General features: G+C 55.1%; 43 protein-coding genes (1 of these 43 cut by a window edge). 20 read left to right on the forward strand and 23 right to left on the reverse strand.

The window, feature by feature from the left end:
* The 3 genes in view from K8V32_RS07955 to K8V32_RS07965 are tightly spaced (each overlapping or abutting the next) and all read left to right on the forward strand, a layout consistent with a single transcriptional unit that may run on beyond the window.
* Positions 1-748, forward strand: partial view of an amino acid ABC transporter permease gene (locus K8V32_RS07955; protein WP_303905517.1) — the 3' portion only. The gene continues 5 nt to the left of window position 1, outside the view; the window shows 748 of its 753 coding nt (coding positions 6-753); its start codon lies off the left edge, out of view; the stop codon is at positions 746-748.
* Entirely contained in the window at positions 745-1,452 is a 708-nt protein-coding gene (gene ehuD / locus K8V32_RS07960) for an ectoine/hydroxyectoine ABC transporter permease subunit EhuD (protein WP_303905519.1), read from the forward strand. The genes K8V32_RS07955 and ehuD overlap by 4 nt, the downstream gene beginning before the upstream one ends.
* The gene (locus tag K8V32_RS07965; RefSeq protein WP_303905522.1) at positions 1,436-2,236 is read left to right on the forward strand and encodes an amino acid ABC transporter ATP-binding protein; all 801 of its coding nucleotides are present in this window, start codon (positions 1,436-1,438) and stop codon (positions 2,234-2,236) included. Before ehuD ends, K8V32_RS07965 begins: the two co-directional genes overlap by 17 nt.
* A 39-nt stretch (positions 2,237-2,275) precedes the next feature.
* Here K8V32_RS07965 and K8V32_RS07970 read toward each other — a convergent pair whose 3' ends face one another.
* Positions 2,276-3,436 (reverse strand): YkvI family membrane protein, encoded by a 1,161-nt coding sequence (locus K8V32_RS07970; RefSeq protein WP_303905525.1) that lies wholly within the window; start codon positions 3,434-3,436, stop codon positions 2,276-2,278.
* Positions 3,437-3,709: 273 nt separating this feature from the next.
* Here K8V32_RS07970 and K8V32_RS07975 point away from each other — a divergent pair, with 273 nt between their 5' ends.
* The gene (locus K8V32_RS07975; protein WP_303905528.1) at positions 3,710-4,471 is read left to right on the forward strand and encodes a hypothetical protein; all 762 of its coding nucleotides are present in this window, start codon (positions 3,710-3,712) and stop codon (positions 4,469-4,471) included.
* Here the strand turns inward: K8V32_RS07975 and ygfZ are convergent.
* From ygfZ to K8V32_RS07990, 3 genes are all read right to left on the reverse strand, one after another.
* The gene (gene ygfZ / locus K8V32_RS07980) at positions 4,468-5,664 is read right to left on the reverse strand and encodes a CAF17-like 4Fe-4S cluster assembly/insertion protein YgfZ (RefSeq protein WP_303905531.1); all 1,197 of its coding nucleotides are present in this window, start codon (positions 5,662-5,664) and stop codon (positions 4,468-4,470) included. The two genes, K8V32_RS07975 and ygfZ, sit on opposite strands and share 4 nt — an antisense overlap.
* A gap of 9 nt (positions 5,665-5,673) precedes the next feature.
* On the reverse strand, positions 5,674-6,336 hold the full coding sequence (locus K8V32_RS07985) for a nitrobindin family protein (protein ID WP_303905534.1): 663 nt from the start codon (positions 6,334-6,336) through the stop codon (positions 5,674-5,676).
* 175 nt (positions 6,337-6,511) lie between these two features.
* Positions 6,512-7,318, reverse strand: a complete 807-nt coding sequence (locus K8V32_RS07990) for a hypothetical protein (protein WP_303905537.1) — start codon at positions 7,316-7,318, stop codon at positions 6,512-6,514.
* 107 nt (positions 7,319-7,425) lie between these two features.
* Here K8V32_RS07990 and mshD point away from each other — a divergent pair, with 107 nt between their 5' ends.
* The 9 genes from mshD to K8V32_RS08035 all read left to right on the forward strand — a co-directional run bounded on the left by mshD (position 7,426) and on the right by K8V32_RS08035 (position 14,286).
* On the forward strand, positions 7,426-8,334 hold the full coding sequence (gene mshD, locus K8V32_RS07995; RefSeq protein ID WP_303905540.1) for a mycothiol synthase: 909 nt from the start codon (positions 7,426-7,428) through the stop codon (positions 8,332-8,334).
* An 11-nt stretch (positions 8,335-8,345) separates the two neighbouring features.
* A complete protein-coding gene (locus K8V32_RS08000; RefSeq protein WP_303905543.1) occupies positions 8,346-9,356 on the forward strand; it encodes an NUDIX hydrolase in 1,011 nt (336 codons plus the stop codon).
* A gap of 74 nt (positions 9,357-9,430) precedes the next feature.
* Complete coding sequence (locus K8V32_RS08005; RefSeq protein ID WP_303905546.1) at positions 9,431-9,796, forward strand: GNAT family N-acetyltransferase; 366 nt, start codon at positions 9,431-9,433, stop codon at positions 9,794-9,796.
* Positions 9,797-9,810: 14 nt separating this feature from the next.
* On the forward strand, positions 9,811-10,638 hold the full coding sequence (locus tag K8V32_RS08010; RefSeq protein WP_303905549.1) for a thymidylate synthase: 828 nt from the start codon (positions 9,811-9,813) through the stop codon (positions 10,636-10,638).
* The gene (locus K8V32_RS08015) at positions 10,592-11,173 is read left to right on the forward strand and encodes a dihydrofolate reductase (RefSeq protein WP_303905552.1); all 582 of its coding nucleotides are present in this window, start codon (positions 10,592-10,594) and stop codon (positions 11,171-11,173) included. The genes K8V32_RS08010 and K8V32_RS08015 overlap by 47 nt, the downstream gene beginning before the upstream one ends.
* A complete protein-coding gene (locus K8V32_RS08020; protein WP_235604992.1) occupies positions 11,166-11,408 on the forward strand; it encodes an NF038396 family protein in 243 nt (80 codons plus the stop codon). Before K8V32_RS08015 ends, K8V32_RS08020 begins: the two co-directional genes overlap by 8 nt.
* Positions 11,409-11,414: 6 nt before the next feature.
* Positions 11,415-12,587 carry an aspartate-semialdehyde dehydrogenase gene (asd, locus tag K8V32_RS08025; RefSeq protein ID WP_303905556.1) on the forward strand — a complete coding sequence of 391 codons (1,173 nt, stop codon included), beginning with the start codon at positions 11,415-11,417 and terminating at the stop codon, positions 12,585-12,587.
* Positions 12,588-13,321: 734 nt separating this feature from the next.
* Positions 13,322-13,852, forward strand: coding sequence for a DUF4442 domain-containing protein (locus K8V32_RS08030; protein WP_303905559.1), 531 nt, complete (start codon positions 13,322-13,324; stop codon positions 13,850-13,852).
* Between the two features lie 221 nt (positions 13,853-14,073).
* The gene (locus K8V32_RS08035) at positions 14,074-14,286 is read left to right on the forward strand and encodes a hypothetical protein (protein WP_303905562.1); all 213 of its coding nucleotides are present in this window, start codon (positions 14,074-14,076) and stop codon (positions 14,284-14,286) included.
* A 290-nt stretch (positions 14,287-14,576) separates the two neighbouring features.
* Here K8V32_RS08035 and K8V32_RS08040 read toward each other — a convergent pair whose 3' ends face one another.
* Both K8V32_RS08040 and K8V32_RS08045 read right to left on the reverse strand, forming a co-directional pair.
* Entirely contained in the window at positions 14,577-15,377 is an 801-nt protein-coding gene (locus K8V32_RS08040) for an IclR family transcriptional regulator (RefSeq protein WP_303905564.1), read from the reverse strand.
* A gap of 152 nt (positions 15,378-15,529) precedes the next feature.
* On the reverse strand, positions 15,530-16,156 hold the full coding sequence (locus K8V32_RS08045; RefSeq protein ID WP_303905567.1) for a TetR/AcrR family transcriptional regulator: 627 nt from the start codon (positions 16,154-16,156) through the stop codon (positions 15,530-15,532).
* A gap of 129 nt (positions 16,157-16,285) precedes the next feature.
* On the opposite strand from K8V32_RS08045, the gene K8V32_RS08050 reads away from it, so the two are divergent.
* Positions 16,286-18,553, forward strand: coding sequence for a YhgE/Pip domain-containing protein (locus K8V32_RS08050; RefSeq protein WP_303905570.1), 2,268 nt, complete (start codon positions 16,286-16,288; stop codon positions 18,551-18,553).
* Positions 18,554-19,167: 614 nt separating this feature from the next.
* Here K8V32_RS08050 and K8V32_RS08055 read toward each other — a convergent pair.
* The 14 genes from K8V32_RS08055 to glyA form a co-directional block, all read right to left on the reverse strand.
* Positions 19,168-20,298 (reverse strand): UDP-N-acetylmuramate dehydrogenase, encoded by a 1,131-nt coding sequence (locus tag K8V32_RS08055; RefSeq protein ID WP_303905573.1) that lies wholly within the window; start codon positions 20,296-20,298, stop codon positions 19,168-19,170.
* Between the two features lie 4 nt (positions 20,299-20,302).
* A complete protein-coding gene (locus tag K8V32_RS08060) occupies positions 20,303-20,770 on the reverse strand; it encodes a MaoC/PaaZ C-terminal domain-containing protein (RefSeq protein ID WP_303905576.1) in 468 nt (155 codons plus the stop codon).
* 10 nt (positions 20,771-20,780) lie between these two features.
* Positions 20,781-21,215, reverse strand: coding sequence for an FAS1-like dehydratase domain-containing protein (locus K8V32_RS08065; RefSeq protein ID WP_303905579.1), 435 nt, complete (start codon positions 21,213-21,215; stop codon positions 20,781-20,783).
* A 2-nt stretch (positions 21,216-21,217) separates the two neighbouring features.
* A complete protein-coding gene (locus tag K8V32_RS08070; RefSeq protein ID WP_303905582.1) occupies positions 21,218-21,496 on the reverse strand; it encodes a hypothetical protein in 279 nt (92 codons plus the stop codon).
* Between the two features lie 24 nt (positions 21,497-21,520).
* Entirely contained in the window at positions 21,521-22,687 is a 1,167-nt protein-coding gene (locus tag K8V32_RS08075; protein ID WP_303905585.1) for an RtcB family protein, read from the reverse strand.
* Between the two features lie 198 nt (positions 22,688-22,885).
* The gene (locus tag K8V32_RS08080; RefSeq protein WP_303905588.1) at positions 22,886-23,731 is read right to left on the reverse strand and encodes a MetQ/NlpA family ABC transporter substrate-binding protein; all 846 of its coding nucleotides are present in this window, start codon (positions 23,729-23,731) and stop codon (positions 22,886-22,888) included.
* 27 nt (positions 23,732-23,758) lie between these two features.
* Positions 23,759-24,436, reverse strand: a complete 678-nt coding sequence (locus K8V32_RS08085; RefSeq protein WP_303905592.1) for a methionine ABC transporter permease — start codon at positions 24,434-24,436, stop codon at positions 23,759-23,761.
* Positions 24,436-25,458 carry a methionine ABC transporter ATP-binding protein gene (locus K8V32_RS08090; RefSeq protein WP_303905595.1) on the reverse strand — a complete coding sequence of 341 codons (1,023 nt, stop codon included), beginning with the start codon at positions 25,456-25,458 and terminating at the stop codon, positions 24,436-24,438. Before K8V32_RS08090 ends, K8V32_RS08085 begins: the two co-directional genes overlap by 1 nt.
* Positions 25,459-25,696: 238 nt before the next feature.
* Entirely contained in the window at positions 25,697-27,088 is a 1,392-nt protein-coding gene (locus tag K8V32_RS08095; protein ID WP_303905598.1) for an L-serine ammonia-lyase, read from the reverse strand.
* A 3-nt stretch (positions 27,089-27,091) separates the two neighbouring features.
* Positions 27,092-27,679: a sarcosine oxidase subunit gamma gene (locus tag K8V32_RS08100; RefSeq protein WP_303905601.1), complete on the reverse strand. Its 588-nt coding sequence runs from the start codon at positions 27,677-27,679 to the stop codon at positions 27,092-27,094.
* Positions 27,672-30,596, reverse strand: coding sequence for a 2Fe-2S iron-sulfur cluster-binding protein (locus K8V32_RS08105; protein ID WP_303905643.1), 2,925 nt, complete (start codon positions 30,594-30,596; stop codon positions 27,672-27,674). Before K8V32_RS08105 ends, K8V32_RS08100 begins: the two co-directional genes overlap by 8 nt.
* Positions 30,597-30,625: 29 nt before the next feature.
* Entirely contained in the window at positions 30,626-30,916 is a 291-nt protein-coding gene (locus K8V32_RS08110) for a sarcosine oxidase subunit delta (protein WP_303905604.1), read from the reverse strand.
* A 15-nt stretch (positions 30,917-30,931) separates the two neighbouring features.
* Positions 30,932-32,149: a sarcosine oxidase subunit beta family protein gene (locus K8V32_RS08115; protein WP_303905607.1), complete on the reverse strand. Its 1,218-nt coding sequence runs from the start codon at positions 32,147-32,149 to the stop codon at positions 30,932-30,934.
* A 2-nt stretch (positions 32,150-32,151) separates the two neighbouring features.
* On the reverse strand, positions 32,152-33,468 hold the full coding sequence (gene glyA, locus K8V32_RS08120; protein ID WP_303905611.1) for a serine hydroxymethyltransferase: 1,317 nt from the start codon (positions 33,466-33,468) through the stop codon (positions 32,152-32,154).
* A gap of 161 nt (positions 33,469-33,629) precedes the next feature.
* Between glyA and K8V32_RS08125 the strand changes: the two genes are divergently transcribed.
* Together K8V32_RS08125 and K8V32_RS08130 are read left to right on the forward strand one after the other, a co-directional pair.
* Positions 33,630-34,289, forward strand: coding sequence for a GntR family transcriptional regulator (locus tag K8V32_RS08125; RefSeq protein WP_303905614.1), 660 nt, complete (start codon positions 33,630-33,632; stop codon positions 34,287-34,289).
* A 170-nt stretch (positions 34,290-34,459) separates the two neighbouring features.
* Positions 34,460-35,812, forward strand: coding sequence for an MFS transporter (locus K8V32_RS08130; protein ID WP_303905617.1), 1,353 nt, complete (start codon positions 34,460-34,462; stop codon positions 35,810-35,812).
* A 34-nt stretch (positions 35,813-35,846) separates the two neighbouring features.
* On the opposite strand, the gene K8V32_RS08135 is transcribed toward K8V32_RS08130, so the two are convergent.
* Positions 35,847-36,521, reverse strand: coding sequence for a hypothetical protein (locus tag K8V32_RS08135; protein WP_303905620.1), 675 nt, complete (start codon positions 36,519-36,521; stop codon positions 35,847-35,849).
* 153 nt (positions 36,522-36,674) lie between these two features.
* Here K8V32_RS08135 and K8V32_RS08140 point away from each other — a divergent pair, with 153 nt between their 5' ends.
* The gene (locus K8V32_RS08140; RefSeq protein WP_303905623.1) at positions 36,675-37,436 is read left to right on the forward strand and encodes an IclR family transcriptional regulator; all 762 of its coding nucleotides are present in this window, start codon (positions 36,675-36,677) and stop codon (positions 37,434-37,436) included.
* 32 nt (positions 37,437-37,468) lie between these two features.
* Here K8V32_RS08140 and K8V32_RS08145 read toward each other — a convergent pair whose 3' ends face one another.
* Positions 37,469-38,443: a universal stress protein gene (locus K8V32_RS08145; protein ID WP_303905626.1), complete on the reverse strand. Its 975-nt coding sequence runs from the start codon at positions 38,441-38,443 to the stop codon at positions 37,469-37,471.
* Between the two features lie 137 nt (positions 38,444-38,580).
* On the opposite strand from K8V32_RS08145, the gene K8V32_RS08150 reads away from it, so the two are divergent.
* Entirely contained in the window at positions 38,581-39,933 is a 1,353-nt protein-coding gene (locus tag K8V32_RS08150) for a Na+/H+ antiporter family protein (RefSeq protein WP_303905629.1), read from the forward strand.
* Between the two features lie 359 nt (positions 39,934-40,292).
* Here the strand turns inward: K8V32_RS08150 and K8V32_RS08155 are convergent, their stop codons facing one another.
* Complete coding sequence (locus tag K8V32_RS08155) at positions 40,293-40,934, reverse strand: YczE/YyaS/YitT family protein (protein ID WP_303905632.1); 642 nt, start codon at positions 40,932-40,934, stop codon at positions 40,293-40,295.
* Between the two features lie 256 nt (positions 40,935-41,190).
* Here K8V32_RS08155 and K8V32_RS08160 point away from each other — a divergent pair, with 256 nt between their 5' ends.
* Together K8V32_RS08160 and K8V32_RS08165 are read left to right on the forward strand one after the other, a co-directional pair.
* Positions 41,191-42,444, forward strand: coding sequence for an aminopeptidase P family protein (locus K8V32_RS08160; RefSeq protein ID WP_303905635.1), 1,254 nt, complete (start codon positions 41,191-41,193; stop codon positions 42,442-42,444).
* Between the two features lie 456 nt (positions 42,445-42,900).
* The coding region (locus K8V32_RS08165; protein ID WP_524536712.1) for a transposase-like zinc-binding domain-containing protein at positions 42,901-43,094 on the forward strand (194 nt) is incomplete at its 3' end.

Raw genomic sequence — 43,094 nt, forward strand, 5'->3', positions numbered from 1 at the left:
TTACTTAGATGCCCTCATCATGCACGGCCCTCGATTATGGGATGGCCTGCTACTTACTGTCCAGCTCACAGTTATCAGCGGCCTGCTGGCATTTATTGTGGCAATTATCTTAGGGCTCATGGCCGGTAGCGCCAAGGTACTAGTGCGTATTCCCGCGCGGATTATCATTGAGTTCTTCCGGGGTACATCCCTGCTAGTACAATTGATGTGGTTATTCTATGTTTTGCCGCTGTTTGGCCCGAGTCTCGAAGCCATGCTCGTGGCTGTTTTTGGGCTGACTCTTAATTACGGTGCTTATGGGGCAGAAGCCGTCCGAGCCTCATTGACGTCGGTACCTCAGGGACAATGGGAAGCAACTGTTGCTTTATCCATGTCGTGGCCGCACAAGATGCGTCGGATCATTTTTCCTCAAGCTTGGGCTCTGATGTTGCCATCGCTGACAAACCTATGGGTGCATCTGCTCAAAGGCAGTTCCATTGTCTATATCATCGGCATGAGCGAATTTACCTTTGAGCTATTGCAACTACGTCGGACCACGGACTGGTTTTTCGCACTAGCCGTTGTCGGACTGGTAGTCTACTTCCTCATCGCCCTGGTTTTGACTCAACTGATGCGTCTATTAGAAGCCCGTGCCAAATATAAGCTCGGCAGAGGTCCAAGCCTTCGAGAGATTCTGTCGCCGATTCCCACGGCGAAAAAGTCACCCGATGATCAGCCCGCACCGGTACTCCCCGGAGGTGCCCGATGATACGACATGGTGAACTATTATCCACTGTGGAAGCACCAGATATTGATGACACCACGAGTTTCTGGCGGTGGGATTTTGCTTGGGAAGTCCTTCCCGAAATGTTGCGATCCTTTTTTCAAGTCACACTACTGGTCACTGTGGTGGGAACGCTGATCGCAGCTGTCTTGGGTCTGATCATTGCTATCCTCATCCGCGTATTGCCCAAACCGCTTTCCTGGCTCGTCACCTGGATTGCGAACTTTATCCGGATGACACCCATCGTTGTCCAGCTACTTGTGGTCTTCTATGGCTTTGTGTGGATGGAGCCTATGACCATCGCACTAGTGGTCTATGGGGTGCATTATTCAACGTACATGTCGGAGGTATATCGGGCTGGCATTGATTCGGTGCCCACCGGTCAATGGGAAGCGACCACCGCGCTATCATTACCGGTTGGACGAACATGGCGACGGGTCATCATCCCCCAAGCATTGCGATCTACCGTCCCATCACTGGGAAATTATGCCATCTCGATGTTTAAAGACACCCCGTTCCTCATTGCGATCTCGGTCATGGAAATGGTGACCACCGCCTTGGAAATTGGTGGATTCACTTATCGGTATATCGAAACCATCACTATTGCAGGGGTTATCTTCCTGGTCGCCAGCTACGGCACCGCAGTCCTCGTTAACCGTTTGGAGAAACGTCTTGCCTACGCACACTGATTCTCACCCAACCACTCCGGTCATCGAATTTCGAGATGTTCAAAAACAGTTCGATGACAAGACCGTCTTGAACGATCTCAGTTTCACGATAGACCGTGGAGAACGTGTCACGCTGATTGGCCCGTCAGGGTCTGGCAAGACGACTATCTTGCGATTGGTGATGACGCTGGCGGAGCTGACCGGTGGTTATATCTTTATCGATGGTGAACCGCTAGTTTACGAGCAACGCAACGGAAAGCGCGTTCCAGTATCAAAACGTCAACAAAAACAGCTGACCACTCGAATCGGCATGGTGTTTCAGCAATTCAATCTGTTTCCCAACATGACGGTGCTCGAAAATATCATCGAAGCACCGATTCATGTCTTAGGAATAGCCAAACGCGATGCTGTTGAACGTGCACACCAGCTCCTGGAGCAAGTCGGTCTGCCGGACAAAGCCGACTCTCACCCGACGGCGCTATCTGGCGGACAGCAACAACGTGTCGCAATCGCTCGCGCATTGGCCATGGATCCAGAAATCCTCTTGCTAGATGAGGTGACCTCGGCTCTGGACCCGGAAGTTGTCGTCGATGTGCTGCAAGTTTTGCGAGATGTGGCCGCTACAACAGATGTCACCATGCTGATCGTGACGCACGAGATGAGTTTTGCTCGCGACGTTTCGCATCGTGTGATGATGCTCGATGGCGGCAAGATCATCGAGAGCTCCGATCCCGAGACGATCTTCACCAACCCATCACATGAACGGACTCAACAGTTTCTCTCAGCAGTGTTGCGGGATGCTTAGCATCTGCATCCCACAACACCTTGCCAGTCGACTAGCGTTTCATAGGGGCAGGTCTGCAGGAGTTTCATGTGCGATCGTGCGGCGGCGTGCTGCCCATTTCCAGATTGTCACAACAACCATGATCGCAAGCAAAACGGCGCCCACATAACCGTTGAGCACGTAAACGATGTTGACCATCTCATCAAATGGCAACCATAATCCGATGACCGTGCCCAGCAGCGCAAGGAAGATTGTGAGGTATTTATACTTCTTGGTGCCGTCAGGGAAGAAGCGTGACGACACGGTCCAGAGCAGTGGAATCGCCGTGGTGTAAATCCCGGCAAGAATCATTAGGGAGATCAAGGAGGCGACTAGTGGTGCGATGTCACTGGCTAATACCAGCATCGGGATTTGCATGCCGGCAACACGTTCAATATTTGCTAACAGACCCAGGCCAACGATGATGCACGATAGCGCAAAGACGACACCGCCAGTCAAGCCACCAGCGCGCGCTTCACGCTGAGTTGGCACGGTTTTACCCAGTGCCGTCAGAAATGCGGCCAACCAGAGCATACAGAACCCAACGTAACTCAGGGCAGCAGTAATCCAGTGATTCGATGCCTGTTGGATGGCTAGATCTGCGACCAGGTCGTTGCCTGCCAGGATCCCAGTCTCCGCGTTGATGATGCCCACAATGCCCAAACCAATAGCGATGAGGACTATCAGCGGTCCAATTTTTCCGATGACATCAACCAAGGAGTTCAGGCCAAACCATACCGTCAGTGCCACCAGAACTGTCAGTCCAAAACCGCCAATCCAGGTTGGTAGATTGTAATGCTCATCAAAGACTGCACCAGCACCGGCCACCATCACGGTGAAGGACAGGAAGACAAACAAGATGGAGAAATAGTCAAAGAACTTCCCAATGTACTTGCCGGCATAATACTCAAAAATTTGTGACGGCTTGCTGAATTGCTCGCGTTGGCCAACCGTCAGAAACTGGATAGAAACAAAACTGATGAGGGCCAGCACGAGAAGTCCGGTGCCGAACACGCCCCAGAAACCATATGCGGCAAAGTACTGCATGACTTCTTGGCCAGTTGCAAAGCCTGAACCAATAAGGAATGCCATGATGGCACCCGCGTAGGTCATCACGCGCAAAGCGCTTGATCGTTCCGTGGAAAACAGGTGGGTTTTCTTACCTCGTGTAATGGTGTTCATGTGAAAGTGTCTACTCCGTATCGTAAATTACTGATATATCAATCAACTCAGGTGAGATATATCACTAAATGGAAAGACTAAACGACTTTAATGTGACGGTCAACACTTTTTATGGATACTTTGTCAATTCGTCAATCGCTGCCCGTACGCGGGCGGTGGAATCCGGAAGCGACCAGCAACGCTGTGATGTGAAACAACATCCGGTTATGCTGGAGGGATGATGCTCGCAGCCAATGCGAGCAACTACGTTGCCATTTCTCCTGGAGGCACCCCTTGTCGAGTCATTATCTCAATTCGCCTGGGTTATCGAATGCTAATCAGAATCTTGTCTTAGCGGCCTGGGCAAATTCGTTGGACGTTGAGGCTCATGCCCTGCATCGCGCCAATCATGACCCTTCACAAATCCGACGATTCGAAATCGCTGCAGAACACGATCTGACAGACTGGGATCCTAACACTGCCACCTTCATCCAGCTGTTCAATATTTCGCTACTGTACGGTCCCACCTGGTTCCTTGATGCAGCCCGTAATATTGATGACGACGTTCTGGTCCAAGAATCCACCATGCTGCAGCTAGGCTATGCAGCTGGGGCACGCTCGCTGGGTGAAGAGGTGCTCTACTACGCCGAAGACATCCCGTACTACGAGGATGCTCAGCTCAATGTCACTTCACATAGCAAGGATATTCGACGTCTGGAAGCGGCCTGTCCACCTGACGATATCGTGGCACAGCCGTTGGATGCGCTGGATCATTATTTTACGGTCTCAGCGTTTGGTGAGCACTCCGAACCAATTGCTGCTGCCGGCTATGATGTGTTTTCTGATACGGTGGGCCAATTGGCCGTTCTGGTCGCGGAAGCCCAACGCACAAAAGGCTATGGGACGTTTATGCTGGCCCGAGTCGCCGAAGAGTGTATGTTTGATGGTTTCATCCCCCAGTGGGTCACCCCGGTAGGTGATGAAATCGGAGAAAAAATGGCCAACGACGTCGGGTTCATCCTCTCTGGCTATCGAACCAGCGTGATGTTTGCTTAGCGGCGTCGGAGGTCTTTGAGTCCTTGAACGCGTCCGACGACTTTGCCCGCTGCCGGTGAGGTGAGGATCTCCTGGGATGCTGCTGTGAAGTTTGGTGCAGTATCCTCGGCGTCTTCGGGCGGAGTTTCGCGGATGATCAGTTGTGCTTCAGGGTCGGTATTGCGACGGATAATTGCGGTTCCAATGGCTCCCATTTCGTGATGCATAGCCACGGATTTCAGGGTTCCAATGGACCGGGCAGCGGCCATGGTTTCGGGGTCTGCGGTCTCAGGGCGCAGGATAATATCGGCGCCGGCTTCGGGCAGACCGTGAACGGATCCGTCGATCAGCAGCCCAACGAGGCGCCGAGGTGGGTGACCCAGGTTGTGAACGCGTGCCACGGTTTCTTGTCCCTTATAGCATCCCTTGTCGAGGTGGACTGCGGTACGCAGCCAGTCGAGTTCGTGTGGGATGGAACGATCGTCGGTATCGACCAGTTGTCGGGGACGTCCCGCTGCGATGCGCAAAGCTTCGGAGGCCATCGTACCGGCAAGCCGGAAACCATCTGGCAGGTTGGTGACAGTTTCGACCAGCGCATCGGCGTCAAGAATATAGAGCCGCCAGGCGTAGTTTTCGTGTACAGCGGGGTGATCAGCCGGATCAGGGGTGTAAGCGTAACCACCGGCAACAATGCCGGGCCAGGGGTCGACCCACACGGGGGTATCCAGGCCGGGGATCTCATCGGTTGCGCCAAGTAATGCTAACTCGCCAGTGCGATCGGTGATCTCAACCCGGGCAGCGAATTGCATGCGGGTCAACCAGTCGACCAAGCTAGCATTCATTGTCGGTTCGGTGATCAGGTATGTGGTCTCGCCGTCGTCATGGGCCTTGACGGCGATCTCGATGCGGCCGCGCAGATCCAAAAACAGGGCTTCGGTGTCAATCGGGGAGATCAGGCCCTGGAAGTTTTGAGTCGTCAGCGTGTGTAGCAAGTTCAGGCGGTCGGCCCCGGTGATGGTAACAATGCCGTAGTGCGAGAGGTCCACGACAGCCTGGCCATTGGCCAGCGCACGCTGTTCTTGGTTAGGTTGGCCGTAGTGTCCGGCAACCCAGGCGTCTATCGAATCGGCTGCGACCGCGCCGTGGATGGCGTGTTCACCGGCCAGCAGCGGTGAGGTTCTCGGAGTATATTCGATATGAGTGACGTCAAGCATATACACACTCTACGCCTCGTATTTGCCTGGCAGGTGCGGTTTCCCGGGTGGCAGACGACCATCGTTTTGGGATGGCATTTTGTCGAGGATGCCCGAGGCGTGCGGTTTGGGTTCTTCGCCTTCGGTTTCCACAACGTCCCAGCGCCAGAACATTTGGCCGTTGACCAGCCCGTAAATGCGGTTGGCAGAATGGTATGTGCCGGCCAGGGTGCCCTGGAGGACCGCGTCGGCGTTGAGCTGGATCTGGGGACCGCGAACGATCCCGTAGTACAACTCAGACATTGAGCCCGGGTGGGTGATTGTGGCAGTGATGGGAAAATCGGTTTCGTTTTTCCGTAACCGTTCGACGTCTTCTGCAGAACGATAGGCGGGAACCGGGTCGGCGGGTTTCATGCCGGGCCCGACGTCGGCGGAATGCCGCTGCCGGTCAATGGCCCAGTACCCGGATTCGAAGGTGAGCGGGCGAATGAGGGTACCGTCTTCTTCCGACAGCCAGGTTTCGGCGCGATACTGCAAAAAGGGCAGACCGGTTTCGCCGAAATCGATACGCTGATAGAAGATCTGCGAGTCCTCTTCGCCTGCACCAAGACGGCCTTGGCCTTCCCAGGAGCCGATCAACCAGGACAGTGGCGCCAGCTCTGGGAGCAGATCGTAGGGTAATTCGATAGCCACGTCGGGGTTTAGCGTTGACCTCTATAGAGGCCGCGGATAACCAGCAGTGCGAATACTGCCATACCTACGCCGGCCAGCCCGACGAGGACGGTGAAAAAGATTTCTAAAGCTAGAACAGACATGGCCCTTAGTTTACTCACAATCTCGATTCGATACGACTTGGTGTCGTCAATTATTACCAGGGTAAAACGTTGATGACGAAGTACCCCACCATTCCGGTAACAATCGTCGTGCCCGTGCCCAGCGCGACCGCCGTCAGCGGGTGTTGCAGCGACTCCCGCGGAGCCTCATTGGATTCGGAAAGACTATCGGCCAGCGCGATGATCAATGCGGCAATTGCCGCGCCGATGACCGCCGGGACGGATAACACCCCGGGACGGATGACCTGCATGATGATGGCCACCAGTGTTGCACCAACGACGACGGCGATCATGCGGTTGCGACGTCGAGTCGGCAACAGGGTGGCCAGTGCTGCCACGGCAAGTGCAACCAGTATGGTCAGCATCAACCAGGTCAAACCGGTGATCCGCTCGATGACCAGCGTGCCTTGCGCAACTTCAAATTTTTGCCGCAGCAGCATGGCCCAACCGGCGGTGGTAGATGCAATAACGGCACCCACACACAGCATGGCGGTGGCTAAGAACCGCTGCAGCCCACCGGGCTGGGAAAAGGTTTGTACGCCAAAGATCAAAAGCACACCCAATGCGGCAGCTCCGCCCACGGGTGCCAGCCATAATTCCGTAGCCAGTGGCGAAAATTCGACATGTGCCGGCAGCAAGGAGACCACCCAGACCGAGGCCAGCCCGGTCAAGGCCAAGACCGCGCTGATGCCCCAACGTGGGGTCGGGCTAACCGTAACCGGCCAGGCTATGGAAAAACCGATGACCAGCACCGATAAGACCGCGGGGCTGACCCACAGTGGCAAATTGGGCACAAATACTGTCACCACAGCCAGCACCGCAGCGGCGGCGACCGTGGTCAAAGCTGAAATAGTCCTACGCACCCCTCTATCATGGCATGACGCCGGCGTTGAGCTGAGCTTAACGACAACCGTGCCCAAAAAATCCCGGTACCCGTTATTGTGGTGGCATGACTCAATTGCGTGTGCACGATCCTGCAGAAACGTCGAATCATCTCGCTGAACTCCGAAAACTTGCCGATCTTGGGGTCGCAGCCGATAATAATGAGCCCTTTGGCGATCAGACCTGGGTCGAGCTACGCGCCGGTCATGCATGGTTGGTCACCACCGGTAGCCCAGATCTCACCGGTGGTGCAGCGATCGTTATTCCTGAAGACGCCGAACAGCCCGTGGTCATCGAGTTGCTGGTCGCACCAGATGAGCGCGGCAATGGAATCGGTCGTCAATTAGTCGATGCCACCAAACAGGTGCTGGCTCAGCACGCCACAGCACAACAAGTCATTACCGCCTGGAGCCACGGCGATCATCCGGCGGCACGCCATTTGGCAACCAAAGCTGGGTTGGAACCGGTCCGTGTGCTGTATCGGATGGCCCTAGAAATTGATCGGGAATCTTTTGGGGATGTGACGCTCCCGCAAGGGTACTCCATCCGCACTTTTGTACCCGATGACGACGATGCCGCCTGGTTAGCTCTCAACGCCACTGCTTTTGCGGATCATCCTGAACAGGGCCAGCTAACCCAGGATGATCTAGAGGCACGCAAAGCTGAATCTTGGTTCGATCCTGAAGGCTTTTTCATCGCCGAAGACGCGCAAGGCACTCCGGTGGGTTTTCACTGGACCAAAACACCTGTGGGCTCGGCCTCCGGAGAGGTGTACGCCGTCGGTGTGCATCCGGACACTCAAGGCTCTGGTCTGGGCAAAGCTTTAACCCTGCACGGTATGAACCACTTGGCCGGTTCTGGCTTGGAGAAGATTGTATTGTATGTTGATGATGAAAATCGCCCAGCGGTCAACCTCTATACATCCTTGGGGTTCAGTATTGAAAACACTGACGTCATGTTCTCTTCCAACAACTAGGCTCACACTTCATGCGCGCTGCAAAACGCCTCGGTAAGCTCACCACTACCCGTGCTACCGCGATCACAGCTGAACAAGGAACCAACGCAAAAATCCTGGCTGCCGGCACAATCCCATGGCGCATTAAGTCTGGAACACTTCAAGTCTTGCTGATCCATCGGCCGGAATTTGATGACTGGTCCTGGCCAAAAGGTCGACTCGGGGCCAATGAAACCCTGCCGGAAACAGCGTGGCGGGAAACAAAAGAAGAAGTCGGACTTGACCTGCCACTGGGGATCCCCTTAGGAATCGTCCAATACAATACTCCTCAGGGTAATAAGCGCAAAGAAGTCTGGTACTGGGCAGCCCGGGTGATTGATCAAAAGGCCCGTCCCGATAATAAAGAACTCGATGACGTTCGCTGGGTCAATGTGCAACGAGCACGACAGATGCTTTCCAAACAGCTCGACCAGAAACCCCTCGACGTGCTCGAGGCTGCATTCGAAGCTCATCAACTGGCAACTGTGCCGTTCGTGGTCCTGCGTCAGGCTAAAGCTACCCCTGCCGAGTCCTGGACTCGAGACGAAATTGACCGTCCGCTGGCCGATTCCGGATATCAACAGGCTAAAGCCGTCGCCCGTTTAATGCGAGCGTGGAAACCCACACGCGTCGTCACATCCAAATACACTCGCTCATTGGAAACCATTGCCCCCTATGTCAAAAAATACGGTGGAGCAGTGCGAACCAAGAAGTGGCTTAATAAAACCGTCGACACCCAAAACAGATTCTTGACACGACGCCTCCGCCAAGAATTCAAACGTCCCGAACCTATCTTGATATGTTCTCAACCTGGGGTGATAAAACAGATTCTCAAAGAGATCAAAACCTGGATCCGGGAAGAACGGGCAGTCATCAACCCAAAGTCGGTCACCAACAAGAAACAATTCAAGCTAGCACCAGGCTCGGTTCTAGTGCTCCACCGGGCAAAGCATCGTGCAGGGCAGATTGTGTCGGTGGAACGCTACGATCCACTCGTGAAATAGCCTACCGATCCGCAGCGCTGCGATCTTGTGGAAGAACCGTAGGCGCGATCCAGCAGCCTTGGTAGGCTGTGGCTATGACAAAATTGCCGGGCACGCAGCCAGAAAAAATCGTTCATCAGAATCTACGGTTAGTGCATGTTCCTGCCAAAGACCGTTTTGAACTACACCATGAAAGCCCGTACACGGGAGACACAACGTTCATCGGTTTCATCGGCTACCGCATGGCTGACGAAGATCCTGAAGTCTACGTTTTGCAGCACACGATTGTGGCCGAAGAATACGGCCGTCAAGGCTATGCCCGTGCATTGACCACCCTGCTGCTAGATCAGTTTGAACAACAGGAACAAAAGTTCACAACGCAGTGTTCCTATATTGTGGACTATTTGCGCCGGTATCCCGAATACCTGCACCTTGTCACGAATCCAGCCGCTAAACGATAACCCGAAACAGGAATATGACTGCTCAGTCCATCGACACCCCGTATGAAGATTTGCTGGCCGATGTGCTTGAAAATGGCACGTTAACAATGGATCGCACCGGTACCGGCACCTACTCGGTATTTGGCCGTCAGATCCGTTACAACCTCGCGGAGTATTTCCCACTGATCACCACCAAGCGTGTGCACTTTAAATCTGCTGCTTTAGAATTGATTTGGTTCTTGAACGGCGATTCCAACGTGAAGTGGCTGCAGGAACGGGGGGTACGTATTTGGAATGAGTGGGCTGACGAAGACGGTGAGTTAGGTCCCGTTTACGGTGTGCAGTGGCGCTCCTGGCCTACACCCAATGGCGAATCAATTGACCAGATCAGCCAGGTTATGGAATCGCTGGCCCAGAACCCCGGGTCCAGACGTCACATTGTCTCAGCTTGGAACCCCGGCCAGCTCAATGAAATGGCACTGCCCGCTTGTCACGCAATGTTCCAATTCCACGTCCAACCCGAAGAAGATGGTCCCGGCAAACTTTCCTGCCAGCTCTACCAGCGTTCTGCTGACATGTTCCTGGGAGTGCCGTTCAATATCGCAGAATACTCCCTGCTGACCATGATGATGGCCCAGCAGCTGGGTTACAACCCTGGCGAATTCGTGTGGACCGGCGGGGATGTTCACATCTACACAAACCACGTCGATCAAGCCCGTGAACAACTCGCTCGGGAACCGTACCCGTACCCCCAGTTACGGTTCCGACGCAAACCCAAAGATCTGTTCAGCTACGAATTGGAAGATTTCGAAGTCATTGACTACCAACACCACCCCACGATCTCAGCTCCAGTTGCCGTCTAACACCCACATCGGCCTAGTGTGGGCGCAAAGCCTAGACGGTGTCATCGGGCTGGACGGTGACATGCCCTGGCATGTGCCCGAAGATCTCAAGCATTTCAAAGACATTACCATGGGCGAAGTGCTCGTGATGGGACGAAAAACCTGGTCGTCTTTTCCAGACTCGTACCGACCGCTACCCGGCCGGACCTCGATCGTAGTATCTAAGACCTTCACTGAAGATCCTTCGGATAATAAATTAGACAATGACAACGTGCACGTGGTCGCCGATTTGGCACAGGGGCTGGAACTCGCCGGTGAGCTTAAGACCGGGCCTATGGTTTGGGTCATTGGTGGGGGCAGCCTATATGATCAGACCTTAGAGGTAGCCACCGTTGTAGAACGCAGCTTATTCAACATTCACGTTGATGGCGATACGTATGCACCCACACTTGATACCTCATGGACGCTGACTCGACAGGATCCATCAGATAGCTGGCATACATCCAAATCCTCTGTGCAGTACCGGTTTGAACGATGGGAGCGCACCCTTGACTAAGACAACAAACACCGCCCCGGTGTCCCAACGCCAGATGGTACTGGCTTTTCTCGGGTTGGTAGCCGGTCCCCTGTTGGCGCTGGTATGTGCCGGGATGGGGCTCTACCTGGTCCTAACTGGCAAAACAATCGCAGGAATCATCTTCCTTCTCGTCCTGACCCAAGTATTTATCGGGATCGGACTCTGGGCATACTCCGCTCGCAAAAAGTACGCACTATCACAGAATGTAGAATGAGACGTCATGACTCAACAAGTTTCGGAAGCCCCAATGTACGCTGATGCAGCATCCCGTCCAACCGTTGGTCTTATTGGCTGGCGCGGCATGGTCGGATCCGTGCTGATGCAACGGATGATCGAAGAAAATGACTTCGCTAAGATCAATCCGGTGTTTTTCTCTACATCCAACGCCGGAGGTGCCGTCCCTGAACTGCCCGGTGTAGACACCTCAGCAAAACTGCAGGATGCCCATGACATCGATACCCTGGCCAAACTGCCGATTATTCTGACCACTCAGGGCGGTGACTACACCAACGACGTCTATCCCAAACTGCGTGCTGCCGGCTGGAAGGGCCTATGGATCGATGCGGCCTCCGCCCTGCGCATGGATGATGAGTCAATCATCGTCTTGGACCCGGTCAACCGTGACCAGATTGATGCGGGCCTGAAAAACGGCATCAACCAGTATGTTGGCGGCAACTGCACCGTGTCGCTGATGCTCTTGGGTCTGGGCGGTCTGATGCGCAACGGACTGGTCGAGTGGGGAACCGCAATGACCTATCAAGCAGCCTCCGGTGGTGGGGCACGCCACATGCGTGAACTGCTCAAAGGCTTTGGCACCCTGCACGACGTCGTAGCTGAAGATTTGAAAAACCCGAGCTCCGCCATCCTAGAAATCGACAAAAAGGTCATCACCGCCCAGCGCGATGGCTCCCTAGACACCACCCAGTTCGGTGCCCCGCTTGCCGGTTCCCTGATCCCATGGATCGATTCGGACCTGGGTGATGGCATGTCCCGTGAGGATTGGAAGGGCATGGCCGAGACCAACAAAATCCTTGGTCGCACCGGTGATGACATCATGCCACTGGAATCGGTCACTGTTCGCATCGGTGCCCTGCGGTCCCACTCCCAGGCGCTAACGCTGAAGCTCACCAAAGACATCCCACTGGATGAAATCGAAGAGCTCCTGGCCAACGATAACGACTGGGTCAAATACATCCCAAATAATAAGGAAGCCTCGATGCAGCAGCTGACCCCGGTTGCTGCCACCGGTACCCTGGATGTTCCTGTTGGCCGTGTGCGCAAACTGGCCATGGGGCCGGAATACATCTCGGCGTTCACCGTGGGCGACCAGCTACTGTGGGGTGCTGCAGAACCAGTACGTCGCATGCTGATGATTGCCACCGGCAACCTCTAAAAAATTGATTCGCCGGTCTTCCGGCGCCAACGTGAGCCACCATGAACACAATGGTGGCTCACGCATTTAACGGCTCATGGATCGTGGAGTCCAATCAACCAACCTTCAGTGGACGGCAGTCATGATGTCAGACCCAATAATCTGTTTGGTATCGGCCGGTGGGCCACCACGTTCACAGTAATCGCATGGCAAAACGGTATACCGCGCAGCTAAGCCATTGCCATCGACCAGGTTCTAACCGAAGATGTCAAACTGATCGATGCTATCGGCAATCAGCAACTCGCAGCATAGGACATCCCAGCCATAAAGCCACGCATTAGCATCAGCCCGGTTGCCATTGGAATCGGCAAGCCCGTTATTTCCCATGTCTAGTAGAACATCTTGGTCGTAGCCGACACCGCGTTTATCCTGCCCCTGTCGATGCGAACTTCCAGAAACCAAACCGGACCTATATCAACCCTGGTGGCACAATCATCACAGCCAGTCCAGCCACACGAGCCGAGACTCTTACAGGGTTCGATACCGTCTACTTTGCCAAAAATATCTGACACCGCCGGCTCACAGCAATCCAACGGTTTCACTTCAGCGAAGTCGCGTCCTCGCAGGTTGGCCACCGCGAAGAAGGGCGGCAATCCAGCTAGATCCAGGCCAAGTACTAGCAACTCCAGTTCAGGTGATCCGGTGATCTAGAATGACCGCAATACGGTCTAAGCCAGAGCATAAGGAGTCATGCCATGCGATTGCCGAAATTGAAGATCCCCACATATGCTTCCATGCGCATCGGGCCGAAATTCCTCCAACGATTCATGCGCATTTGGCCGCCGTATCTCGGAGCAGGTATCAAACCCGAATACATCGCCCAGGACGCTTCCCGATCGATCGTCACACATAAACCCAATATCTTGACCCGCAACCTAGTCGGGACTGCATTCGGTGGCACCATGTTATCCATGACCGACCCATTTTTCATGTTCGCCGGCGTCTACGGTCTCGGCAAAGAATATTTGGTGTGGGACGTCGGAGTTGAGGCAAAATTCGTCAAACCTGGCCGGGGAAAAATTACCGCTGACATGCAAGTCGCTGACGAAACATGGGATCTCATCAAATCAAAAACTGCCAACGGTGAGAAATATCTACACTGGTTCGACGTAGAAATCACCGATGAGCAAGGCGACGTGGTGGCAATCATACGACGACAGGTCTATTTCCGTCGCAAGCCCCAGTTCGTGAAGCAACGCGCCCCAGAATCTGAAGCTCACAAGTAATCGTCGTGCCGATTACCCGACACCCCGTGCAACCAAGCCTTAGAGCGAATCATGCAGCTCAGCAAGAGACTTGATAGTGATAAACCATCGCATCATGCTAGAAAGTGGGTCTTCCATGACGACTGGTCACTCAACCTGTTACGAAACATCCACGCCTACTTCGCACGTTTTGATCAAGGTTTTATACTCCGGTAACGTTCGCCGGTTTCACCGGCACGGTTTTGGAATGGTTCGACTCCACGGTCTACGGCTTCACGGCAACCATCATCGACACCATATTCCAGCCTGATTCCAACGGTGCGGTAGCCATCGTACTCCTACCAGCTAAGACCAAATTGGTGTTGGGCGGCGTTTCTGCTGGCGCTTACTTACCGTCTGCCGGGACTATCGGGAGGCGGCAAGTATGTGCAGACGCCATCCCCGATGTTCCATGATGTCGAAGAAGACACCACCGAGCATGCATCAGCCCATTCGTTGGAGATCGATGGAGAGTTGTGCGACCGCTTTGGACACCGCAAGACCATGTTTCACTTCGGCTACTGGGTGGTACTACTCTCAGGTGCGTTTATTGTCATACCGCTGATGCCTGGGACCGCTGGCTGACAGCTCGGTTCTGACTGGATGATAAACCGATTACATCCGCTAGTTCGGTGCTACCCTCCGAAAACTCTGGTCTAACGGGTCGATAAAAACTCCTCAGGTGTGCTTCTTCGGAATCATCCCCTCAACCATTTTCTGACATCACCGGAGCACCGAGGCGAGCCGAGATATCATTGGCCGTCTTGCGCACAGCCTCCTGCAGGTCCTCTGCAGAGTCGTTGAGCTCGACACGCGACGACGGGGCAGAAAGAATCACACAACCGATCTCAGCACCTCGCAGGTCACGCACCACAGCTGCAACGCCGAACTCTTCCGGAGTAGTAAAACCTTTATTCATCGCCAGACCGGTCCGACGAATCTCATCGAGTTCGTTTTGAATGAGTTCGTGAGTCAACCCGCCCCTGGGTGGGATGATCAGACCACCATCGACTAATTCGCAAACGGTTTTCATCGGCTGATATGCCAACATGACACGCACTGAAGACGAATTCCACTGGTTATAACGGTTACCGATGGGCTGGGTATGCCGTACCTGATGCGGGCTGGCAACCTGGTCGACGACGATCGTACCGGTACCGCTCCACACGCCGAGCGCCGAGGTCTCACCTGTAACTTCTGTGAGCTGTTCCAAATATTCTAAGCCAGCGTCACGAATATCGAGATCCGCCAGCAGCGGGGCCGACAGTTCCAAAACACTTAGGCCCAGCCGGTAACGACCTCCATCACGCTCACGCTGAACATAGCCCAGTTCTGCTAAACCATGCAGCATCCGAGACACCGTGGATTTATGTAATCCAACAATTTCTGAAATTTCAGTGACCCCCAGCGCCGGACGCCGGATTGAAAATGACTCCAAGATAGCTAGCCCGTTGAGCAATGCAGCGGGCGCGCCTTGTGGTTGGCGGGCGGGCTGTTCGTCAGACATGGTCACGGTACTCCTAGTCATGCAGCACAAACTCGTCCTGCTCTACAAGTGTTTTGACACATTGTATGCTTTGATTCCTCGAAACACAGGATTCTGAGTGCTACAACCTACACGGTCACCACCAATATAAGTACACAGATGCCCTGAGCGACTTAGCCTAATTGCTGCATTCCACCGGCGGTTGCCAAAATATGGCTCAAACGATCAGCAAGTTGGGAGGCGGGCTCTGGATGGTCATCCCGGAGCCAACGTTCCGTACGCCACAGTGCCCCGGCCGCTAAGAACATGGCGTGTTCGCGTAGTCCTTCAGCAGTGGATTCTATTTTCTTAATGACAGCTCCAAGGGCAGGCACGTCAATAATCCGCGAAGCTAAGAACTCAATGACATCTTCTCGGACATCCCGCCCGGCGGTCGAATCTAAGACCGCTAAGTAAAAGGCGCGGCGATGCCCCAGCTCCTGGAGCAAAGCTTGTAATACCGTGGCCGCGGCCGCCCGCCAAGACGTGGGATATGGCTGCAGTGGCGGGACCGTATCGAATAGCGATTTTAGTCGTACCATTGCCGAAGCGCGCATCAGGTTTGGCAGGTCACCAAAGTGCTGATACAAGGTTGGCCGGCTAACTCCTGCTGCTCGCGCAATTTCAGCGACACTAAAAACTTCACCCGGCTGTCCCTCATCCAGAGCTTCGGTGACGGCTTCAATCAGAGCTGCCCTAGAACGCTCAGCCCGCGGGTTGACCGAGCCTACGTCCTCGGGCCCCGAGGCCACTTTCACCATTTTTGTACCCATCCTTATCAATAACCGTGCTGCCACGTTGACATGATCCAGCATAGCAGGATATGTTTACACCTGTAAGATTTACATGTGTCAAAGTATCGTATGAAGTTCAACGTGGGGAGCTCGTTTATGTCCCGTCTCAACCCCAAGGTTCAGTTGACGATTATCCTGACGGCGCTAGCCATCATTCCACTGATCTATGCCAGCCTGTTGGTTTGGTCCGTCAAAGATCCCACCGGTTCCTTAGAGGTCATGTCCGCAGCCATCGTAAATCAAGACGAGCCTGCCACAACTAGCGATGATGACAAGCTCCAGCTAGGCGATGATCTCACCGAGACATTACTGGACTCTGATGAGAGTTTTAGCTGGACGACCATGAACGAACGCCAAGCCCATGATGCCCTAGAAACAGGGCAGATTCGAGCAATTCTCGAAATCCCTAGCAGCTTCTCGTCAAACGCAGCATCGCTAGGCGACGAGGAGCCCTTAGCAGCAGCCCAGTCCCAGTTGACGATCGTTACCGACGATGCATCAAATATTATCGCTGGCAATATCGCTGCAACCGTTGGCGAAGCGGTTCGTTCGTCAGTGTCCAAGCAAGTCGGTGAAGAGTTTGTAGCACAGATGACCATTGGTTTCACGGACATTGGGACAGCACTTGATGAAGCAGCTGATGGTGCACACGAACTTTCCGATGGTACATCCAGCGCTCATACTGGAGCAGGCGACCTCGTCGTGGGTCTTGAAGAACTCACCAGTGGAGCCAATACACTCTCCAATGGTGCCACCGATCTAGCATCTGGCACAGGCGAAGCAGTTTCTGGGTCGCGTGAGCTAGCCTCCGGACTAGCCACCCTCAATGCCAAAACCCAAGACCTTCCCGACACAGCTGAGGATATTGACGATAAAGCTCAGCAGATCGCCGACGGTATACAAAACATAGCTGACGATATTGCAGATGCCTCGTCGGTGGTCGATGCTCTGGCAGCTGATGCCCAAAGTGCACTAGACACCGCCCAGGCAAGTGAATCGACCGCAGAAGATATTGGTGGTTTAGTCACGACTGCTTCACAACACACTGATGATATCTCTGCTGACGGCCAGAACCTGTTAGACAACTGGAATGACTTATCTGAGGCCCAACGCCAGGCTGCTGTACAAGCAATGACGGACAACGCACAGGCAGCAAAAACCAGCCACGAGGAAGCACAGAAACAGGCCAAAACACTGCACCAGGATCTCGCCGACCTGGTTGGTGGCGACACGACAAACGACACCGCTACCGGACTGACGGGACTATCAACAGATATTACTCAGGTACAGGAGGTCTTGGATCGGGTGCGTTCCGGGGCGGACCGGGGCACCGAGGGCAGCCAGCTGATGTACGAAGCAGCCGATCGTCTTACGACTACGACCGGTACTCTAGTGGACGGCACACAAGAGCTCTCCGATGCAATCAATACTGCAGCGGCCGCATCCAGTGAACTCAGTACCGGACTTGAAACGCTAAACGACGGTGCCAACGAGCTAAGCAGTGGCACGACCGATTTAGCAGCCGGTGCCGGAGATGCAACGACAGGAGCTCATGACTTGCACGGTGGACTAGATCAGCTCGACACGGGAGCCGATGATCTAGCGACAGGACTTGATGAGGGCAAAAGCAACGTTCCGAGGTATTCCGATAAGGAAAGCGATCACCTGGCTGGCACCGCCTCAGATCCTGTCACATTGGCTCAACAACGTCTTCATGAGGTCGCTGGATATGGTTGGGGGCTAGCCCCGTATTTCATGGGGCTTGCACTGTGGGTTGGAGCCATGGGCTATTTCTTGATGCAACCGGCGATCAATGTGCGTCGTATCGTAACTACTGATTCTCGTCTACGTGCCGTGTTATCCAGCATATTCCCAGTGCTCATCATGGCGCTTGTTCAAAGTACGTTGATGGTCACCGTTGTACGTTTTGTCGTCGGTATTGATATGGTCCAAACAGCGGGAGTATATGCGCTCTGTTTCTTTGCAAGTCTGACTTTTTTCGTACTGAATCAGATGCTCATTGCTGTCTTCGATGCGCCAGGCCGCTTTCTTGCACTGGTACTGATTGTTTTGCAGCTATCAGCTGCAGGTGGTACGTATCCAATTGAAACAGCTCCACAGTTCTTACAAGACTTGCATGGTTGGCTGCCGATGACTCACGTGGTCACCGGGTTGCGCTCACTCATTGCTGGTGGAGCATTCGACACAAGTGGCGTATTGTTACCACTGGCCATGTGGCTACTGTTGGCCTTGGTAGGACTCGTTTCCGTGGTGCTGATGACCTGGTATAAAGCGCACCGACCCCGTCGGGCAAAACATTCTGCCCAGCTTGGGCAAAATGCGAACGAACCTGTCTCGGTCTAAAATGCCGTGCGAGTACCTTTGCTGCAGGGGACATGGATAGGCAGGGATTCCAAAGACGGTACAGGCTACTACGAAATGAGCCAGAGAAGATGACACCGCATGTCGATCACTGACCTACCCCGTATCAACAGCCGATGATAGGTGGTTGTTACTACTGATGAAAGTCCACGAAAATCCAAGACCTGCCGTTTATCAGCAGTCGGTGCTGTGGAATTGATTCTTAGTCTGACTACCTGGTGCACAACCACTGAACAACATGCGAATCCTCAAATGACTCCTCACCAAGGTCGTGACGCAGTAATTCAGCTCGTCGTCGACATGACCGAGCAGCAGGAAGCCAAAAATTGGGAAGCCAGTACCGGCACAGCAACAGTCCGGAGTTGCACCATGAATAATGGTGACCAAGGTGCTGCCTACCAGTTTGCTTTGATGGGCCGGTCCACAAGACAAACTTTGATACAGGTGCTGCTGGTAAGACCTACAGCATCACCGCTGTAGCGCACTGCGCACTCGGTAATGCATCAGATCTCAAGCATGAGGACATCCAACAGCGCCAAAACGGTGAACCTCTGCCCGGAAATGAGTACGTTCCGGCAGCAAGAGAACTCGCTGATCTATCGAGTTGAACGTACCGTCTGCGGATCCGCTAGTTGCACTCCGACCAAGACTGGCTCTGGAACCAGCGTGATGCCCCATTTTTTGACAACACCGTCGCGCACCAGGCTGGCAATCCTGACCATATCCTGGGTTGTGGCACTCCCCCGGTTCGTCAAAGCAAGCGTGTGCTTGGTCGACAAGGATGCTCTGCCCTCAACTGTTCCGGATTCACCGTTCAGGCCGAAGCCCTTGTGGAAACCAGCGTGATCAATCAGCCAGGCAGCTGACAGTTTGACCGTCTCGACATCATTGCCGGCCTCATGGTGAGCAAAACGTGGCGCCTCATCAGGCAGGGTGTCAGCCACCTCAATCGGCACGATGGGATTGGTGAAGAACGACCCGGTCGACCAGGTGTCGTAATCCGTGGCCTCAAGCACCATACCCTTGCTGGCGCGTAAGTCCAGCACGGTTTGACGAATGTGTTCCAGCGGAGCACGGTCCCCCAGTTCAACATTCAAGGCACGAGCCAATTGGGCATATCGCACCGGTGCTAACTCACCGGTTTTGGTCAACTGTAAATCAACGCTGAGCACAATCCAACGCGGTGATGCATTGCGAAAGTTCGTGGTCGAAGACACAATCGATCGCTTGATGATCGAGTCGCGATACCCAAACTCCAGATCATCACCGGTCAGTTCAATGATCTTGCGGGCTTTGCGATCCCAAACGCGAATGCTGTGCAGTGTTTGGGAAATGTCCGCTCCGTAGGCGCCAACGTTTTGGACCGGGGTGGCACCGGTAGAACCCGGAATGCCAGACAGGGCTTCAATGCCGGTGAGGCCTTCAGCCACCGACCAGGCAACGACGTCGTCCCACGTATGCCCGGCTGCCACCCGAATATGGACGTTGGTGTCGGTGGTTTCGACCACCTCAATGCCTTGGGTTGCGATCTGGACGACGGTGCCCGGAAAGCCTTCATCAGCGACGAGTAGGTTGGAGCCGCCGGCCACCACGAGCAGCGGCACGTCGGCGCTGTCGGCCTCAGCAATGGCGCGTGTCAGTTGGTTTTCTGTGGTGACCTTGACCCATGTGGTGGCTGGTCCCCCAACTCGGGCAGTGGTGTAATTGGCTAGTAAGTTTTGCGTCATACGGTTAGAGCTGCACTTGAGCTTGGGCACGAGTCAGGACACGGGCGTTGTTGTCGTTGGGGTTGGTGACGGTCAGATCCACGCGGACGACGTTGGTTTCTTCGTTGATTGCCCCGATTTTTGCTACGACGTCGAGTTGTGCCCCGGGGTTGGGGTTTTCAAATGGTCGGGCCGGGTTGGCGGTGTGAGTGGTTTCTTCGACGGGGACCATTGCAGAAAACCGGGTCTGGTAGTCGATGATGGCGCTGGGATCGTTGGTCCATTCGGTGACTAAGTCTATGGCCAGGCCCATTGAGAGCATGCCGTGGGCGATGACGCCGGGCAGTTCTGCGGTTTCAGCGGTGGCTTCGGACCAGTGGATCGGGTTGAAATCGCCCGATGCCCCGGCATAACGGATCAGATCCGCGCGCGTGATATCGATGGTGCGGGTGGCGACGACTTCGCCTTTGGTGAGGTTTTCGATTGCAATCATGAAACAGTCCTTATCCGCGAATCAGCAACGTTGAGGCTATGGTCGCCACCGGCGCGCGTTGGGCCGTGGTGATCTCGACGTGGGTGGTGATGAGTCGGTTGCCGGCGAGTTCTTTGACGGCGCCTACCGTTGCGGTGGCATAGAGTTCATCACCGGCGACCACGCTGCGGTGGTGGGTGAAGCGCTGATCAGCATGGACCACGCGCGAGAAATCCACATTGGCTTCGGGGTCATTGACCATCAGGGCTTCGGCACGTTGGGCAATGGACACCAGAAACGTTGGTGGTGCGACGAGGTCTTTGTGACCGGCTGCGCGGGCGGCTTCGATGTCGTGGTGCAAGGGGTGAGTATTTTTCACCGCGGTCGCGAAGTTGCGGATGTCTTCGCTTCCGACATGGTACGGGCCAACCGTGGGATATTCTCGGCCGGTAATGTCAACAGTCATGTTTAGTCCTTTCCACGCTGTTGGCGACGTTTGCGGTCAGCTTCGAGGTTTTCGCGCAGTTCTTTACGGCGTCCGGCATATCGGATCGTTTGAGCAATCACGTGGGTGATAAGCCCTGCACCCATAACCCATACGGCGGTCAGTGACAGGATGCGGGTGGAGGTGAGCCCACCGATAATGGCACACAGAAAACCGATGCCCAGGATGACCATTCCGGTGATCAACACCCGTTGGTAGGTGCGGGAACCGGTGGTAAAGGGGTTATCATCCATCCAAGACATGGTCTCTATTATCCCTGATGCGGACTAGTCCCCCTTGACGTTTACGATTTGGCGCAGTGTGTGGCGAATGGTCACCAGTTCGGTGGAGTCCGCCATGACTCGATCAATCGGCTTATACGCCTGCGGAATTTCGTCGATAAATTTATGCGTATCGCGGTATTCAATGCCAACCATTGCTTTGCGTAAGTCATCCTGGGTAAAGGCTCGGCGCGCAGCCCGGCGCGAGTATTGTCGTCCTGCACCGTGCGGTGCGGAGTCGAGTGCATCAGCATTGCCTTTGCCCTCCACAATGTAGGAGGCAGCACCCATTGATCCCGGAATTGAAGCCATATCGCCGTTGCGAGCGCGATTCGCTCCCTTGCGGGTTACCCAGACGTCTTTGCCGAAGTGTTCTTCTTTTTCGGTGAAGTTGTGATGCGAGTTGATCCGTTGGATATCGCGTACGGGTTCGCCCACCCAGCGACCTAACTGCTCGTTGACCCGATCCATCATTTCTTCACGATTCAACAGCGCAAAGTGCTGAGCCCAGTGCAAATGAGCAATGTAGTCATCAAACTCTGGGGTGCCTTCTTCAAACCAGGCAAGATCTTCGTGGGGCATGGTGTCGCCGGCTTCGTGCCGGAGGCGTTTGGCAATCGCAATGTGGTGGGTGGCGATCTTGTTACCAATGCCTCGTGATCCGGAGTGTAAAAACGTCCAAACGTTATCGTCTTCGTCCAAGCAGATTTCGATGAAGTGATTCCCGCCGCCCAGGGTGCCCAGTTGGACTCGCCAGTTTTTGTCGAAGGCATCGGGATCGAAGTCGATCTGTAGTGCCATGGTTTCTAATTCGTCGATGCGCGGCTTGGCGGTGGCCAAGATTTTGCGGTTGTATTGGCCTGCTGAAACCGGGATGGCGCGTTCAATCTGTTCTCGAAGTGTCTTGAGATCCTTGGGTAAATCGTTGAATGTGAATTGGGTTTGCACCGCGATCATGCCGCACCCGATATCCACGCCGACTGCTGCAGGCATGACAGCACCCAGTGTCGGAATGACAGAACCTACGGTTGCGCCATAGCCCAGGTGGGCATCAGGCATCAGGGCGATGTGCGGGTAGATAAAGTCCAATTCGGCCGAAGTAATGGCCTGTTTGCGGGTTTCATCTTCAAGCATCGAGGCCCAGGAGACGAGCTGATCATTGATACGTTCCATATGGCTGCAGTGTAGCCGAGATCCTGGGGCAAACCGATCGGTCACAGCGATATTGGTGATGCCGTGTGCTTTGGTCCCCATAATGCCAGCGAGGCTCTTGACAAAACGACCCGTAAGGCAAAGACATGGCGGGGTCCTCCGCAGGTTATGTGGAGGGCCCCGCCATATGGGGTCTACAATCTCAACGTGCTGGAGTGGTTACTGAAGCTCTTCAGGGATCCACCACAGACCATCATTGTTTTCGTCAAGGTAGGTCTTGAATTCGTCTGAGTGGTAGGCGTCGACGACGGCCTGCGCCCATTCGGTGTCCTGGTTTTCTTCTTTCACCACGGCTTTCAATACCAAGTGGTCCAGGATATCTTCGGTTTCTAGCGCAGTCGAGGCGTCAATGCCGGCGTTGTACACGATGGAGCCGGTCAACACGTAAAAGTCGAAGTCTGGTGCTGCCGATGGGATGGTCAGCGACTTCATTTCGGTCAGTTCCAGATTGTACGGATTGTCGGTGATGTCGTCTTGGGTGATATTGCTCGGGTCGGCGTCGTCGTCGATTTCAATCCAGCCGGCTTTTTCTAAGACCAGGTAGCAACGGGCGGCGTTGGCGGCATCATCTGGCAGTGCAACGGTTGCACCTTCGGTGACGTCGTCAAGGCTGTCATGGTTTTCGGAATACAGGCCGGCGGGGACCGTTGGGATGGAGGTGATCGCAACCAGGTCGCCTTCGTAGTTGTCGTTGAAGTCCTCCATATAAGCGGTGTGTTGTTCTACGTTGAGGTCAACATCGCCGTCATTTAGCGCGATATTAGCGTTGAGCAGTTCGGAAACTTCTTCCGCGCGGAAGGTCCAGCCGTCTTCTTCCAGGATAGGAATGATGGCATCTTCGAAGAGTTCGGTATAGGGGCCCTGGGATTTCGAGTACGAAATTTCGCCACGGTCGCCGGCTTCCTCCTCGGCGGCGGCATCGCCTTCACCTGGTGGGGTGCAGGAGGCCAGTGTCAGGGCCGCGGGTAGTGCCAGCAGGACACCGAGTTTGGTCAGGTTTTTCATTGTTGTACCTCCAAGGGGTAATGAGTGTTATTTGGGTTCGCGGAGTCTGCGCGATAGGGCGTTGCCAAAGGCTTGCATAATTTGGACGAAGACCACCAGGATGACGATCGTGAAAATCATCAGTGGCGTGTTGAATCGTTGGTGACCGTAGGTCAAAGCGAGGTCCCCGACGCCGCCTCCGCCCCCGTAGCCGGCCATTGCGGTGGCGCCTAAGAGACCGACGATGCTGGTGGTCAGGGAAAGCACGATGGACGGGTATGCCTCAGGTAGCAGGAAGTGACGGATGATTTGCCAGTTTGTTGCGCCCATGGCCTGCGCGGCTTCGATGACGCCGGGTTTGACTTCCAGCAGGCTTGATTCCACCATGCGGGCGATGAACGGGGTGATGTAGATGGTCAGCGGGACCAGGGCAGCTTGGCTACCGATACTTGTGCCCACTACAAACCGGGTAAAGGGAATCAGCGCGACTAACAGGATGATGAACGGCACACTGCGAGTGATGTTGATAATGAAGTTCAACACGGCATAGATAACGCGGTTTTCAGTTAGTCCGCCTCGGCGGGTCATGACCAGTAACAGGGCAATGGCTATGCCCAAGACAGAGCCGAAGAGCATGCTCCAGCCCAGCATGTACACTGTTTGTGCACCGGCTAAGAGCAGTTTTTCCCCACTGACGCCGAAGAAGTCTTGTTCCATGAAGTCCATTAGATGCGCACCTGTTCTTTGGTGATCCCAGCGGCATCAATGTGCTGCTCACCAAGTCCTATGGCCTCGTCGGATCCGATAAGTTGCACGTGGAATAACCCGATCACAGTGTCTTCCAATTGCTCAACGGTGGCGGCCAGAATATGTATTTCAAGCCCATTGATCCGATGCAGTTGGGCTAGTAGGACACTCTGGGAGGCTATGCCAACGGAGCGCAGCCGATAGATTCGGGCATTGCGGTTGTCATGTTTGACCAAATCCACCACAGCCTCAGGGATCTGATCGTTGATGACAGTTCGGACAAATTCTTGGGTAGTGGCTGATTGAGGATTTCCAAAAACGTCAATCACCGAGCCTTGTTCCACAACTCGGCCCGCTTCCATCACAGCGACTTTATTGCAAATCCGTTGGACGACCTGCATTTGGTGGGTGATCAGTAAAATTGTCACACCCATCGTCTGGTTGATCCGTTTCAAAAGTTGCAAGATTGCTTCGGTGGTCTTTGGGTCCAGAGCGCTCGTGGCCTCATCGCACAGGAGAATATCCGGTTCAGTGGCAAGCGCCCGGGCAATACCGACACGTTGTTTTTGACCACCAGAAAGTTGGCTCACACGCGCGTCACGTTTATCTGACAGCTCCACAATGTCCAGTACTTCTTCAACTCGACGGGCAATTTCAGCGCGAGACTTGCCTTGCAACATGAGCGGCATGGCGACATTCCGGAAGACGGTTTTGGTCTCTAACAGATTGAACTGTTGAAATACCATGCCAACATTTCGACGACTGTTGAGCAGCTGTTTTTTGGTCATCGCAGTCACGTCATCCCCGTCAACCAGGATGGTTCCGCTGTCTGGTTCTTCTAAGCGGTTGACCATGCGGATGAGCGTAGATTTTCCGGCGCCTGAGAATCCGACGATGCCAAATATATCTGATCGTTCAACCTGGACTGACACGTCAATGAGCGCGTCAACGCTGCCAAATTTTCCGGAGTAGCTTTTCGACACTGACTCAAGCGTGATCACGATGCTCCCCTTGCTAAGTGTGAGTTTCAGGGAGACTCTACTCAATGCTGCAATATGTCATATTTGCTAGGACATAATCTGCAATAGAAGGATCGTCTGAGGAGCCAAAACGCGTCAAGCAGAGTGTCGGATAGGGAATATACGCAGCTGAACCTTAAGAATCACCAGTGCGGGGAGACACGCCAGAGGGCCAACCCTGTTCATCGGCTTGGCCCTCTGGCGTGGTGGCAGTGTTTGGTTAGCACTCCGGACGTGTAACGGCCACGGCCAGTCCCCCTCTGGAGGTTTCTTTGTATTTGTCCATCATGTCAGCACCGGTTTGGCGCATGGTTTCGATGGCTTGGTCCAGGCTGACCTTGTGGGTGCCGTCTCCGTGCAGTGCCAGGCGTGCTGCGTTGATCGCTTTGACCGAGGCAATAGCATTGCGTTCGATACATGGGATCTGTACGAGCCCGCCCACCGGATCGCAGGTCATCCCGAGGTTATGTTCTAATGCGACTTCGGCGGCGTCTTCGACCTGGGTCGGGGTGCCGCCCATGACCGCAGCTAGTCCTGCTGCAGCCATGGCGCAGGCGGAGCCCACTTCACCCTGGCACCCAACTTCAGCACCCGAGATGGAGGCCTGGGTTTTGATGATAATGCCGATAGTTCCTGCGGTGAGCATGAACTCGATAATCTTGTCATCGGTCACATCATCTAAGAACCTGGTGTAGTAATGCAGCACCGCTGGGATGATCCCTGCTGCCCCGTTGGTTGGTGCGGTGACCACCCGGCCGCCGGAAGCATTTTCCTCGTTGACGGCCAGAGCATACAGGTTGACCCATTCAATACCGCGTAGGGCATCTTTGGTGTCTCCGGTGCGCTCTGATGCGCCACCTTGGGTGAGTTGCTTATACAGTTTTGGTGCTCGCCGGGCCACCTGCAGACCACCGGGCAGGGTGGTCTCGGTGCGCTCGATGCCAGACTGTACGCAGTCCTGCATGACCTGCCAGATGCGCAGCAGTTCAGAGCGGATTTCTTCGGGATCGCGCCATTCGATCTCATTTTCCCAGGTCAATTCGGCAATGGATTTGCCGCTGCGTTTGCACAGTTCCAACAGTTCATTGGCGGTGCCAAACCGGTGGCGTACCTTGCGTTCGGTAGTCAAGGGTTTGTCGAGTTCGTCCTCGGTCACGACAAACCCACCACCAATCGAATAGGTGATCTCGGAGGCCAGCTCGGCGTCGTCGGCACCATATACCGTGGTTTTCATACCGTTGGGGTGGCCCGGTAAGGATTTCGACAGATGCAAGATGACGTCGTGTGCTCGATCAAAATCAATGGTCTTGGCCCCGGCCAATTGCAGGGTGGAGGTGGATTGGACCTGGTCGATGATCCCTGCAACCTGATCGGGTTCGATCGTGGCAGGATCATGCCCGGCCAGGCCAAGAATCACCGCGGTATCGGAGTGATGCCCAATACCGGTGGCCCCCAGTGAACCAAAGAGTTCAACCTTGGCTCGCGTGGTGGCCGCTAGGGTATCGGCGTTGAGACCATTGATGAACTGGGCTGCCGCCCGCATGGGGCCAACGGTGTGGGATGATGACGGTCCCAAACCGATAGAAAACATATCCAGCACACTCAGGGCCATGGGTTATCCTTTCGAGCCGGAAAACTCCAGCATTGCATCGAGCAACCAGTTGACGACGTGATCAGCAAATGAAATACGCGGCGCCAGCCACCAGGTGTGCTCAGCCACCCGCCACAAGATCACCGGGGTCTGGGCAACTTCGGTGACATAGGCTTGATTGACTTGGAAAGCACGCGAGTGCAGATCTAGCGGACAGGACTTGCGCAGAACCAATTCGGCTGCCTCACCGGAGAGCTCGATAATCGTGCGGTTTGCCGACAGTTCCAACACCTGACCGGAGTTGTCTGCCAGGGTGCGTTCCAGGGTTTCGGCAAGCTGGGTGTCGGGCTCGTCAATGGCCAGGAATTCATCCGGGGAGAGCCACACCACTGCCGTGGTCGATGAGTCGCCGACGACGTCGCCGACTTTGGTGGGTAGACCACCAAGTGCTTCAGCCAGTGCGGTATACCCCTGGCTGCCTTCGGTTGCACGAATACCGACCTGGGTGGTGAATGGAATTTCTCGCACCGTCACGGCTTCGACGGAGGCATTGCGCATTTCTTCACTTCGAGCGGCAAGTGGTGAACGCCGCAGCTGTTGTACATTAGCCATCTCGTCGAGCTCCTTGGGCATCATAGAGAACTGTTGGTCCGATTTTCATGGTCACAACTTCGCCATCAACCAGGGCCTTGAGGCTTTCACCCACACGGTCAAAACCATTTTTGATCAGAGCCAAGCCAAATGTGCGGCCCAGGGCAGGCGAGTTATAGGAGGCGGTTACCCAGCCTTCTTGTGGGACTGGTCCGGCTGCGACATCAATTGGGGTGTCCATGGCGACCAAAGCTTCACCTTCTACTAACCGGAAGGTTGGATCATCCGGGAGCACCGAGACGAGTTGCTTTCGGTCTTCACGAACATTGTCCGCCCGGGAGAAGGAACGCTTGCCAATAAAATCTTTGTGCTTGGAAACGATCCATTCCATACCCGCATCCTGTGGGGTTACGGTGCCATCGGTTTCTTGACCGACGACGATGAACCCTTTTTCCGCGCGCAATACGTGCATGGTTTCGGTACCATACGGGGTGATGTTGAATTCTGCACCGGCTTGTGCCACGGCTTCCCACACGGCCATGGCGTAGAAGGATTCCACGGCCAGTTCCCAGGCCAGTTCGCCCGAGAACGAGATACGGCTAGCGCGTACCGGAATACCGGAGGCCAGGGTGATATCCCGAAAGGCCATGAACTTGAAGCCTTCGGCGCTGAAATCCTCGTGCGGGGCTAACTTTTGTAGCACGTTACGAGATTTCGGTCCGACAACGGCCACGGTCGCGTACTGTTCGGTCACCGAGGTGGCAAATACATCGAGTTCTGGCCATTCGGTTTGCAGCCACTCTTCAATCCAGTCCAGCACTTCTGCGGCACCCGAGGTGGTGGTATGCATGAAGTAGCGGTCTTCGGCCAGGCGCAGTGTCACCCCGTCGTCGAAGATCATGCCGTCTGGTGTACACATCACACCGTAGCGGCCCATACCGACTTTGAGTTTGACATAACCGTTGGTGTATATGCGGTTGAGGAACTCGGGCACATCTTGACCGCGCAGTTCGATCTTGCCCAGGGTTGAGCCATCGAACATGCCCACTGAGTTGCGCACGGCAGCGCATTCCCGGTAGACGGCCTCGTCCATGGTTTCGTGGCCCTGCGGGTAGTAGCGGGCGCGTTTCCACTGGCCGACGTCTTCAAATACGGCACCGGCGGCCACGTGTGCTGAGTGGATCGGGGTGGTGCGGGCAACTTCAAAGAGTTTGCCGCGACGGCGTCCTGCCAGGGCGGCGAAACCGACCGGGGTGAATGGGGGTCGGAAGGTCGTCGTCCCAATTTCAGACAAATCTTCTACACCCAGGATGTTGGCCATGACACCGATGGTTGGGACACCGGAGGTTTTCCCTTGGTCAGCGCCCGTGGCGATCGAGGTGTAGCGTTTGACGTGTTCCACCGAGTACATGCCTGCACCGGTGGAATGCAGGATGTCGGTGACCGTTTGGTCGCGCTGCAGGTCAACGAAGTGGTTGTCATAATGCTCGGGGGCTTCGCCCGCTGGGGAGGGTACCAACCATAATGGCTGGACCGGCCCGTATGGGCGCCTAATGGCGCGGGCGGCTTGTGCTTGGGTTTGGTATCCAGCAGCGGTGGCTGCTGCGGCACCGGCTGTGGCACCGGTGGTCAGGGCCGTGGCGGTGCAGTATTTGCCGCTCAGTGCACCGGCCAGGTGCATGCCGTCAACGGATTCCACGGCGATGAAGCCTTGGAGTTGGGCGTCCCAGTCAATTCGGCCGTTGCGACCCGAGTGCAGGTGGACCACCGGTGACCAACCACCCGAGACTGCCAGGGTATCGACCTCGAGGCGCTGGGCTTTCGACATATCCAGTGTGCCGCCGTTGAGTGGGGCAACGGTGACGGCGTTGAGTTCATGATCATCACCGGCGTGGGTGTCGATCACGGCCGAACCGATGAGCACGTTGACGCCTTCAGAAACGGCTTGCTGGGCGGCTGCCGAGGCGCAGGAGCGGGCATCAATAACGGCGACGATTCCCCCGGTGGCAGCCAGTTCAGACACCATCGGATAGACCGAATCATTGGTGGTGAATACGGCGATCTGCTGCCCGGCACGCACAGCATAACGGTTCAAGTAAGTGCGCACAGCCGAAGCGAGCATGATGCCGGGACGATCGTTATTGGCAAAAACCAGCGGGCGCTCGTGTGCGCCGGTGGCTAGCACAACCTGATTTGCGCGCACATGCCAGATGCGTTCCCGCGAGATACCCTCACCCGGGTTTTCGTCCAGGTGGTGGGTACGGCGCTGGACGGCGATCGCATAGTTTTCGTCGTAGATACCGCTCACGGTGGTGTCGGTGAGGATGTCGACGTCGTCGGTGGCAGACAGTTTGGTCACCGTGTCGTTGATCCACTGCGGGGCGGGGACACCGTCGATGACTTCATATGGGGCATCGAGCAGGCTACCGCCTGCCCATGGCTTTTCGTCCATGAGCATGACGCGAGCACCAGAAGCGGCGGCGTTGGCGGCGGCAGATAGGCCTGCCGGACCGGCCCCGACCACCAATACATCCGTGTGGACATGAACGTGGTCGTAGTAAGCCTGATCCTGCGCAGGGTCCAGTGTACCTAATCCTCGAAGCTGCGTTGCTTTTAATCCGTTGGTCACCGGAACAGTGGTGGAAGTCATCATGGACTCTTCGACGTCGCCGGTGTGGCGTGGCGACAGGTGGACCAGGGAGTTGGGTTCTTCAACTCCGGCGGTGAACACCCCGCGAGGGCGATTCCAGTACATCGAGTTGGCGGCCGAGCGGGACCCGGTGGCTAGCAGTGCGGAGGCGACCGTATCGCCACGCAGCGCTTGGGTTGGTCTGCCGTCAATCTCAACGTTGACGGTTGCATTATGGTCAACCAGGGCGTGCGGTGCCTGCTCCGGGCTCAGGCGGTAGGAGTGCTGTGCGGGTTGTTGATCACGCATGTGGGTGTCCTGATCTGTGGTGGTGCGTGTCACTTGGTACCTCCTGCGATGTCGGGGCGTGGGGCGCCGACCGGGTAGGTGGCTTTGAACTGATAGGAGACCGTGTCGCGCACGGCGTTGAACCATTTGCGGCAGCCGCCGGAATGGACCCAGCGTTCAGCGAAATCTCCTTTGGAGTTGTCACGGTAGAACAGGTATTCGGCCCATTGCCTATCTGACAGTGCATACGGGTCTTTCGGGTAGGCGACGTGGGCTTCACCGCCGTAGCCGAATTCGGTTTCGTTCCGTGGCCCGCAGTACGGGCAATCAATCAGCATCATGGCAATTGCCTTTCTCTAGTGGGCCACGGCTGCGGCGCCGTGTTCATCGATGAGGTGACCGGTTTCGAAGCGCTCGAGGCTAAACGGTGCGTTGATCTCGTGCGGATCGTCATGGGCGATCGTATGTGCCATCGCGTAGCCGGCCGCCGGGGTGCCCTTGAAGCCACCGGTTCCCCAACCACAGTTGACATACAGGCCGTCAACCTCAGTTTTGGAAACGATCGGCGAGGCATCCGGAGTGGTATCCACAATGCCGCCCCAGGTACGCAGCACGTGCGCGCGGGCGAAGATGGGGAACAGTTCGACGGCGGCGGCCATCTGTTCCTCAATAACATGGAAGGCACCGCGCTGGCCAAAGCCGTTATAAGTGTCGATACCGGCACCCATGACCAGTTCACCCTTATGCGCTTGAGACACATAAACGTGAATGTGGTTCGACATCACCACGGTTGGGTGGACTGGCTCAAAGAGTTCCGAAACCAGTGCCTGCAGTGGGTGCGACTGGATTGGCAGTTTGACCCCGGCCATTTCGGCCAGCTGGGAGGAGTGTCCGGCACCGCACAGGGCAACCTGCCCGGCGGAGATCTTCCCGCGGGTGGTTTCCACTCCGGTGACGCGACCGTTTTCTACTAGGACGTCGGTGACTTCCGTGTTTTGGATGAGGTCAATTCCGGCAGCATCTGCTGAGCGGGCCAGCGCCCAGGCCACGTGGTCGTGCTTGGCGATACCGGCACGCGGCTGGTAGGTTGCCCCCATAATTGGGTAGCGGATGTTATCCGAGATGTTGATGATCGGACACACTTCTTTGACCTCTTGCGGGGTCAACCATTGCGCATCCACACCGTTGAGCTGGTTGGCTTTGACGCGGCGTACCGAGTCGCGGACTTCTGAGACGTGGTGCGCCAGGTTCATCACACCGCGCTGAGAGAATAAGAAGTCGTAGTCGAGTTCTTCGGGGAGTTCTTCCCAGAGTTTTAGCGAGGTCTCATAGATGTTGGCGGATTCGTCCCAGAGGTAATTGGACCGAATAATGGTTGTATTGCGGGCCATATTGCCCCCACCCAGCCAGCCTTTATCGATCACGGCAACATTGGTGATGCCGTGGCGGGCAGCCAGATAATGGGCGGTAGCCAAACCGTGGCCACCAGCACCGATGATAAGCACATCGTAGGAGGATTTAGGTTCCGGGTTGCGCCACAAAAATTCGGGATGTTGTGGGAGAAGTTCTGCCATGGTTATGCTCCGAACGGTTCCAGGTTGGGGTATAGCGGATGAGCATCGGCCAACGCTTCAACACGTGCGGCCAGCTCTGGGAGTGCATCACGATTCCCGGTTGCCCCGGCAATCAGTGTCTGGGCGATGATGTCGGCCACTTCTGCAAAAGCCGCTGTGCTAAAGCCGCGGGTGGTCAACGCCGGGGTCCCAATGCGCAGACCCGAGGTCGTCATCGGTGGGCGTGGATCCCACGGCACGGCATTGCGGTTGACGGTGATGTCGACTTCCTGCAGGAGATCTTCACCTTGTTTGCCATCAAGTTCTGAATTGCGCAGATCCACCAGCACCAGGTGGACGTCGGTGCCACCGGTCAGCACGGAAATGCCAACCTCGGCAACGTCCTGCTGGGATAGCCGCTCGGCCAGGATCCGGGCACCTTCGAGCGTGCGACGCTGGCGTTCGGCAAATTCTTCTTCACCGGCCACTTTGAAGGCTACGGCTTTGCCCGCGATGACGTGCATCAGTGGGCCACCCTGCTGGCCTGGGAAGACCGCAGAGTTAATCTTTTTCGAGATCTCGGCGTCATTGGTCAGGATGATGCCGCCACGTGGCCCAGCCAGGGTCTTATGGGTCGTCGAAGAGGTGACGTGAGCATGTGGCACCGGCGATGGGTGCAGTCCTGCTGCTACCAGACCAGCGAAGTGTGCCATATCGACGAATAGGTAGGCGCCGACCTCATCAGCGATTTCACGGAAACGAGCAAAGTCGAGCTGGCGAGGGTAGGCTGACCATCCGGCAACGATCATCTTGGGCTGGTGTTTGCGAGCCAGCCGAGCCACTTCATCCATATCAACTTCGTAGGTGTTTTCATCAACCGAATACGGCACGATATTGTAGAGCCGACCCGAGAAGTTCAACTTCATACCGTGGGTCAGATGACCACCGTGGGCGAGGTTTAGGCCCATCACAGTGTCGCCGGGGCGAATCAATGCGTGCATGACCGCAGCATTCGCCTGGGCCCCCGAGTGCGGTTGGACATTGGCGAACTGAGCACCAAACAGCTTTTTGACGCGTTCGATCGCAAGACGTTCTACCGAGTCGGCGTGCTCACATCCTCCGTAATACCGGCGCCCTGGGTATCCTTCTGCGTATTTGTTAGTCAGTACTGAACCCTGGGCTTGCATGACTGCCAGCGGGGTGTGGTTTTCAGATGCAATCATTTCTAGACCGCGTTGCTGACGGTCTAGTTCCTGGTTAATAAACCCCGCGATTTCCGGATCGAGGTCCGCCAGATTTTGAGTCAGCGATGGAGCAACCTGAGAGGTGACACTAGTCATGCATTTTCCTTCGAAAAATTCTGAACGACATTTGATATATCAGTTACCGATCACAGACTATGATGTTCATCACATGCCTGTCAAGGGCTTGGGTCAAAGTTTTTGAAACGCTGCGGAATGCACCCAAGTAGTGCACAATTAGGAGCAATGAAAGGACACTGATGACCACATTGGACACCGTCAATACGAACAGCGAGTCGCTGGCGGCTCGCGCCTACCGAATATTGCTAGACCGCTTAATCATGCTGGATATACAACCCGGCGAACCCATCATGGAAAAACAGTTAGCCGAGGAAATGGGGGTGGGACGCACTCCCCTGCGCGAAGCGCTCAAGCGCCTTGAGGCTGATCACCTGGTGGTCACCTACCCTCGGCGCGGCACGTTTGCCAGCCAAGTCGATGTCACCGAACTGGCCCATGTATCAGAAATCCGTCAAGCCCTTGAGCCACTGGCGGCCCGTCGCGCCGCAGAGGTCAAGGGCGGCGAGATGCGAGCGCAACTCCTTGAAGTCTTAGATGAACTCAAAAGCCTGGACCCCAATCAATCACAGCGCGACCTGCTGTCCTACGATCTTTCGGTGCACCGGCTGATCTACAGCGTGACACACAACGAACACCTATCGGAAACCCTGATTCGCTTAGACAATATTGCCACTCGCATCTGGGCAGCGCTATCTGACCGCCTACCCGCACTGCATGACCACATCGTGGAGCACACCACACTACTCGAACAAATCATCGCCGGTGACGCCGAAGCCGCCGAGCAGACAGCATCACAGCACGTGAAAAACTTTTACACCATGGTGCGCGAGGCGCTCTAGCAAAGCCGCCCGATCCCCGCCCCGGCCCCATCATGTGAGGCCGGGTTTTTCATGCCCAAAACCATGGACCCACCCGGATCCACCACCCCCTTGACAGTGATACAGCTCACACCGTACGGTAGTGCAACAACGTTGCAATACGTGCAACTCTGAGTGTATGGCGGTGAAATATGTCTGATTCAGGCCCACTGGCTTCTGAACAAGATCTTGGACCTACCCTTTCAGGACAACAACGCGCGTATCCCTATGGGATCGGAAAACACGAACGCCGCAAAGTCGTTGTGGCAAGTTTTATTGGAAATTTTGTCGAGTGGTTTGATTACGGTGCCTACAGCTACCTCGCCGTGGTGATTGCCGTCGTCTTCTTCCCTTCCGACGACCTCACACAAGGACTCATTTGGACCTTTGCACTGTTCGCCGTGTCATTTCTTGTCCGCCCGATCGGTGGATTCATTTGGGGGCATATCGGCGACCGGGTCGGACGTCGTAATGCCCTAGCCTGGTCGATTCTGATTATGACCGCCTCCACGGTATGTATCGGCTTGCTGCCCGGTGCACTCCAGATCGGCGTGTGGGCACCAGCACTGCTGTTATTATTCCGTGTCCTGCAGGGCTTCAGCGCCTCGGGTGAATACGCGGGAGCCTCAGCCTATCTGGTGGAATACGCACCCGAAGGAAAACGGGGGATCTATGCTGCTGTGGTTCCTGGATCAACGGCAGCCGGTCTGTTATTCGGTTCGCTTATGGCCACACTACTGACCGCTACGCTCAGTGACGCGCAAATGGAATCCTGGGGTTGGCGGCTACCGTTTCTTTTGGCCGCACCGTTAGGTTTGATCGGCGTGTATATTCGTCGCAAACTTGAAGATTCACCGGTGTTTCGTGAGATGTCCAAAGAAGACGACGTCATTAAGGCCCCGGTGTGGGCGCTGTTTCGTGATCACTGGCGCACCCTGATTCGTGCTACCGCAGCCGTACTGCTCAACGCTGTTGGTTTCTACGTCATCCTGACATACATGCCAACATATCTATCCCAGACCGTGGGCATTGATCCAACGATTGCCAACATCACGACCACCGTGTCGCTGGTGACCTACATTGGATTTATCTTTCTGACTGGTCACCTATCGGATCGATTCGGTCGACGAACGATTTTGATGAGCGCCTCGATATTTTTCATCCTGCTGACGGTGCCAGCATTTATGCTCTTAGGCACCGAAAGCATCATCGCCATCTTGTTTGTCCAGATCCTGCTTGGAGCCATGCTGACACTCAACGATGGCAGTCTGGCAAGCTTCCTGGCCGAAAACTTCCCCACCAGAGTCCGGTATTCAGGATTTGCTGTGTCATTCAACGTGGGCAATGCGATCTTTGGCGGGACGGCACCGGCCATTGCAACACTGCTGATAGCAACCACCGGCAACGCCATCGCTCCGGGCTGGTACCTGATGATCGCAGCCGTCATTGCGCTTATCGCTGTCTGGCTGTCGCCTGAGACGAGCCACAAGCCGCTCAAGGACTAGCGACGTTTGCAACCTCGAGTACGCTTGCGGCAGCCTAACTAGTTGCCCGAGCGTACTCGGAACGAAAGATCGCTTGCCACAATTGCGGCAGCGTAAATTCGGGCATACGACCAAACGATTTGCGATAGTGCTCAGCGTGCAGAAGCCCGGTAACTTCAGCCAGCAAGACATCGCGCGCGGCCACATCAACCTTAGAATCGCCAAGACTCCGGGCGACGAAATCATCCAGCCAGGCGTTTCGCAGTTGTGCTCCTAGCGGGGTGTTAATATTGAGCATGATCAGGAAGTAGTCCCAAGCCAGCTCCGGTACACCTTCGGTGGAGACCAGCGCTTCGCGTTGCGTGGTGGACTGCGGGTCGACATCTGCAGCGGCATGCACTCCGGCGTCCATCAACGCTGCAGCAGCATTCATCAGCTGGTCCTTGTGGTGCTGTTCAGCCACAAAATCGTCCAGCGCAAACGGTCCCATGGTGGCTAAGAGTCGCATCATATCTGCTGGACCGCGAAAAGCTTTATACGCTCGCAGACGCGGCAACACACCCGCACCATAGGCGCCGTCCACAACCGCTGACGCGCTGAGGATCGTGTCCATGAGCGCTATTTCGACGGAGTTTGCCCAATGTCCAGTGGCATCCTTAAACGGTCGTGCGCCAATACAGGTTGCGGCCTCGGCCAGGGCTTTCACATCGCTGGCAGCCATTGAGCTCATGGTTTTCACCTTTACGCTGGGCGGTTCGGGTCAACGGCTCATTTTACCGCCATCTCATATCGAGTCAGTGGGTGTGTATCTTACGGTCACAATAAGGTGCTGAAAAACAGATGCCGTATGATCCTTACAACGTTTGGCCAGCAAAGGAGCACTATGAGTTCCCCTCGCAACTCAGTCGTCCATAACGTCGTTGACGTACTGCGATGCTTTTCCTCGGAAAAGCCGTTGGTTGGCGTCACCGAGATCGCCGAACAGGTGGGGTTACATAAATCATCAGTCTCCCGACTGTTAGCAACCCTGGAATCTGAAGGGTGGGTCGAGCAGGACCCTACCACTCGTCGATACCAGCTGGGACTTGGACTGATCGCTATTGCTGGACCGTTGCTGGCCAATCTTAATGTGCGGCAAGTGGCATACCCTTATCTGCAGGAGTTGACCGATGCAACAAGAGAAACCGCAGTCTTAGCAGTATGGGAAGGGTCTGTTGTAGTCACCGTCGAACAAATCGTTTCCGATCGCACGGTCAAACACACTTCTCCTCTTGGAGCGCGTTACGCGTCAACCGGTTCTGCCTCGGTGCAGATCTTCTTGGCGGAAATGGCCAAGGAAGCTGTGACCGCGTTATTGGATCAAGAAACCATCAAGCTGCAGCAAGGATGGACTCCAACGCAATTACAAAAGCGTCTCGAGGCGGTCCGTAGACAGGGGTATGCCACCAACTTGCAAGAGACCTTTGATGATGAAGTTGGAATTGCCGCGCCAGTGTATGACCATCGGCGTAAAGTCGTAGCCGCGATCCTGATTGCCGCCCCGTCCTATCGGATTGATGACCAGACCGCCCAAGCGTTGATTGACCAGTGTGTGGCCACGGCGGCAAAGATTTCCACACGCATGGGAAATCCAGACTCGCAGTAACCACGAGTCTGGATTGTTGGTTTATTTATTCGTTAGTCGCGGGCGGTTGGCACCACGAGCACGGGTGTCACTGCGCGATTCAGTACAGCCTGGCTAACCGATCCCAACAGCAAGCCGGCAAAGCCACCACGACCGCGTGTTCCAACCACCACGACATCTGCGCTACGTGTCGCATCCGATAGCGCATCAGCAGGCGAGGCATCAAAGAATCGCCAATGCACTTGGGCAGAAGTTTTTTCTGCCACTTGTTCGGCCACTTTGGCAAGCCGATTGGCGACGTCTCGACGAAGATCGGGAACTTCTGCTTGATAAACCGGTGATGCTGGCATCCACATACTGCCGCTGAACGGCTGTGATGTCACGAGGGTCAAGGACTTACCCAGCAATTCGGCATGTTTTGCTGCATGCAAGGATAGTTCCACCGGGTAAGCATCAAGGTCGACGCCGACCACGACGGTTCCTTCAAAATCTGTGGGATCGCCATATTCTTCAGATGACAATACACCGAATTCTGATAGCTCTGGACTACCTGATAATCGTGCAAACTGGGTTTCGAGATGTTCACCCGTGTGGCGTTTTTCTGGGACCACCATCGTTGGGCATTTGGCATGCGAAGCAACTGAGGCCGAAACACTACCGAGAAAACGGCCGGCAAAACGACTGCGACCCCGCTTGCCAACCACCACAAGTGCAGCTTCTTCGGAAGCTTGAATGAGTGCACCGGCAGCATCACCTTCTACGGTGGCGGCGCTGACCCCAAGGTCAGTCTCATTGACGGTAGCTACCAAGTCATTAATAACTGCCTGGGCATTTTCTTGTGCCAGGCCCTGGGTATTTTCGGGAAGATATTCGTACCCCGGTTCGGTATATGCGGCTATGACTCGCAGTCCATAATTAAATTTCTGGGCGAGATCAACTGCAACATCGAATGCTCTTTCGCTGTTTTCTGACCCGTCCACACCAACGACAACCGTGCCCGATTTAGGATGCTCTGCAATGTGTCTCATGTCATCACTTTAGCAAGCTCCTATCAAACATAACAGGTATCTGAGTAGTACGAAGAGCCCATAACTTGGTTCTTCTGCCAACGAAGGTCCGCACTCGGGTCGGTGCTGGAAGCAAGTTTCGTCTAAGCTTGTCGTTCGTGAATGCTGTAGTTATTTCCGTGGCCGTCATGCTTTTGCTAGCACTGCTGAGGGTTCATGTAGTTATCGCTTTATTTATCGGTGCCCTCGTTGGCGGCCTCATGGCCGGCATGGGATTAGAAGGCACCATGCTCGCGTTTGAGTCTGGGCTAGGTGACGGCGCGAAAATTGCGCTCTCTTACGCTCTACTCGGTGCATTCGCGATGGCTGTGGCCGCTTCAGGTCTTCCCAAAGCACTAGCCGATGCATTGATACGTAAGCTTAATACTGGTTCTGAAGAGGCCTCGCAAAAGGTTGTCACGATCACTACCTACCTGGTCATCGGTGGCATTCTGGCGATGTCGATCATGTCTCAGAACCTTATCCCGGTCCACATAGCCTTCATTCCGTTATTAATCCCACCGTTGTTGACGGTATTCAACCGCCTCAAGATTGACCGCCGTGTGATCGCTTGTGTGCTGACTTTCGGGCTAGTCACCACCTATATGCTCTTACCGGTGGGCTTCGGTAAAATTTTCTTGGAAGATATCCTGCTGAGCAATATTGAACGTGCCGGCCTGGATACTTCGGGCATCAACATTGTGCAAGTCATGGCCATCCCCGCACTCGGTATGGTCGTCGGATTGCTCATCGCAGTCTTCATCAGCTACCGCAAGCCACGCGAATACGAAGAACGCCCCCTGGCCGGTGGCACAATTGTTCAACCAACACCGACCCGCTACAGCCTGATCATGTCCATCATTGCAATCGTAGCGACCTTCGCTATCCAGCTGATTGTGCAGTTCACCGGATCCGAAGCCGACGGTCTCCTGCTCGGATCGCTGGTTGGATTGGGTATCTTCCTGCTCTCCGGAGTGGTCGAATGGAATAAGGCCGACGACGTGTTCACCTCCGGGATGCGCATGATGGCACTGATCGGATTTGTCATGATCTCCGCCCAGGGCTTTGCAGCAGTGATCAATGAGTCAAACCAGGTGGAACCACTGGTCGCCGTCGTCCAGGAGTTCTTCGGCGATAATAAGGCCCTGGCTGCACTGGCGATGCTCGTCGTCGGGCTGATTGTGACGATGGGGATTGGTTCGTCGTTCTCGACGCTGCCAATTATCGCAGCGATCTATGTGCCACTGTGCCTCTCCTTAGACTTCTCAATGGCGGCAACGGTGGCGCTGATTGGCGCTGCAGGTGCGCTGGGCGATGCCGGCTCCCCCGCCTCTGATTCCACGCTGGGTCCAACTGCGGGTCTGGCAGCCGACGGCCAGCACGATCACATGCGCGACACCGTCATCCCAACATTTCTTCACTACAACATTCCACTTACCGCTTCCGGGTGGGTCGCAGCGATGGTCCTGTAGCCGTTCGACAGCATTAGTCTTCGGCACCGGGTTTTCGGATGCGTTTATCGATGCGGCCGATGGACACGGGTTATTATTCGACGGTGCGCGCAAAAAAGACCCTGCCTTCGTGCACGCCAATAGCCCACCAAGCACTGTGCATGAAGCCAACACCGCGAATCCCACCATGATCGTATCGACAACGACTTTCACAGTGCCGTATGGGATATGCGAGGGCCCGAGCGCATTGGCGACCTGGATTTGGATGAGCCGAAACAATCTGAACTTGCGGGGCAATCCGACAGCTTCCAAGGCCTGCACCTCGAGTCATTGTAGTAGCGCGGCCTTGTGGTGCAGCCCGTTTGGGTCTGAGTTGGTCCTCAGGATGATTTCGCACCGCCCCAGCGTTTGTGGATCGCGCTGATACCTCGGATCACGATGCCAACGGTTATTGCAGCAAAGACCGTTCCTTCTCGCACGCCATTCAGCTGCCCCATTAACAGCAAAGACGTCACCACGGAAACCACTACCAATGTGGTGTCAAAAGTGGTTTTGATCGTCCCATAGGGGATGTTCTGCAGTTTGGTGTAGATCGTGAATACTAAGCCGTTACCTGGCAAATACGAGATACGCGGCTGCATCTCAAAATACACGCCGAATGCCACGAGAATGACACTGACCGCAGTCCAGACCCATTGCTCGATATAGTTGCCCGGCACGAGCCACTGGGTCAGATACATGCTCAGGTCGATAAACAGACCGAAGACTATGCTTACGGGCAGTTGAATGAGTTGGAAGACTGGAAATTTCCGGCGCAAGATGAGCATCTGCAGTGCGATGAACACGATGTTGAGCAAGATCATATACACGCCGACGCTCAACGACGTCCCAAACGATAAAACGGTTGGAAATGAGGCGATTGGGGAGGTGCCCAGATCGGCTCGAATAGAGACAGCCACGCCCATGGCCATCAAAAAGATCCCTAACAGGAACACCGAGACGCGTAACAGCTGGCGTATCATGCACGACCACAGCTCGACACTACAGACCTCCAGGTTCTTTTTCTTGATCAGCCAGGCATGCAACTAGCCCTCTAGAAGTGTAGCCTTCGCCAGGGCCCCCTGGCTGACATCGTGTAATACTGCTGAGTTATACGGGACACAGATACGAATCAGCGTGGGCCTTGTCTTGAAGTCGCTTTTAAGCGGTGCTTAGTATGGGGGTCGAACAGTAACAACACAGAACACGGCCCCAATAGTTGAAGTGGAGAATCGCTTAATGACTCGTCCGACCAAACCTCAACGGACCGACCACAGTACGGTCCCGCACGTCTTTACGCAGTACAACGGTGAGCAGCAGGACCTGACGTACTCACCTGCTGAGTTCGAACGCCGTCTCACCAACGCGCGAAAAGTCATGGCTGCCGATGAGGTCGATGCGCTGGTACTCACCAGTATGCACAACATCAAATATTTCTCGGACTTTGTACCCTCACCGTTCGGCCGAATCTTCGCGATTGTCATTACGCCAGAAGATTCCATTACTATTACGCCCTGGGTTGACGGTGGCATGCCTTGGCGTACAACCTACGGTGAGAATATCGTCTACTCCGATTGGGATGCCCAGAACATTTTCCGCGCGATCCAGCACACACTGGATGAACGCAATATCAAACCCCGTCGGCTAGGAATCGAACATGATGGTCTCACCGTGGAGCAATACCGTCGATTCCAAGACTGGTTTGAAGGGATTGACCTCTTCAACGTCGCCACGGATCTGATGAACCAGCGCGTTGTGAAATCGGACGAAGAGATCTATTTGATCAGTGAGGGGGCTCGGATCGCTGATATCGGTGGTCGTGCGATCAAGAATGCCATCACAGAAGGCATCACCGAATACGAGCTCGCCCTGATTGGTACCGAGGCGATGGTTCCAGAGATCGCCAAGTCCTATCCGTCTCGAGAATTGCGCGAGACCTGGTGTCTCGTCCAGGCCGGCATCAACACCGACGGCGCCCACAACTGGCCGACAACCCGCAGACTCCAAAAAGGTGACCTCCTTTCCATCAACTGCTTCCCCATGATGTCAGGTCACTACACCGCCATGGAACGCACCATGTTCCTAGGTCAACCTGACAAGCGCAGCCTCGAATTATGGAAAATTAACGTGGAAGCCTTCGAACTGGGCAAGGAACTGATCAAGCCAGGCGCCATTGCTCAGGACGTAGCTGCTGAGCTCAACCGGTTCTTCGAAAAACACGACCTGTTGAAATACGCCCCAATCGGCTACGGTCACTCCTTTGGTGTTATGAGCCCGTACTACGGTCGCGAAGCCGCCATGGAGTTCCGTGAAGACATTGCAACCGAGCTAAAACCAAATATGGTTGTCTCCATGGAACCGATGCTGACCATCCCGGACAACATGCCCGGAGCCGGTGCGTACCGCGAACACGATATCTTGGTGCTCACCGAAGATGGTCACCGCAACCTGACCGAGTTTGAAGTCGGCCCGGAACACAACATTATCGACTAACAAACACACCGGCGTGATGTGTTGATTGGGTGGGGCAGCGTAAGCTCCCCACCCAATCAACGTTTAACAAGATGTCTACCCGTGGCCCGCACCGCTGCCGCAGCAGCGTCGATCGCATAGGCAAGATAACGATGTACCTGCGGTCCAGTCAATGTGATGATAGCTGTATGACGGTGTGACCGTTGACGGCTACCACGTCAGCACTTTGCAGGAGGCATGTCATTTCACGAATTAGCATGGCCGTCAGCGTCATTCTGATGATCCTGGACGGACTGGCCTCCGCACAGAGAGCATGTACCAGCTGGCGTGCTTGGTTCCCGCTGTGATCGGAATGTCATTCATAGTCTGTGGTCTGATCGATTTGGGTTAAGGCCCAGAATGTGTGTATGGGATTGTAGTCTTCACCTGGTAACTATTGGCGACTAGGGGTTAGCACTTGCTGATAAAGCATGTGTGGTGAAAAAACTTGATAATTCCCCACGGTGTGGGATATGTGCAACCAAGCTGGTCAAGAACGGGAAAACCAGTGCCGGCAAGACTCGATGGCGATGCAAACACTGCGGAGCGTCAACCACTCAGCGCCGTCCTGATAGTGTGGCTAAAGCCCAATTCACTGGGTGGTTGGACTGGCTGCTATCAAAGAAAAGCCA

Origin of the sequence: Enteractinococcus helveticum (assembly GCF_020742345.1) — a bacterium.
GTDB classification, from domain to species: domain Bacteria; phylum Actinomycetota; class Actinomycetes; order Actinomycetales; family Micrococcaceae; genus Yaniella; species Yaniella helvetica_A.

Bases quoted from the DNA above. Each gene is read 5' to 3' on its own strand.
- ehuD (WP_303905519.1), top strand. From the start codon at position 745: ATGATACGACATGGTGAACTATTATCCACTGTGGAAGCACCAGATATT.
- K8V32_RS07970 (WP_303905525.1), bottom strand. From the start codon at position 3,436: ATGAACACCATTACACGAGGTAAGAAAACCCACCTGTTTTCCACGGAA.
- ygfZ (WP_303905531.1), bottom strand. From the start codon at position 5,664: ATGCTTGACGTCACTCATATCGAATATACTCCGAGAACCTCACCGCTG.
- mshD (WP_303905540.1), top strand. From the start codon at position 7,426: ATGACTCAATTGCGTGTGCACGATCCTGCAGAAACGTCGAATCATCTC.
- K8V32_RS08000 (WP_303905543.1), top strand. From the start codon at position 8,346: ATGCGCGCTGCAAAACGCCTCGGTAAGCTCACCACTACCCGTGCTACC.
- K8V32_RS08005 (WP_303905546.1), top strand. From the start codon at position 9,431: ATGACAAAATTGCCGGGCACGCAGCCAGAAAAAATCGTTCATCAGAAT.
- K8V32_RS08010 (WP_303905549.1), top strand. From the start codon at position 9,811: ATGACTGCTCAGTCCATCGACACCCCGTATGAAGATTTGCTGGCCGAT.
- asd (WP_303905556.1), top strand. From the start codon at position 11,415: ATGACTCAACAAGTTTCGGAAGCCCCAATGTACGCTGATGCAGCATCC.
- K8V32_RS08030 (WP_303905559.1), top strand. From the start codon at position 13,322: ATGCGATTGCCGAAATTGAAGATCCCCACATATGCTTCCATGCGCATC.
- K8V32_RS08040 (WP_303905564.1), bottom strand. From the start codon at position 15,377: ATGTCTGACGAACAGCCCGCCCGCCAACCACAAGGCGCGCCCGCTGCA.
- K8V32_RS08045 (WP_303905567.1), bottom strand. From the start codon at position 16,156: ATGGTGAAAGTGGCCTCGGGGCCCGAGGACGTAGGCTCGGTCAACCCG.
- K8V32_RS08050 (WP_303905570.1), top strand. From the start codon at position 16,286: ATGTCCCGTCTCAACCCCAAGGTTCAGTTGACGATTATCCTGACGGCG.
- K8V32_RS08055 (WP_303905573.1), bottom strand. From the start codon at position 20,298: ATGACGCAAAACTTACTAGCCAATTACACCACTGCCCGAGTTGGGGGA.
- K8V32_RS08060 (WP_303905576.1), bottom strand. From the start codon at position 20,770: ATGATTGCAATCGAAAACCTCACCAAAGGCGAAGTCGTCGCCACCCGC.
- K8V32_RS08065 (WP_303905579.1), bottom strand. From the start codon at position 21,215: ATGACTGTTGACATTACCGGCCGAGAATATCCCACGGTTGGCCCGTAC.
- K8V32_RS08070 (WP_303905582.1), bottom strand. From the start codon at position 21,496: ATGTCTTGGATGGATGATAACCCCTTTACCACCGGTTCCCGCACCTAC.
- K8V32_RS08075 (WP_303905585.1), bottom strand. From the start codon at position 22,687: ATGGAACGTATCAATGATCAGCTCGTCTCCTGGGCCTCGATGCTTGAA.
- K8V32_RS08080 (WP_303905588.1), bottom strand. From the start codon at position 23,731: ATGAAAAACCTGACCAAACTCGGTGTCCTGCTGGCACTACCCGCGGCC.
- K8V32_RS08085 (WP_303905592.1), bottom strand. From the start codon at position 24,436: ATGGACTTCATGGAACAAGACTTCTTCGGCGTCAGTGGGGAAAAACTG.
- K8V32_RS08095 (WP_303905598.1), bottom strand. From the start codon at position 27,088: ATGGCCCTGAGTGTGCTGGATATGTTTTCTATCGGTTTGGGACCGTCA.
- K8V32_RS08100 (WP_303905601.1), bottom strand. From the start codon at position 27,679: ATGGCTAATGTACAACAGCTGCGGCGTTCACCACTTGCCGCTCGAAGT.
- K8V32_RS08105 (WP_303905643.1), bottom strand. From the start codon at position 30,596: ATGCGTGATCAACAACCCGCACAGCACTCCTACCGCCTGAGCCCGGAG.
- K8V32_RS08110 (WP_303905604.1), bottom strand. From the start codon at position 30,916: ATGATGCTGATTGATTGCCCGTACTGCGGGCCACGGAACGAAACCGAA.
- K8V32_RS08115 (WP_303905607.1), bottom strand. From the start codon at position 32,149: ATGGCAGAACTTCTCCCACAACATCCCGAATTTTTGTGGCGCAACCCG.
- glyA (WP_303905611.1), bottom strand. From the start codon at position 33,468: ATGACTAGTGTCACCTCTCAGGTTGCTCCATCGCTGACTCAAAATCTG.
- K8V32_RS08125 (WP_303905614.1), top strand. From the start codon at position 33,630: ATGACCACATTGGACACCGTCAATACGAACAGCGAGTCGCTGGCGGCT.
- K8V32_RS08130 (WP_303905617.1), top strand. From the start codon at position 34,460: ATGTCTGATTCAGGCCCACTGGCTTCTGAACAAGATCTTGGACCTACC.
- K8V32_RS08135 (WP_303905620.1), bottom strand. From the start codon at position 36,521: ATGAGCTCAATGGCTGCCAGCGATGTGAAAGCCCTGGCCGAGGCCGCA.
- K8V32_RS08140 (WP_303905623.1), top strand. From the start codon at position 36,675: ATGAGTTCCCCTCGCAACTCAGTCGTCCATAACGTCGTTGACGTACTG.
- K8V32_RS08145 (WP_303905626.1), bottom strand. From the start codon at position 38,443: ATGAGACACATTGCAGAGCATCCTAAATCGGGCACGGTTGTCGTTGGT.
- K8V32_RS08155 (WP_303905632.1), bottom strand. From the start codon at position 40,934: ATGATACGCCAGCTGTTACGCGTCTCGGTGTTCCTGTTAGGGATCTTT.
- K8V32_RS08160 (WP_303905635.1), top strand. From the start codon at position 41,191: ATGACTCGTCCGACCAAACCTCAACGGACCGACCACAGTACGGTCCCG.